The following is a 48299-nucleotide window of genomic DNA, read 5'->3' on the forward strand; positions in this document are numbered from 1 at the left end:
GAGCTGCCGGTCGACCCGGCGCACGCCGAGGACGAGGCCGGCCAGGCCCGGCTGGTCCAGGTCGAGGCGGACACGGACGTCCCGGCGCCGGACGACACGACGACGAAGCCCGACATCGTCACCGAGGACGACGGGTCCGGCGTGGCGGGCGGGGCGTCGGGCACCTCCAGCGGCGGGTCCGGCATGCCGGGGCACCCGGACGCGGCGCGGTGAGCCCGCCGACGCGTTTGCGGGCCCGTCCCGGGGGCAGGAGAGCGGCATGACCGATCAGAACCGTACCGACCGGGCCGCCACCGACGAGCCGGACGGCGCCACCGCCATGCAGGCGTCGCTGCGGCCGCCGGGCGAGTCCCTGCGCAGCACCGACGACACTGGCGACGACTTCGCGGACCTGCCGGCCGAGGACCGACGGTCGGCCCGGGAGGTGAGCCGCGCCGGCTACGACGTGGAGGCCGTCTCCGGCGCCACCGACCCGAGCCGGACCGAGTGACCTGACCGGCCCGCCCGGCGACCCGGTCAGCGGCCGGCGGGCACCGCCGCGCGGGCCTCGGTCATGCCACGGTTGGCCAGCGCGTCGGCGCGCTCGTTCTCCGGGTGGCCGTTGTGCCCCTTCACCCACAGCCAGGTGACCTGGTGCCGGGCGCACGCCGCCTCCAGCCGCTGCCACAGGTCGGCGTTCTTGACCGGCTGCTTCGCGGCGGTCCGCCAGCCGTTGCGCTTCCACGAGGCCAGCCAGCTCGTGATGCCGTTGCGCACGTACGTGCTGTCGGTGTGCAGCTCGACCGTGACCGGCCGGGTCAGGCTCTCCAGGGCCTGGATGGCCGCCATCAGCTCCATCCGGTTGTTGGTGGTCGGGGTCGCCTCGCCGCCGCACAGCTCCCGCTCGTGCGCGCCGTAGCGCAGCACCACGCCCCAACCGCCGGGGCCGGGGTTGCCGCTGCACGCCCCGTCGGTCCAGATCTGCACGACCCTGCCGGCCGTCTCGTCCACCATGTCGGCAACCTACCGAATCCACGCCGCCTCCCCCGCCGTCGGGTCGCCGGCGCCGGCGCTTGATCAACTCTCCGTGGCGGCCACCCTGCCGGAGGGCGGGGACGCGGTCGCCGGCTGAGGCGGCTCAGCCGTCGGCGTCGGCCCGGTCGCCGACCACCGGCGGCGGGACCGTCCACGCCGCCGACCGCCGGGTCGAACCGAGGCGGCCCCGGAGCCGGGCGGCGGCGTCGCCGGCGGTGGCGGCGACCATCGGCCGCAGCCGGGTCGAGCCCATCAGCGCCAACTCCTCCGCCGGGGTGGTCGCGCCGTCGAGGAAGCGCAGCACCCGCTCGGCGGGGTTGCGGTCGAAGAGCCGGTCGAAGAACTCCGGCCCGCCGACGCCGCCGGTGGCCAGCGCGCGCAGCGCGACCGCGTCCATCCAGCGGTGACGGCGGGGGTACGCGGGCGCGGGCACCGGCGGGCGGCCGGCGGCCAGCGCGGCGGCGACCTGCTCTGCCTGCCGCCGCATGGCAGCGAACGTGAAGCCGGTGGAGGGCCGGGTGGCGCCGCCCGCCGTGCCCAGGCGGACCACCCGGGGCGAGGGGCGCGGCTCGAACGGGCCGTCGGTCATCGGGATCACCCCGTTCTCCACCTCCCGCACCCGCAGCCCGGCCGGGTCGAGGCCGAGCAGGTCCCGGTAGCCGGCCAGCGCGGCGTCGTACCCGGCGTCGGTGAGCAGGTCCGGGCCGAACTCCGTGTACTCCACCAGGGCGTACCGGTCGCTCACCGGCAGCACGTAGCCGAACGACACCCCCCGGGCCGGCTGCGGGGTGCGGAAGTCCATCAGGACGGCCCGGGCGGGGTCGAAGACCGGCGCGTCGGACTCCAGCCACCAGCCCCGGAAGTGCTGGAGCCAGTTGGTGCGGCCGGGCCGGCGGGGCGGCCGGGGACGGGAGTCCAGCACCCAGGACGCGCGCAGCGCCGGGCCGTCCCCGCCGACGCGTACGGTGACCTGCCCGCCGTCGTCGTGCAGGGCGGCGACGGGCGCGACGATCCGTCGCACGCCGAGCCGCCGCTCGGCCTCGGCAGCCCGGTCGTAGACCGGGCCCGAGCGCAGCATGGCGTACCGCAGGGGGGCGAGGTCGAGGACACGGCGGCCGGCGGGCGTCGCCACCTCGACCTGCCGCCAGCTCGCCGCCAGCAGCGGGTCCAGGTCGTTGCCGGGGTGGTCCCAGAACGCCCAGGTCCGGTCCTGGCCGCGCCGGTGCACCGGGTCCACGACGGCGACCCGCAGGTCACGCACGCCGTGCCGGTCCAGGGCGGCGAGGAGCAGCGAGGCGGCGCCGCCGCCCCCTACCAGCGCCAGGTCGACGTCCAGCGGTGCGGGGGTGTTCACGCCGACCACGCTGCCACACCGACCCCGGCGGCCGGCCGCCGACCGGCCGGGCCGACGCTCGCGGGCGCCCGCCGCCCGCCGGCCGACGGTAGGGTGCCGACGGTCGTCCGCCGGGGGCGACGGGGTCGCCGCCACCGAAGGGTCGCACCGCATGAGCACCACGGCCGCCAACGCGCTCACCGCCCGCTGGGCGTCCACGCTGGACGACGAGCAGACGGTCCTCTCCGGCGCGGGCGTCTACCCGCTGCTGGCGCTGCTCGCCCGGTACGCCGCCGGCCCGGCCCGTGCCGAGCTGCTCGCGGTCGCCCCCGACGCGGCCCGGTTCGACCTGGACCGCTCCCCGACCACCCGGCTCGCGCTCGCCACCTGGGCCCGGCGGGACCTTCCGCTGACCGACCGGTGGCTGCGGGAGGTCCCGGCGGCCCTGCGCGGGGAGCTGACCGGCGATGCGGCGCACGACCAGCGGGCCCTCGACGAGTGGGCGGCCGGGCACACCGACGGCCTGGTCCCCCGGATGCCGGTGCCGGTCACCCCGGCGACCGCCATGGTCCTGGCCAGCGCGCTGTCGCTGCTGACCGAGTGGGCCGAGCCGTTCCGCGACGCCTGGTGCGAGCCGTCCGCCGGGCCGTGGCGCGGTCGCCGGCTCGCCGGGCTGAGCCGGCTGAGCCACGACCTCGACGCGCTGCGGGTCGCCGACACCGCCGCCGGCCCGCTGAGCCTGCTCACCGTGCGCGGCGCCGAGGACGTCGACGTGGTGCTCGCCCTCGGGTCGCCCGGGCGTGCCGCGGCGGAGGTGCTGCCGGCCGCGGTCGGCGGCCTCGCCGCGCCGTCCGCGCTGCCCGCCGACGCCGGCCCGGGGGTCACCGAGCAGGTCGTCGACGGGTACGACGACCGGCCGGAGCTGATCGTCTCCACGGTCGGCTTCACCGTCTGTGCCGACCACGACCTGCTGGCGCGGCCGGCGACGTTCGGCCTGGCCACCGCCACCGGGGACGGCGACCACTTCCCCGGCATCGCCCCGCTCCTGGCCGTCTCGCAGGCACGGCAGAGCGCGACGGCCACCTTCAGCGCGACGGGTTTCCGGGCCGCCGTGGTCACCGCCGTCGCCATGCGGGCGGGTTCTGCCCCGCCGCAGCTCACCGCGCGCAAGCGGCAGGTGCGCCTCACCGTCGACCGCCCCTTCGGGTTCCTCGCCGTGCACCGCCCCACCGGGCTGGTGCTGCTCGCCGGCTGGGTGACCGACCCCGGCGTGCGCCCCTGACACCGCGGCCCTCGGCTCGTCTACTGTGCAGCCATGACGCACACCGACCCGGACCTGGCCATCGCCGCGGCGGAGGCCGGCGCGGCCGTCGTACGGGCCCGCTACGGCGACGCGCTGGACCGGTTCGACAAGGCCCCCGGCGACTTCGCCACCGTCGCCGACCTGGAGTCGGAGCAGGCCATCCTCGACGTGCTGCGGGGCGCGCGGCCGGACGACGCCGTCCTCGGGGAGGAGAGCGGGCACACCGGCTCCCGCTCGGCCGACCGGACCTGGCTGGTCGACCCGCTCTGCGGCACGCTGAACTACGCCGCGCGGACCCCGCTGGTCGCGGTGAACGTGGCGTTGCGCACCGGCGCGGGGATCACGGTCGCGGCGGCCGCCGACCCGTTGGCCGGGGAGCTGTTCTGGGCCGGGGACAGCCGGGCGCACGTGCGGCGCGACGGCGTCGACGAGCCCCTCGTGCCGTCGGGGCGGTCGCGGCTGGTGGACGTCGACCTCGACCCGCCGTTCCCGAACGCCCCCACGTTCGACGCGCTGCGGCTGCTCGCGGATCCGGAGTTCACCGCGCGGTTCCGGCCCCGGGTGCTGTCCACGACGCTGGCCCTGGCCTGGGTGGCCGCCGGTCGGCGGGCCGCGTACGTCACCGACCGCGACGTCCGGGACAGCGTGCACTTCGCCAGCGGCATCGCCCTGTGCCAGGCCGCCGGGTGCGTGGTCACCGGTCTGCGGGGGCAACCCCTGCACACCGGCGTCGGCGGGCTGCTCGTGGCGGCGGACGCGGAGACGCACGCCGCCCTGCTGGCCGCCGTCGAGAGGCAGTTCCGGGCGGCCCGGGAGCGGGCGACGGCGCTGCCCTGAACTCAGCGCTCCGGCGCCCGCTTGCGGAAGACGACCAGCCGGCGCAGCGGACCGGACTCGACGTCCGGGTCGTCGAAGTCGTCGGCCGGGTCGGTGGTCATGCCCAGGCGGCGCATGACCGCCTGGGAGCGCACGTTCGTCGCCGTGGTGATCGCCAGGATCTCCGGCAGGCCGACGGTCTCGAAGCCGTACCGCAGGACGGCGTGGGCCGCCTCCGTGGCGTAGCCGTGGCCCCACGCGGAGCGGGCGAGCCGCCAGCCGGCCTCCACCCCGCTGACCGGGAGCCCGTCGTCGACCGGGTCGAGGCCCGCGAAGCCGACGAACCGGCCGTCGTCGCGGACCTCGACGGCCCAGAAGCCGTAGCCGAACCGGTCGATGGCCGCCTGGAACGACCGCACCGAGGCGGCGGCCTGCTCGGCGGTGAGCAGCGGTCCGAGGTGCTCGCGCACCTCGGGGTCGGCGTTCATCTCGGCCCAGGGCGCGAGGTCGGACTCCCGCCAGCTTCGCAGCAGCAGCCGCTCGGTCTTGATCTCCGTCACCCGGCGAACCTAACCGCCGGGCCGGGGCGGGGCACACGAGTTTCCGGTCGCGCGTACCGAGAGGCAGGTGCTGGGGATGGCCGGCGCCGCCGGCCCGGCCGGCGCAGAGCGTCGCGACCGGGCCGCGGCGGCGGCTACCGCCCCGTACGGGGCCGGCACGGCCGCGACCCGACCCGCCCACGCATCCTCCCCGAGACGGGCCGAGACCGGCCCAGCCCCGACAGCCCGGCCCCGGACGACATCGACCCGGCCAACCCTCGCGGGCGGGCCGTGCCGGCATTTCCGCTGCTTGCTCCGCCTCCGGGGCGGACACGTGACGGCAACGAGGAATTCTCATTTTCACCGGATCGGGGGCCCAACCCGCCTAGGGTTGGTCACACCGGTGCTAGTCACGGAGTTGGCCACCCGAGCGACGTCCCACGCAGTCAGCGGACGAAAAGTGAGGGAAGACGCGTATGAAGGTCAAGACAGTTCTCGTATCGGCGGCGGTCGGCGTGGGTCTGGGCACGCTCCTGCTGCCGGGCGCCGCGCTGGCCGACACGGTCGTGTCACCGGCCACCACCCCGGTGGGCGGAACGGTCGTGCTCACCGCGACCACCTGCAACCCGAAGTCCGGCGACGCGATCTTCCGCGTCACCGGGCCGAACCGCGACCAGAACGTCCGGTCCACCACCGCGGCGGCCGGCGGCGGCCTGAGCGCCGAACTCTTCACCGCCGGCTTCACCCTGGGCACCTACACGGTGACCGCGACCTGCGGCGACGGCAGCGCGGCCGGCAGCGCGACGTTCACCGTCACCCCGATCGGCGGCGCGCAGGCCGGCGGCCGCGACGGCACCGACGGGACCGGGGCGCTCGCCGCCGGCGGCGTCCTGCTCGGCTCCGCCGCCGGGGGCGCCCTGATCCTGGCCCGCCGCCGACGCCACATGGCCGCGGCCACGCTCTGACCGACGGCCCGCGCCGTCCATCCCTGCAACGGGTGCCCGCACCGGCGAACGCCGGGGCGGGCACCCGGGCGAACGCGTACGGAGGTGGAACGTGTCCTGGCACAGGCCCGGATGGGCGGTCACGGTCGTCGCCCTGCTCGGCACGACCGGGCTCGCCCTGGTCGTCGGCGGGCTGGCGACGACCCCGCCGAGCCCGCCCCGGCCCGGGGCCGCCGACGCGCCGGCCGGTGACCGCTCCGCGCCGCCGGTGCCGCCGCTGGGCCGGGCCGAGCCGGTCGACGTGCGGATCCCGGCGATCGACGTACGGGCTCCGATCGTCGCGGTGGGCGCCGACGCCGAGGGCCGCCTGGAGGTGCCGCCGCTGGACCGGCCCACCCTCGCCGGCTGGTACCGGCACGGCGTCAGCCCCGGCGAGACCGGCAACGCGGTGATCGTCGGCCACGTCGACTCGGCCGCCGGGCCGGCCGTCTTCTTCGACCTCGGTCGGCTGCGGGCCGGCGACACCGTGCGGATCACCCGCGCCGACGCCAGCGTCGCGACCTTCGCCGTCGACGGCGTCGCGTCGTACCCGAAGGACCGCTTCCCCACCGACCTGGTCTACGGGCCCAGCGGCACGGCGGGCCTGCGCCTGATCACCTGCGGCGGCCGGTTCGACCGGGGCGCCGGCAGCTACGTCGACAACGTCGTCGTCTTCGCCACCCGGGTGCCCTGACACCGGGCCGGACGGCTCCGAGTACGGTGTCCGCGCGGGTGCCGGGCGACGCGGAGGTGGACGGGTGGCACAGCGGGTGAGGGAGCGGCTGCGCCTGTCGGCCGTGTTCGACCGGCTGCTCGGCCGGCCGGTGCCCGGGCAGCGCGAGCGGGAGCCCCGACCGTCCAATCCCGACGCTGTGGTCGACTGCGCCGTCTACGTCGACGGACGGCGCGAGCCGGGCCGCCCGCACTACGCCGACGCGTACGCCCGCAGCCGCCGCGCCCGCGGCGCCTTCGTCTGGCTGGGTCTGCACGACCCGGGCCCGGCGGTGATGGCGGCCGTCGGCCGCACCTTCGGGCTGGACGACCTCACCGTCGAGCAGGCGCTCGCCGACGGGCACCGCCCCACGGTGCGGCGTGACGGCGACGTGACGCTGCTCGTGCTGCGCACCGCCGGGTACGTCGAGCACGCCGAGCTGACCGACACCTCGGAGGTCATCGACACCGGCGACGTCATGGTGCTGCTCGGCGACCGCTTCGTCATCACCGTGCGGCACGGCGCCGCCGGCGCGCTCACCCCGGTCCGCGCCGACATCGAACGCCGCCCGGCGGTGCTCGCCGAGGGCCCGTGGGCGGTGGCGTACGCGGTCTGCAGCCGGATGGTCGACCTCTACCTGGAGGTCGCCGGGCACGTCGAGCGGGACCTGGAACGGGTCGAGGAGACGGTGTTCGCCCGCGACCGCTCCGCCGACATCCAGCACATCTACCAGCTCAAGCGGGAAGTGGTCGAGTTCAAGCGGGCGGTGCAGCCGCTGCAGGCGCCGCTGCGGTCACTGCTCGACCAGCGGCCCGACGGCCCGCCGCGCGGCCTGCGCCGGTGGTTCGTCGACGTGGACGCCCGGCTCACCCGGGCGGTGGACCGGGTCGCCGCCTACGACGACCTGCTCAACTCGATCCTGCAGTCCCGGCTGGCGCAGCTCGCCGTGGACCAGAACAACGACATGCGCAAGATCGCCGCATGGGCCGCCATCGCCGCCACCCAGACCGCGATCGCCGGGGTCTACGGCATGAACTTCACCAACATGCCCGAGTTGGGCTGGCGCTACGGCTACCCCGCCGCGCTCGGCCTGATGGCGCTGGTCGCGGTCACCCTGCACCGCCTCTTCCGCCGCTCCGGCTGGCTCTGACCGCGCCACCGCCACCAGCGGATCGTGCCCGCCGGTCGCTACCCTCTCCCCCGTGATGTGGCAGCGGTACGTGGCGATCGGCGACAGCACCACCGAGGGGCTCGACGACCCCGACGGGGCCGGCGGCTACCGGGGCTGGGCCGACCGGTTCGCCCTCGCGGTGGCCCGCGCCCAGGGCGGGCTCGAGTACGCCAACCTGGCGATCCGCGGGCGCACCACCACCCGCATCCGGGCCGATCAGCTCCAGCCCGCCCTCGACCTCGCCCCGGACCTCGCCACCGTGGTCGCCGGGATGAACGACGTGCTGCGCCCGTCCTTCGACGCCGACCGGGTGGCCGAGGACGTCGGCGCGATGCAGCGGGCGCTGGTCGGGCAGGGTGCGACGGTGTTGACCTTCACCCTGCCCGACCCGGTGCCGGTGATGCCGCTGGCCCGCCCGCTGCGCGGCCGGATGCTCGCGCTGAACGCCGCGCTGCGGGCGGTGACCGCCGAGACCGGGGCGACCCTGCTGGACCTCGGCGCCCACCCGGTCGCCTCGGACCCCCGGCTGTGGAGCGACGACCGGCTGCACGCCAACAGCGCCGGCCACGAGCGGATCGCCGCCGCGCTCGCGCACACCGTCGGCCTGCCGGGCACCGACGACGGCTGGACGCGCCCGCTGCAGGCGGCGCCGCGCCGTCGTCGCCACGAGGTGCTCCGCGCCGAGCTGGCCTGGACCCGCCGGCACCTGCTGCCGTGGCTGGCCCGGCACGCGCGCGGGCGGTCCTCCGGCGACGACCGGGTCGCCAAGCGGCCGGTGCCGCTGCCGGTCGAGCTGTCCTGACGGGCAGCGTCGCGCGGCCGACGACCTCGTCCGGGTGCCCGGCCGGGCCGCCGCCGCGATCACGGTACGGGCACGGCCCGACCCGCCGCACACGCGGGCTCGGCGGTGGCGGCCCGGCTGCGCTGCGCCCAGCGGGTGGTCGGGCCCATCGCCCAGGCCGCCGCGGCGTAGAGCGCGCCGAAGGCGAGCCAGCCGGCCGGGCCGCCGTCGACGACGAGCGTGGTGAGCAGCACCGGCCCGAGCATCCGGGCCAACGGCACGCCTGTGCCGAAGAAGCCCTGGTACTGCCCGTGCCGTCCGTCCGGCGCGAGGTCGAAGCTGAGCTGCCAGGCGCCGGCGCCGTGCGCCATCTCGGCGGCCACCTGCGCGGCCGCGCCGACCAGGAGCACCGCGGCGGCCAGCCAGGGCCCGGTCGCGGCGGAGGAGGTCGCGAGGACCGCGCAGGCGCCCACCATGAGCAGCCCGGCGCGGCGCAGCGCCCGGACCGCGCCGTCCGGGTCGGTGACCCCCCGCGCCACCCGGACCTGCCAGAGCAGCACCGCCACGGTGTTGAGCGCGAGCACCGCCGCCGCCAGCCAGGCCGGCGCCGCCGTCCGCCGGGCCACCCACAGCGGCAGGACCAGGCTGAGCAGCGGCAGGTAGAGCATCATCACCGCGTTCAGGGCGGTCAGCAGCGCGTACGGGCGGTCGCGCAGCACGGCCAGCCGGGGGCCGGCGACGACCGGTCCGGCCGTCGGCCCAGCCTGCGGCAGCCGGGCGAGCAGGGCGGCGGCGACCCCGAACGCGACCACGTCCAACCCCAGCACGAGCCGGTACGCCGCGGCCGTCTGCGCGGCCAGCGCGAGGCCGCCCAGCGCCGCGCCGAGGGCGAGCCCGCCGTTGGCGACGGCCTGCAGCCGGGCGCGGACCTCGGTGCGGCGGGCCGGCTCCACCAGGTGGGCCAGGGCCGCCTGCCGGGCGGCGGCCAGCCCGGTCTGGCACGCGGCGTAGAGGCAGGCGACCAGGACGAAGGTGGTGGGCCGCCCGACGGCCAGGAACGCCGCCACCGAGGCGCCGGTGCCGGCGGCGAGCAGCACCGCCGTGCGGCGGGCGCCCCACCGGTCGGCGAGCTGCCCGGCCGGCACGCCGACGAGCACGCCGACCGCCCAGCCGAGGGTCAGGCCGAGGCCGACCTGGCCCGGCGACAGGCCCACCGGTCCGGTGAAGTACAGCGCCGAGGTGACGAGGAAGACGCCGTCGCCGACCGAGTTGGCCAGTTGGGCGCGGACCAGCGTCCGGGCCGGCGCGGGCGGGACCACGGGCACGCCGTCAGCGCTCGATCGGCCGGCGGGTACGAGCCCGCTTCAGCTCGAAGAACCCGTCGGTGCCGGCGACCGCGAGCACCCCGTCCCAGAGCCGGCCCGCCGCCTCGCCGCGCGGGGCGGGAGCCACCACCGGCCCGAAGAAGGCGTGCCGCTGGCCGTCGACGGTGACGTGGATGGTGGGGGTGCCGAGGTCCTCGCCGACCGGTTCCAGGCCGGCGTCGTGGCTGGCCCGCAACGCCTCGTCGTGGTCGGTCGACTCCGCCGCGTCGGCGAGGTCGGCGGCCAGCCCCACCTCGGCCAAAGCCGCGCGGTACAGCTCCGGCCCGATCGGCGCGCGCTCGTGGTGGATCCGGGTGCCGAGCGCGGTGTAGAGGTCGCGCAGCACCTCGTTGCCGTACTTCTGCTCGGCGGCGACGGCCACCCGCACCGGGCCCATGCCGGGCTTGAGCCACTCCCGGTACCACTCCTCCAGACCGTCGCGGCCGTCGTTGAGCAGGGACAGACTCATCACGTGGAAGCGGACGGTCACCGGGCGGACCCGTTCCACCTCCAGCAGCCAGCGCGAGGCGTTCCAGGCCCACGGGCAGCGCGGGTCGAACCACATGTCGGCGGTCGTCATGGCGAAAGTTCCAGTCCTTCGGTACTCGCGGGAGAGGGTCCCTGCAAGCCTGACGGACCGATCGGCCCACCGGCAGGGCCGATTTTCGTCGCGACGACTGGGCCGATTCGACCGCGCGGACGGCGGCGCGGGCCGTGGGGCCGGTCCCGCCGCTCGGCGGGGGGGCGCCGTCGGCGGGCGGCGTTTGGCCGTCGGGGCCGGGGGAAGACCGTGCGCCCAGGGCCGATTCCCGAGGAGCGACGATGGCGGACGCAGGACGGGCCAGGAAGGCCACCGGGGCGCGCAAGGCCCCGATGAAGCGGACGGCGGCGGCGAAGAAGGTGGCGACGGCCACGAAGCGGGCCTCCGGGGCGTCCGCGGCCAAGTCCCCGGGTGAGAAGCCCACGCCGACGACGGCACGGGTGGCCCGGAAGAAGGACACCTCCGCCACGGCGGCCCCCGCCCGCGCCCGGAAGGCCCCGGCCACGGGCGCGCCGGCGAAGAAGGCGCCCGCGAAGAAGACGGCGAAGGCGGCCGCGACCCGCGCCGGCGCGGCGGCCAGCAAGACACCGGGCCGCAAGGCGACGACCATGGAGTCTTTCGGCACGCGCCGGACGGCACGCACGAGCGGCCGCTGACCGGCGCGCGCGTCGTCGGGCCTGAGCGGCAACCGGCGCGGCGGTTGCCGTGACCGGCGCCGGGGCGGCGGATGCCCGCCCGGATCCGGACGCCGCACGGCTGGGCCGGTGCCCGCACGGCCGGGCCGGTGCCCGCACGGCTGGGGTCCGGCCGCCGGCCGCGGCGGACCGTCGGCCAGAATGGGCTCGTGGCGACCAGACCCCGCCGGAGCGCGGCCGACGACCGGGACCGGCCCTGCCCGTGCGGGTCCGCCCAGCCGTACGCGCAGTGTTGCGGCCGGCTGCACCGGGGCGAGGCGGACGCGGCGACCGCCGAGGCGCTGATGCGCTCGCGGTACACCGCCTTCGCCGTCGGCGACGCCGCGTACCTGCTGCGCAGCTGGCACTCCTCGACCCGGCCGCGCCGGCTCGACCTGGACCCCGGGCAGCGCTGGACCGGGTTGGAGATCGTCGACGCCGACCGGGGCGGGCTGTTCGACGCCACCGGCGTGGTCGAGTTCCGCGCCCACTACCGCGCCGGCGGCCGGCCCGGGACGCAGACCGAGCGGAGCCGGTTCGTGCGCGAGGACGGGCGCTGGGTCTACCTGGACGCCGAGTCCTCCTGACCGGCGAGGGCGTGCCGGCCGGGACGACCGGGAGTTAGGATGACCCCGGCGCGGTCCCGCGCCGCACCTCCCTCCCGGCGCTCACGCCGCCGGCCCCGCGGAGGCAAAGGGGGCTCCGAGCCCTCGGGACGCGGTGCCACATGCCCCACTCCGGCGGGGTCGACGGGAGCGTGAGTCCCTGCGACCGCGCCGTCGACAGGGAGCATGTGATGACGAGTCAGCGCGCCTTCAAGGCCCGGGTCCGCGCCCGGATGGACAAGACCGGCGAGAGCTACACGACCGCCCGCCGGCAGCTGCTGGCCCGGTCCGCCGACGCCCCGCCCGCGTCCGCCGGCCAGGAGCCCGCCGTGTCGCCGCCCGCCGGGCCGGCCGCCCCGGACGGCACCGGTCCCGCTGCCGTCCCGCCGGCCGGCGACACCCCGCCCACCGCTCCCGCCGAGGCGGCGACCGCCCCCGCGGACGGCGCCACGGCCACGGGCACCGGGAGGCAGACCGAGCGCGTCTCCGACGCGCTGGTGCGGGAGCGCACCGGGCGCGGCTGGGACGAGTGGTTCGTCCTGCTCGACGCCTGGGGCGCGACCGGGCGTACGCACGCCGAGATCGCCCGCTGGCTGGTCGACACCCACGAGGTCGCCGGCTGGTGGGCGCAGAGCCTCACCGTCGGGTACGAGCAGGCGCGTGGCCTGCGCGCGCCCGGGCAGCGGCGCGGGGGCGGCTTCTCCGCCGCCGGGAGCCGGACGGTCGCCGTACCGGTGCGGCGGCTCTTCGACGCCTTCGCCGACGACGCGCTGCGCCGGCGGTGGCTGCCCGACGCGGCGGTGCGGGTCCGTACGGCCACCGCGCCGAGGACGTTCCGGGCCGACTGGGGCGACGGGTCGACCCGACTCGTGGTGGGCTTCGTGGCCGTGGACCCGACGAAGTCCCGGGTGTCCGTCCAGCACGAGCGGCTGAGCGGGGCGGAGCAGGCGGCGGAGCTGAAGGCGTACTGGCGGGACCGGCTCGCCGCGCTCAAGCACCTCCTGGAGGATTCGGCCACCGACACGCCGCTACGGCGTACCGACGGCTGACCGGCTCGCCCGCGGGGGCGGACGCCGGGTCCGACCCGACGGCCGGCGCGGGTGGCGCCCGGTCGCGGCGCCGGGGCGCGGCGACGGGGCGACGCCTACCGGCCGGCGGTGACGTCGGTCGACAGGCCGAGCCCGTCGACCGCCGCCGAGACGAGCTCGTCCGGCGTCAGCGACACGTCGAGCACCAGCACCGACTCGTCCGGGTGGGGCCGTTCCAGGGTGGCCAGCTGCGACCCCAGCAGGCTCGCCGGCATGTAGTGCCCCGCACGGCGGGCCATCCGCTCCCGGATCACCTCGGCCGGCCCGTCCAGCAGGACGAACTCGACGTTCGGCGGCCCGTCGCGGAGCACGTCGCGGTAGGACCGCTTCAGGGCCGAGCAGGCCAGCACCGTCGAGACGCCGTCGGCGGCGCGGTCGGCCATCCACCCGGCCAGGTCGCGCAGCCAGGGCAGGCGCGCGGCGTCGTCCAGCGGCACCCCGGCCCGCATGCTCGCCACGTTGGCCGGCGGGTGGAACTCGTCCGCCTCGGCGAAGGTCAGTCCGGTACGAGCGGCGATGCCCAGGGCGACGGTCGTCTTGCCGGCCCCGGACACCCCCATCACGACCACGTGCCGCGTCGGCGCGCCCGCGCGGCGCTCACCAGTCATGGACGGTGCCGTCCTGGAGCCGGTTGAACGGCAGGTAGGCCGGCACGTACGGGAACTTCGCGGCGGCCTCCTCGTCCAGTTCGACGCCGAGCCCGGGCTGCTCCCCCGGGTGCAGGTAGCCGTCGGTGAAGGTGAACGACTGCCGGAACACCTCGTTGGTGAGCGCCCCGTGCCGCATGTACTCCTGGATGCCGAAGTTGTGGATGGCCAGGTCCAGGTGCAGCGCGGCGGCCATGCCGACCGGCGAGATGTCGGTCGGCCCGTGGATGCCGGACTTGATCTGGTACTGGGCGGCGAAGTCGAGCAGCTTGCGCATGGCCGTGATGCCGCCGGTGTGGGTGACGGCGGAGCGGACGTAGTCGATGAGCTGCTCGCGGATGAGGGTCTGGTAGTCCCAGACCGTGTTGAAGACCTCGCCGATGGCCAGCGGCGTGGTGGTGTGCTGGCGGACCAGCCGCAGCGCCTCCTGGTTCTCCGCCGGGGTGCAGTCCTCCAGCCAGAACAGGTCGTACGGCTCCAGCGCCTTGCCCAGCTTGGCGGCCTGGATCGGGGTCATCCGGTGGTGGCCGTCGTGCAGCAGCGGCAGCTCCGGGCCGAACTCGTTGCGGACCGCCTCGAAGACGCCGGGCAGGTGACGCAGGTAGGAGCGGGTGTCCCAGTCCTCCTCGGCCGGCAACGGGGTGCGCTGCGCCGGCTCGTAGTCGTAGCGCTTGCCGTCGACGCTCGGCTGGGCGGCGACCCCGTACACGGCGTTGATGCCCGGCACCGAGGTCTGCACCCGGATGGAGCGGTAGCCCTCCTCGAGGTGCCGGCGGATCGAGTCGAACAGCTCCGGCAGGTCCCGGCCGGAGGCGTGGCCGTACGCCATGATGCCGGTGCGGGACGCCCCGCCCAGCAGCTGGTACAGCGGCATGCCGGCGGCCTTGGCCTTGATGTCCCACAGGGCCACGTCCACCGCCGCGATGGCGGCCATCGTGACCGGTCCCCGACGCCAGTACGCCGACCGGTAGAGGAACTGCCAGGCGTCCTCGATGCGGTGCGCGTCCCGGCCGATCAGCAGCGGCACGACGTGGTCGCGCAGGTACGAGGCGACGGAGAGCTCACGTCCGTTGAGGGTGCCGTCGCCCAGGCCGGTGAGGCCGTCATCGGTGGTGATCTTCAGGGTGACGAAGTTGCGGTCGGGACTGGAGACGATGACGTCAGCGGCGACGATCTTCACGGGGTGCCTTTCTTCCAACGGGGTGTGGCGGCGGCTAACGGAGGACGCTTCCCGCCTCGTGGCCGTCGATGAGGGACAGTTCGGCGCGGCGCGGCAGCCCTTCGCAGTCGCCCCGACTGGAGACCGCGAAGGCGCCGAGGGTGACCGCCCGCCGCAGCCGACCGGCCAGGTCGAGCCCGTCGAACCAGCCGGAGAGGTAGCCCGCCGTGAACGCGTCCCCGGCGCCGACGGTGTCGACGGCGGTCACGGCCAGCGCCCCGACGTGCTCGACCCCGTCCGGGGTGTGCGCGCGGGCGCCGTCGGCGCCCAGCTTGACCAGGACGGTGTGCACGCCCCGCCGGAACAGGTCCGCCACGACGGCGGGCTCGTCGGCGCCGGGGTCGCCGACGAGGTCGAGTTCGTCGACGGAGGCGATGACGGTGGTGGCGTACCCCGCCAGCGGGGTGAGCACCTCGCGGGCGCTGTCGCGGGACCAGAGGCGGGCGCGGTGGTTGACGTCGAGGCACACGGGGATGCCCGCCGCGACGGCCGCCTCGGCCGCCCACCGGGTGGCCTCACGGGCGGTGTCGGACAGCGCCGGGGTGATCCCGGTCAGGTGCAGCGTCCGCGCGCCGGCGGCCAGCGGCGCCCGCAGGTCGTCGACGCGCAGCGCGGAACCGGCCGATCCGGCCCGGTGGTACTGCACCCGGGTCACGTCGGCCGTGCGCTGCTCCAGGAACATCAGGCCGGTCGGCCGGTCGGGGTCCCGGGTCACGCCGTCGACGCCGACGCCCTCGGCGCGCAACTGCCGCAGCGTGTACTCGCCGAACTCGTCGGTGCTCACCCGGCCGACCCACGCGGCCCGGTGGCCCAGCCGGGCCACCCCCACCGCCACGTTGGACTCGGCGCCGGCCAGGTGCGTGGTCAGCGGTCCCCCGGCGGCGAGCGGGCCGGCCGAGCGCAGCGACACCAGCGCCTCGCCGACGGTGAGCAGGTCCGGTGCGGTCATGACGCGGTCGACTCCCGCACCGCGGCGAGGTAGGTGCGCGCCCGCGCGCGCAGGGCGTCCAGGTCGCCGCCGGAGGCGGCGTCGCCGACCAGGGGGCCGCCGAGGCCGACCGCGATCGCGCCGGCCCGGAAGTAACCGGGCACGTCGGCCAGGCCGACGCCGCCGACCGCGACGAACGGGATGTCCGGGAACGGGTCGCGCACCGCCCTGAGGTACGCCGGGCCGCCGACCGAGGCCGGGAACAGCTTGATGGCCGAGGCCCCCATCCGCATCGCGGTGTACGCCTCGGTGGGGGTGAGCGCCCCGGCGGCGACCGGGAGACCGCGGCGGGCCGCCTCGGGGATCGACTCGACCACGGCCGGCGTCACCACGAACTGCGCGCCCGCGGCGGCCACGTCGGCGACGTCGGCGGTGGTGAGCACCGTGCCGGCCCCGACCAGCGACCCGGCGGGGGCCGCCGCGCGCAGCGCCTCGATCGCCCGCGCGGCGTCCGGCGTGGTGAGGGCCACCTCGACGATGCGTACGCCCTCTTCCAGCAGGGCGGTGCCGGCGGCGACGGCGCCGGCGGTGTCGGTGCCGCGGATGACCGCGAGGATGCGGGCGTCGGTGAGTTCGGCGGTGAGGTTGACGGTCATGTGATCACCATTCCGCGTAGGAGCCGTCGCGGTGCCGCCAGGTGGGGCTGCGCCACGCGTGCCCGCGCTTGTCGGCCGTCCGTACGGCGTGTTCGTCGATCTCAATGCCGAGGCCGGGTGCCGTGAGCCGCTCGACGTACCCGTCGACGAACGTCAGCGGGGTCTTGTCGAGGCAGTAGTCGAGCACCTCGGCGCCGAGGTTGTAGTGGATGCCGATGCTCTGTTCCTGGATCAGGTAGTTGGGCGTGGCGAAGCCGACCTGGAGGCAGGCCGCGAGGGCGATCGGCCCGAGCGGGCAGTGCGGGGCGAGCTGCGCGTCGTACACCTCGGCCAGCGCGGCGATCTTGCGGACCTCGGTGATGCCGCCGGCGTGCGAGAGGTCCGGCTGGGCGACCGCGATGCCGGCCTGGAGCACCGGCAGGAACTCCTGCCGGTTGTAGAGCCGCTCCCCCGTGGACACCGGCGTGGTGGTGGAGCGGACGAACTCGCCGATCAGGTGCGAGTTCTCCGGCACCACCGGCTCCTCCAGGAAGAACGGGCGGAACGGCTCGAGCAGCGGGGCGACCCGGCGGGCGGTGGCCAGGGTGAACCGGCCGTGGAAGTCGACCGCCACGTCCCGCTCGTCGCCGAGGACCTCGCGCGCGGCGGCCACCCGCTGGACCACGCCGTCGAGTTCGGCGACAGACGCGACCGCGCTCATCCGGCCGGAGGCGTTCATCTTCACCGCGGTCAGGCCCGTGGCGACGGCGGCGCTGATCTGGTCGCGGACCTCGCCGGGCTCGTCGCCGCCGACCCACCCGTAGACCCGGATCCGGTCGCGGACCGGGCCGCCGAGCAGCTGGTGCACCGGCGCGCCGAAGTGCTTGCCGGCGATGTCCCAGAGCGCCTGGTCCAGCCCGGCGACGGCGCTGGCCAGGATCGGCCCGCCCCGGTAGAACGAGCCCTTGGTCATCACCTGCCAGTGGTCCTCGATCCGCAGCGCGTCCTTGCCGACCAGCAGTTCGCTGAGCTGCTCGACGGCGGTGCGGACGGTCTCGGAGCGGCCCTCGCAGGTCGCCTCGCCCCAGCCGACGATCCCGGAGGACGTCTCGACCCGGACGAACAGCCAACGCGGCGCGACGAGGAAGGTCTCCACCCGTGCGATCGTGGTCATGGTGTCCCTCAGCCCTTCGTGGCGCCGGCGGTGAGGCCGGAGACGACGTACTTCTGCACGAACAGGGCGATCAGCATGATCGGCAGGGTGACCACGGTGGCCGCCGCCATCAGCCCGCCCCAGTCGATGCTGGCGTAGCCGACGAAGTCGAAGATCGCCACCGGGAGCGTCTTGGTGTCGGCCCCGGAGAGCACCAGGGCGAACATGAAGTTGTTCCAGGAGAAGATGAACGACAGGATGCCGGCGGTGGCGATGCCCGGCACCGACAGCGGCAGGGTGATCCGCCGGAACGCGCCGATGTGGGTCAGCCCGTCGACCAGCGCCGCCTCCTCGAGTTCGGTCGGCAGGCCGTCGAAGTAGCCCATCATGATGTAGACGATGAGCGGCAGCGACACGAACATGTGACTGAGGATCAGCACGGTGAACCCGCCGACCATCTGCAGGTTCGAGAAGACGTAGTACCAGGGCACCAGCAGCGAGACGCCGGGGATGACCCGCGCCATGAGCACGACCAGCGCGGACTTCTTCATGTTGAAGCGGCTCATCGAGTACGCGGCGGGCACCCCGAGCAGCAGCGACAGCACGGTGGCGGCGAGCGCCACCCAGAGGCTGTTGCCGATGAACTGGACGTAGTTCGCCTGCTGGAGCACGTTGGTGTAGTTGTCCAGCGTCGGGGAGAAGGCGAACGCCTTGTCGGTGTCGTAGATGTCGACGTTGGTCTTGAACGACGCGGCGATCATCCAGATCAGCGGCGCGATCAGCGAGAGCACGACGAGGACGAGGGCCACCGTCCGGAAGATCTTGTACGGCCTGCGCAGCTTCATCGGTCCAGCCCCTTCTTGCGGTAGGTCAGGGCCCACATCACCCCGATGATGATCAGGAAGAAGATGATGAGGACGGTCGATGAGACGCCGTAGTCGTTGTAGTCGAAGCTGAGCCCGTAGGCGTACACGTTGAGGGTCTCCACCTCGTGGAACGACCCGCCGCCGCGTCCCTTGGTGGCGTAGAGGATGTCGAACGTCTTCAGGGCGTCGATGCCGCGCAGCAGGATCGCGACGATCACGGTGGGCATCAGCAGCGGCAGGGTGACGTGCCGGAACCGCTGCCAGGTGCTGGCGCCGTCGATCAGCGCCGCCTCCTGCGGCTCGTCGGACAGCGACGTCAGGCCGGCGAGCAGGATCAGCACGACCATCGGGGTCCACTGCCAGATGTCGATGAACATCGTCGTCGGCAGGGCCGAGCCCTGCCCGGAGAGCCAGGGCTGGGGGCCGATGCCGACCCAGCCGAGCACCTGGTTCGCCATCCCGATGTTGGGATCGAAGATCAGCCGCCACATCATGCCGACCGCGACCGGGGTGGCCACCAGCGGCAGGAGGATCGCGACCCGGACCCACTTCTCCCCGCGGAACGGCCGCCACAGCAGCAGCGCGATGGCCATGCCGAGGACGATCTCGAAGAAGAGCACGACGCCGGTGAAGAGGGCGGTACGCCACACGGCCGGCCAGAACCGGTCGGTGTCACCGAGCACGTCGAGGTAGTTCTGGAAGCCGATGAACTCGCTCTCGGCCCGCACCGATCCCTCGGCGTCGGTCAGGCTGAGGTACCCGGTCCACGCCACCGGGAAGACGATCAGCACGGCGACGAACAACATGGCGGGCGCCGCGAAGAGCCACTTGCGGTGCTCGTTGGCCCAGCGCGACCAGGCCGAGGTCTGCGGGGACTCCGGGCGCGCCTCGGACGATCTTTTGACTGGTGTGGTGACGGCTGACATGAGGTCTCCGGGGGTGGGTCAGGGCCAGCGTCCCGACGCGGGGTGGCGGAGCCGGTCGGCTCCGCCACCCGCGCTTCGGGCTACTTCGCCTCGTCGTCGAGGAACTTCTGGAACGCCTCGTTCGCCGCGTCCGCCGAGGCGGCCGCGTCCTTGCCGGTGATCGCGTCGACGATCGGCTGGCCGACGATCTCCCGCGCCTCGGCGACCTTCACGACGAGCGGACGGTCGTGGCCCACGCCGTTGGCGGTGCTGACCGTGGTGGCCTCGGCGAGGTCCTTCGGGTAGGTCGCCGCGCCCTCCGGGTTCTCCCAGACCGAGGTACGGGCACCGGGGACGCCGGCCTTCTGCTGCGCCAGCGCCTGCTCCTTGCCGGCGGCCCACTGGATGAACTTCCAGGCGTTGTCCTGGTTCTTGGACGCCTCGTTGACGCCCAGCGCCCAGGAGGGGATGTTGTACGGCTTCGAGCCGGCCGGACCGGCCGGGAAGGCCGCGAACCCGACGGTCTCGGAGACCTTCGACTTGGTCGGGTCGGTGGCGTTCTTGTAGAGCGAGTTGGCCTCGGTGTAGAACGCCGCCTTGCCCTGCGTGAAGATCGCCATCGCCTCGGACCAGCTCATGTCGGTGCTGATGTTCTCCGGGCCGTGCTCACGCAGCAGCCCGCCGTAGTACGCGTACGCCTGCTTGGCCTGCTCGGTGTTGACCGACGCCTTGCCGCTGGCGTCGACGAAGTCGCCGCCGAAGCTGTAGAGGAAGCTGGAGAACTGGGTGACCGCGGCGGCCTTGCCGGTGCGGGAGACGAAGCCCGCCACGCCCGGGTTGTCGGCCTCGACCTTCGCCGCCTGCGCCTTGAGCTCGTCGAGGGTCTTCGGCGGGGCGGTGAAGCCGGACTTCTGCAACAGGTCCTTGCGGTAGTAGAGGACCTCCTGCTCGGTGATGATCGGCACGCCGACCACCTTGTCCTCGTACGTGGTGGCCTGCACGGGGCCCGCCTGGAAGTCGCCGAACTCGAACGCGCCGTCCGACTTGGTCTTCTCGGTCAGGTCGGCGAGGTACTTGTTCTTGGCGAACAGCTTCCCCTCCTGCAGGGGCCGGTACATCATCACGTCGAGATCGGTGGACCCGGCGTTCAGCTTGACGTTGTACTGGTCGGAGAGCTGGTCCTCGCCGAGCTGGGTGACCTCCACCTTCAGGCCCGACTGCTTCTCGAACTCCGGCAGGGCCTTCTTGATGTTCTCCGTCCACACGTGGTTGACCAGCGTCACGCGCACGGTGTTCGAGCTGCCCGCGTCGTCGCCGCCACCGCAGGCCGACAGGCCGAGGGCGAGGACCATCGCCAGGGAAGAGCCGATTACTGATCGACGTCTCACGTCCATCTCTCCTTATGCCGAAGCCGAGGCCGTGGCCGCCGCCCTCGCCCCCCGACGGGTGGGCCGCCACCTCGCGGTTTACATCCGCTTAACTTCGGGATGCTAGGCCGAAAAAGCAGACTTATACAAGGGGTACGTTCAACTGATATGATCCGCCGCGTGAAACAGTCCTCCCCGGGGGTCGCCGCCGCCCAGCTCGCCCCTGTCGAGGCAGGGCTGCACGCACGGGTCCTCGACCACCTCGGCACGGCCATCTGCGGCGGCGAGCTGGCGCCGGGGTCGGTGCTCAACATCGACGACCTGGTCGAGCGCTACGCCGTCTCCCGCTCGGTCGTCCGGGAGGTGCTGCGGGTGCTCGCCTCGATCGGATTCATCGAGGCCCGCCGCCGTGTCGGGGTCATGATCCTTCCCCCGGACGCCTGGAACGTCTTCGATCCCCAGGTGATCCGCTGGCGGCTCGCGTCGTCCGGCCGCATCGTCCAGCTCCGCTCGATCACCGAGCTGCGCACCGCCGTCGAGCCGCACGCCGCATGGCTCGCCGCCGAGCGGGTCGGTCACGACGAGGCCAGCGACCTCGTCGGCCTCGCGGCGAAGATGTGGGCCGCCGGCAAGGCCGGCGACGAGGAGCGCTTCCTCCAGCTCGACATAGAGTTCCACCGGCGGGTGCTGGTGGCCTCCGGCAACGAGATGTTCGTCCGGCTGCAGGATCTGGTCGCGGAGGTGCTCACCGGCCGGCACCAGCACCACCTCATGCCGCACCACCCGCACGAGCAGGCCCTCCAGTTGCACGCGGAGGTGGCCCAGGCCATCCAGCGGCGCGACGGCGAGCGCGCCCGCAAGGCCATGGTGCAGCTCATGGAGCAGGCCTTCGACGAGATGAGTTCGATCTGGGAGCAGACCGGCGAACCCGCCGGTCCCGTCCCGGTGGCGGGCGCCGCCGGGCCGCGGGTCAGCCGGCGCGACGCCCCGCCGCCACCCGGTGACGGGCCGACCGGCGGGCGCGGGTCACCAGGAGCAGCGCGACGATCAGGTACGGCACGGCGGCCACCGCGAAGGCGACCCCGTTGCCGGCCCCGGTGGCGAGCAGACCGTACCCGGCGTAGACGGCGATGATCGTCACGTCGGTGGCCATCCCGGCGAGCGAGGTGACCGTGGCCCGGCTGCCGCCGGTGATCCGGGCCTGCAACCGGGCCTCGGCGAGCACGGTGGCGAGCTGGAAGCCGCAGAACGCCGCCGCTACCAGCGCGAAGCCGACCGGGCGGGCGAGCAGCGCCCCGGCGGCCAGGGCCACGGCGGACACCGCCAGCAGGCCGGCGTACCCGCGGGTGGTGAGCCGCTCCCCCGCCGGGGCGAGCAGGCCGCCGACGCTGACCCCGACCCAGGTGAGCAGGAGCAGCAGCGGCACGGTCGCCGCGGCGACGCCGGTGTCGCGCGCCAGCAGCGGCGTGTACTCGTCGAGGGCGCCCCAGACCGCCGCGACCGTCGCGACCAGCAGGACGGCCGCGCGGACGGCCGGGTCGGTGTGCGCCTCGGCGAGCCCCGCGCGCAGGCTCGCCCACCAGCCGAGGTCGTCGCCGTCGTCCTCCGCCGACGCAACCGCCGCTGCGTCCTCGACCATCACGACGTCCGGTTCGCCGCCCCGCCCCACCTGCTCCGCCCCGGCGGCGCAGACCACGCCGGCGCCGGCCGGGGCGGCAGCGGGCGTGGCGGCGGGGACGTCGGCCGGGCGTCGGCGGTGTTCCGGGAAGCCGGTGGCCACGGCGGCGGCGAGCAGGCAGGCCAGCACGCTGGCCGCGCCGACCGCCGGGTAGCCGCCGAGGGCGAACACGGGGCCGGCCAGGACGATCGAGGCGAGCACGCCCAGCGTCTCGGCCGTCCTGGCCCGGCCGATGGTGCGGGCGTACCGGCCGGCGGCGTCGAGCCGGTCGAGCTCGGTGAAGACCAGCGCCTCCAGCGCGCCCGAGGCGAGCGCCCCGGCGGCGCCCCAGAGCACGAAGCCGACGGCGAAGGCCGGGTACGAGGGGACGAGCACCCAGAGCGCGAAGCCGCCGGCGGCGACGAGCGGGGCGATGACGAGCAGCAGGCGCCGCGAGACGGCGTCGGCGAAGGCGCCGGAGGGCACCTCCAGCAGGATGCTGCTGGCCGACCAGATCACGAACAGCGAGGAGATCTGCCAGACCGACAGGCCGGTGTCGCTGAACAGCAGCGCGTACAGCGGGTAGAGCAGAACGAGTTCACCGAGGAACGCGTAGCCGTAGAGCGTGGCCGCCAGCCGGCGGACACGCGGATCGGGCACGCGCGGAGTGTGGACAGTCATGAAGCCTTCCCGTGGGGACGAAGCGGACGCCGGACGTACGGCGACCGCGGCGGCCCACGGGGGCGACCGTCAGCGGTGCATCAACATCGCCACGTCATGCCGGCGATGATAGACGCCGGCGGGCCCGGGCGGCGACGCCTCACCCGTGACACGCAGCGCGGGGTGGGACCCGCGCGGGTCCCACCCCGGGGTGCGGTGGCGGCGCGTCAGCGGCGGAACTTCTCCTGGTCCATCGGCGGGATGACCATGGTGGCCTCGGCGTCCTGACCGGTCGGCTGCGCCGGAACGGTGGCGCCGGTCGAGGTCACCTGGGTGGCGTCCGGGTCGGCGTGGGGCGTGGCCAGGCGCGGGACGGCCTGGGTGGCATCGGCGTCGGTCGCCGGGCCGGCGGGGTCGCCCGGGCGCGGGACGACCTGGGTGGCATCCGCGTCGGTCGCCGGGTTGGCGGGGTCGCCCGGGCGCGGGACGACCTGGGTGGCATCCGCGTCGGTCGCCGGGGTGGCCAGGTGGGCGGCGCTGTCGCGGCGGCCGGCCTGATAGGCACGGGCGTGCGTGGCGATCAGCTGCGACTCCTGCTCGGCACGGGTCAGCCACGACTCCCACCGGCTCTGCATCGGGCGGACCAGCCCGCCGCCGACCCCGACGACGAGGATGCCGCCGAGGGTGGCGAGCACGGCCACCAGCACCGGCGTGGTGACGGCGGTGGCCACGCCGATCTGGTTGAGGGCGGCGATGACGCCGAGGCCGAGGATGAAGACCGAGGCGACGGTGGCCAGGATCCGCCCGTACGACAGACCGCCCAGGGCGCCGCTGATGATGTCCTTGACGGCGTTGGCGATCGCCGCGGCGACCACGACGATGACGATCGCGACGAAGGCGCGGGGCAGCCAGGCGATGACGCCGGCGATGAGGTCCGAGATGGGGTTCGGCCCCCAGATGCCGAACGCGAGCTGGAGGGTCACCAGCAGCACCCCGTAGTAGGCGAGCTTGGCGACGATGTCGCTGGCGTCGTACCGGGAGCGGGCGAGGGCCCGGCGGATCCCGCCGCGCTCCACCGCGCGGTCGAAGCCCACCCGCTCCAGCACCTTGTCCACGATCTTGAGCACGGCCTTGGCGATCAGCCAACCGACCACCAGGATGGCCACGAAGGCCACGGCCTTGGGCAGGAACAGCAGCACCGAGCGGAGGGCGTCCCCCGCCGCGTCGCCGAAGTCGTCTCTCATCGCATCCTCCACACGGGCATCCGTTTCGTCGGGCCCGACCTACCCCCGGCGCTGAGCAGGGAAACACCGGTCGCGCCGGACGCCCGGGGGCACCGACGCGCGCCGGGTCCGGCGGTTGGCGCCCCGCCCGCCGGCCGCGCGGGTCAGCGGCGTCGGCAGTCGTAGGCCACCGGGACCCGGTCCTGCGCGAAGGACGGGGAGACGATGTCGACGGTGGCCGACCCGGTCGTGGTGCCCACCCCGCTGAAGGCCCAGCGCAGCGTCAGTTCGACCGTGCGCTGGCCGCGGCCGACCCGCTCGGTCGGCAGGCTGCCGGGGGCGCTGCCGCGCCCGGTCCCGACCGCGGTTCGCCGGGGTGGTCGGCACCGCCCGGCTCGGCTGCGCCGTCGTCCACGATCCGGCCCGCCCGCCGGCGGTGCCGCCACCGTGCAGGTGTGCGGTCGGCAAGGCGAGCCCGCGGCGGCGGCGCGCTCAGACCGGCCGGCGCGGGGCCTGCGGCCGGACGGGCGGCGGCGAGGGTCAGGCCGGCGGGAGACGGCGGCCGTCGCCGGGCGCCGCAGCGGCGGACCCCTCCGCCACGGGCCCCTGCGCCACGGGCCCCTGCGCCACGGGTCCCTGCGCCTCCGACGGTCCGGTGTCGCGGGTGACCTTGTCGAAGAAGCGCAGCAGCTCGACCGGGAACGGCATCACCAGGGTGCTGTTCTTCTCCGCCGCCACGTCCACCACGGTCTGCAGCAGCCGCAGCTGGTACGCGCCGGGCGTGGCCGCCATCGCCCGGGACGCGTCGGCGAGCCGGCGGGACGCCTGGTACTCGCCGTCGGCGGCGATCACCCGGGCGCGGCGCTCGCGTTCCGCCTCGGCCTGGCGGGACATCGATCGCTTCATCCCCTCGGGCAACGCGACGTCCTTGACCTCGACACGCTCGATGAGCAGCCCCCACGGCTCCTCCGTCGGCGCGTCGATGACCGCCTTCAGCTCGGCGTTGACCCGGTCCCGGTCGCCCAGCACGGTGTCCAGGTCGGCCTTGCCGATCACCGAACGCAACGCGGTCTGCGCCACCTGGAGCACGGCCGAGGGGTAGTCGCGGACGTTGACCAGCGCCTTCACCGGGTCGACGACGCGGTAGTAGACCACCGCGTCGACGGTGAGGGTGACGTTGTCCCGGGTGATCGCCCCCTGTGGGGGCACGCCGATCACGGTCGTCTGCATGCTGACCCGGATCATCCGGTCCGCGATCGGGACGATCAGCCGCAGCCCGGGCTCCCGGACCGGCGTCAGCACCCGGCCGAAGCGGAACACGACACCGCGCTGGTACTGCTGCACCAGCCGGACGCTCAGCGCGCCGACCAGCGCCAGGACCGCGATCACGATCACCACGCCGATCACGACGGCTTCCACGGCACCCCCGATCCGCAACGGCTACCCGGGCGGCCCCTTTCCCGCCACGTCGCGAGATAGTCCTGCCGGCCACCGGCCGGCGCCGGTCACCGCTCCGGCGGCCCGTCGAGGCCCGCGGTGGACCGGGCCAGGAAGGTGGGCGGGCCGGCGTCCGCGACCGCGACCCCGGTGAAGCCCAACCGGTCCTAGCACCGGCGGGGCGGCCACGTTGCTGATCAGCATCCCCGGGTGCACCGAGGGCACCCCGGCGGCGTGCGGGCCGGCGCCAACCGCGACGTCAGCCGCCGCCCCAGCCCCGGCCCTGCCACTGCGGCAACAGGTCGATGTGCAGGTGCGCCGGCCGCGCGGGGCGTAGCTGCGGACGGCGGGTTCCTTGGCGGCGCGATCCCTCTCCTGCGGGCTCCGGTGGCCGGCGACGGCCGCGGTTCAGCGCAACGCGGCGATCGCCAGCCGCGCCGCCCTGGCGATCAGCGCGTCGTCGTACCGGGCGTCCCGATCGGTCCGGCTGGAGAGGATCGCGAGCACGACGGGGTCGCCGTCGGGGGGCCACACCACGGCGATGTCGTTGCGCGTGCCGTACCCGCCGGCGCCGGTCTTGTCGCCGACCACCCAGCCCGCCGGGACGCCGGCCCGGATGAGCGCGTCCCCGGTGGTGTTGCCGCGCAGCCATCCGGTCAGCAGGGCGCGGTCCTCGGCGGAGAGCGCGTCGCCGACGGCGTACGCCCGGAGGTCGCTGGCGAGGGCGCGGGGGGTGCTCGTGTCGCGCACGTCGCCCGGCCTCGCCTCGTTGAGGGCGGTCTCCGTCCGCTCGGGGTCGGTGACCTCGTCGCCGAGGGCGCGCAGGCTCCGCTCGAAGCCGTCCGGGCCGCCGAGTCGCTCGAGCAGCAGGTTGGCCGCGGTGTTGTCACTGAACCGCACCGCGGCGTCGGCGAGCCGGCGCAGGGTCATGCCCTCGTCCACGTGCTCCTTCGTCACCGGCGAGTGGGCCACGAGGTCGGCGCCGGTGTAGCGGACGACCTGGTCGAGCTCGGCCGTCGTCGTCTCGTCCAGGACGGCCGCGGCGGCCAGTGCCTTGAAGGTCGACGCGTAGGCGAACCGCTCGTCGGCGCGGTGCTCGACGGTGCGGCCGGATCCCGTGTCGACGACGTAGACGCCGAGCCGGGCACCGAACTCGGCCTCGAGCTGCCGGAAGCCGGCGTCGACCGCCGAGGGAGCGGGAGAGGCCGCGGCCGGGGCCGACGAGGTGGCCCGGTCCGACGCGGGCGCGGAGGGGGTGGCGGTCGTCGAGCAGGCGGCGAGCGGGACGAGCCCGAGGGCGACAGCGATCCGGGCGCTCCGCAGCCGCGGGATCACCATCGTCCGTCGTTCCTCCCGTCGATCCGCGAAGCGCGCCGGCCGGCTGCGTCGACGCCGTCGGATCCTCCGGGTGATGCTGCCAGAACAGCAGGGCACGCCGCCACCGCGACGAGGCGGGCCGCACACCGCCAACCGGAACCACGCCTGCCGGGCAAATCGGTGGATGCCGGACGCCGGACCGGGTTTGCTGACTACGGTTACCCCAAGCAGGCCGGCGGGAGGCTGCACCGGCCGTGGGCCGGGTGTCCGGCAGCGGAGGGCTGGCCGAGGAAGGCCGATCGCTGGAGGCGATGCCGGTGACCATGGAAGCAGAGCGCACACTCCGCGCGGACGAGATCACCGAGCTCGGCGAACTCGCCGCGCAGCTGCGGGTGGACGCGATCCGGTGCAGCACCCGCGCCGAGTCCGGCCACCCGACGTCCAGCCTGTCCGCCGCGGACCTGCTCGCCGTACTGATCTCCCGGCACCTGCGCTACGACTGGTCGGATCCGCACAGCCGCGCCAACGACCACCTCATCTTCTCCAAGGGCCACGCCTCGCCGCTGCTGTACGCCGTCTTCAAGGCGGTCGGCGTGATCAGCGACGAGGAGCTGGTGGAGACGTACCGCCGGTTCGGGTCGCGCCTACAGGGGCACCCGACGCCGGCGCTGCCCTGGGTCGACGTCGCCACCGGCGCGCTCGGCCAGGGGCTGCCCGTCGGCGTCGGGATCGCGCTGGCCGGCCGGTACCTCGACCGCCTGCCGTTCCATGTCTGGGTGCTGTGCGGCGACAGCGAGACGGCCGAGGGCTCCATCTGGGAGGCCCTGGACAAGGCCAGCCACTACGGGCTCGGCAACCTGACGGCCGTCGTCGACGTGAACCGGTTCGGGCAGCGGGGGCCGACCGAGTTGGAGTGGGACCTGGACACCTACCGACGGCGGGTCGAGGCGTTCGGCTGCCAGGCGGTCGTCGTCGACGGACACGACCTCGTCGCCGTCGACGAGGCGCTGGGCCGCGCCCGGCAGGCGACGGGCCCGACCGTGGTGCTCGCCCGGACCGTCAAGGGCAAGGGCGTGCCCGAGGTGGAGAACAAGCCGGGCTGGCACGGCAAGCCGTTCAAGCCCGACCTGGCCGAACGCGCCGTCGAGGCGCTCGGCGGCGTACGCCGCATCCGCGTCGACGGGCCGCGCCCCGAGCCCGCGCCGCCGCGCGCCGCGCCCGCCGGCGCGCCGCCGGAGCCGCCGCGGTACGAGCGCGGGGCGAGGGTGGCCACCCGGAACGCCTACGGCGACGCGCTGCGCGCGCTCGGCGCCCGGCCCGACGTGGTCGCGCTGGACGGCGAGGTCAGCGACTCGACGCGCGCCGACCGGTTCGCCGAGGAGTATCCCGACCGGTTCTTCGAGATGTTCATCGCCGAGCAGCAGTTGGTCGCCGCTGCGGTCGGGCTGCAGGTGCGCGGCTACCGCCCCTTCGCGTCGACCTTCGCGGCCTTCTTCTCCCGCGCCTACGACTTCATCCGCATGGCCGCGATCTCCCGGGCCGACATCGCCCTGGCCGGCTCCCACGCGGGGGTGGAGGTCGGCGCGGACGGCCCCTCCCAGATGGGGCTGGAGGACTTGGCGGCGATGCGCGCCGTCCACGGGTCGACCGTCCTCTACCCCAGCGACGCCGTGTCCTGCGCCGCCCTCGCCCGCCAGATGGTCGACCTCACGGGCGTCACCTACCTGCGGACGACCCGGGGCGCCTACCCGGTCCTGTACGACAACGGCGAGGACTTCCCGGTGGGTGGCAGCAAGCTGCTGCGCGGCGGCGCCGACGACCGGGTCGCGCTCGTCGGCGCCGGGGTGACGGTGCACCACTGCCTCGCCGCCGCGGACAGGCTTGCGGGCGAGGGCGTCCAGGCCCGGGTGATCGATCTGTACTCGGTGAAGCCGCTCGACCGACAGCGGCTGCTCGACGCCGTCCGGGTCACGGGCGGCCGGCTGGTGGTGGTGGAGGACCACTACCCGGAGGGCGGCCTCGGATCGGCCGTGCTGGAGGCGCTGGCCGACCTCGCCGAACCGGTTCGGGTGACGCACCTGGCGGTGCGCGGACTGCCCACCTCCGGGACGTCGAGCGAACTCATGGACCAGGCGGGAATCGGGGTGGAGGCGATCGTCGCCGCGTCGCGCGCCGCGCTGTCCGGGCCGCTCGGTGCCGGCAGGCCCCGACCGGCCGGCTGATCCCGGGCGGAGCGCCGCCGCGTGCGCACCTCTCGCGGTCAGGGCCGGGTCGGGCCGGTGAACAGCGCGCCGACCAGCGCGGCCGGTGCGACGGTGACCGGCCGGTCGCTGACCTGCCCGTCGCCGAGTTCGACGATCCGCCACACCCCGTCGGCGCGCAGCGCCAGGTCAACGGTCACGAAGGGCAGCCCCAGCGCCCCGATCGACGCGCCCAGCGGGCGCGGGTCGAAGTCCTCCGGCGGGGTGTCGTGCGGGCTGTCCGGATGCGCGCCGACCAGGACGCAGACGCCGTCGACCCACCACGTGCGGACCTCGGCGGTGGTGAACCGCTCGAAGCGGCGCAGCACGAAGCCACCGACGAAGTCGTCGCCGCGCAGATCGAGGAACCGGCTCGCGACCGCCCAGGCGGGGTCGCCGTCGGCGAGGTCCGGGATGAACGCCGCCTCGTGCCAGTGGTGCTTCATCGACTTGGTGAAGTCGCGCAACACCGCCGGCCCGTCGCCGAGCTCCCGCCTCGCCCGGTCGAAGTCGGCGCGCCGCGTCCCGACGCTCCACGTCGTACGCGGCGTCGCGTCGGCAAGGTCGGAATACCAGCCGGGCAGCTCGTGGGCGCGCCGGAACTGCTCGGGGGTAGTCCGGAGCGTGACGCCGCAGCCGGCCAGCGCGGCGGCGAAGGCGGCGTACCGCTCGCTGCGCAGCATCCAGCCGCGGTAGACCGCGACGCCCTCCCCCGTCACCCGGGAGACGGCCCGCCGCACGTCGTCGCCCCGGGCCAGCGCGTCGTGGTCGACGATCGCGACCGCGACGCCGGCATCCCGCGCGGCGTCCGCCTCCGGCGCGAAGTGCTCGTCCGGGCGACGCGGCCACAGCGGGTCCGCGGGAACCACCAACATCACCCGGTAGATGCTGCCCGATCGGCCCGGACGACGCGAACGCGTTCCGGGGGCGGCGGTGCCGGCGACGGCGGTCCTATCCTGGGTCGATGGAGCTGGAGTTCAGTGGCGAGATGTGGTTCTGGCGGGGCCCGGCGCCCTGGCACTTCGTCACCGTGCCGGAAGAGGGCTCCCACGAACTGAACGCCACGTGCGCGTCCGTGAGCTACGGCTGGGGCATGATCCCCGTCATGGCGCGGATCGGGGCGACCGGGTGGCGGACGTCGCTGTTTCCCAAGGACGGTCGCTACCTCGTGCCGGTGAAGGCGGGGGTACGCGAGGCGGAAGGGCTGACGGTGGGCGACGCGGTCACGGTCCACCTGGTCGTCGACGTCTGACCGGGCCCGACCCGGCTCCCCGGCCGGCCGCTACGGCGCGCCGCCCCAGTTGTCGGTGGTAGTCGGCCCGTGGTGTCGGACCGCCGCCGGTCGGTCGGGGTGGTGCTCGGCGCGCATCGCCCGGCTCGGCGACCGGCTGGCCCGCGTCTCCCGGCGTGGTGCTGGGCGATCGGTGTTTCCGTTGGCCGCGAGTCTGGCGAGGCGCGGTGACGCCTGTCAATGGGTCGGCGAAAGTTTCCGGCAGGGTGCCACTAGGCCCCCGCAAACATCCTTCGATCGCCGGGCGCGCTTGACCCCTTCGGGAAGTTGGCCGTAGTTTGCTGCCCTACATCGACGTAGGTCGCTTGGCCGGAATGACATCCGCGCCGCCTCCGCAGTCCACCGCCCCGCCCGGCGCCCCTCGCGACAAGGACGGTCATGACCATCAACCGCCGTGCACTGCTCGGAAGGGTCGCCACCGTCGGCGCGGCCGCCGCGGTCGGGTCGGCCCTGGCCCCCGCCGCGGCGCAGGCCGCGTCCTGGAAGAAACGCCTCACCGGCGCGGACCTGGACACCAACCACCGGTGGCAGGTCGCCGGCACGGACCTCGGCATTCCGTACGTGCTGGAGAACGGCTCCATCGGCTACCTGTTCGGCGACACCTTCAACACGCCGTGGCCGGAAGGCCCGCCGCTGCCCAACGACTGGCGCTCCCCGGTGATGCTGCGCTCCAACGTCCACCCCGGTTCCAGCGGTGGGATCGTCTTCGACAGCGCCGCCCGGGTCGCCGGCAACGGGCGGGCCCCGGAGCTGATGCACAACGGCCACAACGGCGTCGGCATCGACGGCCTCTGGGAGGTGACCGTCATCCCCAACGACGGGATCAGCTTCCCCGAGACCGGGCGCCAGCTCGTGTCGTACATGAGCATCGAGAACTGGGCCTCCGCCGGCCCGGCCGGGCCGCACTGGAAGTCGCGCTACGCGGGGCTGGCGTACAGCGACAACGGCAACGACTTCGTCCGTACGCCGCTGAAGTGGTGGAACAACGGCGCCAACACGGACCCGTTCCAGATGTGGACGATGCAGCGCGACGGAGACTGGGTGTACGTGTTCTCGGTGCGCTCCGGCCGCCAGGACGGCCCGATGATGCTGCGCCGGGTCCGCTGGGACCGGCTGTTCCACCCCGAGTCGTACGAGGGCTGGGGCTGGAACGGCAGCAGCTGGGGCTGGGGCCGCCCGTGCACGCCGATCCTCACCGGCCGCTTCGGCGAGCCGTCGGTGCGACGGCTCGCCGACGGCACCTGGGTGATGTCCTACCTCAACTGCGCCACCGGTTGCATCGTCACCCGCACCGCGGCCGGGCCGGACCGGGTCTGGACGGCCGAGAAGGTCCAGGTCACCTCGTGGCAGGAGCCGGGGCTCTACGGCGGCTTCATCCACCCGTGGTCGACTCGCGGGGCCAACGACCTGCACCTGATGGTGTCGAAGTGGACCAGGACGCCCGACAACCGCAGCACCGCGTACCACGTCAGTCAGTTCGTCGCGACCGCCTGAGCACGCCCGAGGGGCGGGCCGGGGCGAGTCGTCCCGCCCGGACCGGCACCGCGGGAGTCGCCGCCGCCGGGGCGTTCGCGGAGCGTGCCGGATCGTGGTCCGCTACCGCACCGATCACCCGGCCGGGGTGCGGCAGAGGTCGCGCCGGGAACGCACCGTCGACCTGCTGGAGGGCGCGCCGCCGTCTCGCCCCATGTGGCGCGGGCTGTCGACCGGTCGTGCGCCCACCCGGCGACACGGGAGCACGAGTTGATCGGCACTGATCCGCAGGTCTATCCACCGCCGTCCGACGCCGCGTCCACACCGGAGCCCGCCGTGAACTCGTAGGCGCGCTCGACACGCGCCACCTCGACACGGTAACTCGCGAGCCACCTCTGCCGGCCGAGCTGCTGGGCCACCACATGCTCAGGGTTCCGCTTCCAGGCACGGATCGATTCGGCGTCCGCATAGTAGATGACGACGAGGTCACTGCCGTCCGGCAGGACCGCTGACTCTCGGCCCAGGTAGCCAGGGTGAGTTTCGACCAACTCCAACATCCGCTTGTTCATCTCGGCGTAGCCGTCGGGATCGGTTCCGCTCGGCGTGATCGTGAAGACGGCGACATAGTACGGCGGCTCAGGTCGGGCGAAGTAAGGAGTGGTCACGGCTCATGGTACTTGCCCACCCGGCGAATTGTCTGACCCCGACGAGCTCCGGCCTCGACCGACCCGCCACGCTCCGGCGTCGCCGGGCCGGCCGACCTGACGACGCTGCGCCGGCCGACCTCGCCGCCGCCGTGCCACGGCCCGGCGCGGGGCGGCGGGGGGTGTCTCACCGCGGTGCGGCGGGTCGCCTCCCCCCGTCGTCGGCGGCGGTGATGGTGACGTCGAAGACGTCGAGGAGGCCGAGCAGTCCCGCGAGGGCGACGGCCTCGTCGCGTTTCAACGTGATGCTGCGGGTGGCGTCGGGGTCGTCGCCATCGTGGTAGACCAGCTCACGCCGGCCGCCGGCGTAGTGGGTCACCACGCCGACGCGGCACCCCGCGTCGGTGGTGAACATCCGACGAAATCCGATGCCCGGCAGCGGTGTCAGTTCGACGTCCATCAGAACTCCAGGTGGTGAGGGGGAAGCGGGCGACAGGGCGCGGTGCGGTCGCGGCCGGACGGGGCTCGGCCGGCCGCGGGAGGCGACGGGCGGCCGCACGGCACCGCCACCGGGACGCCGCGCGGGACCGTCGCCCGGTCAGCCGGTGAGCAGCAGGCGCAGGCCGGCGAGCGTGGCCAGGTGCGGGTCGGCGGGCATCGTGACCGTACGGCCGGTCAGGGCAGCCAGTTGGGCCGCCAGCCCGGGATGCGCGGCGCCGCGCCTGTGATCAGCAGCCGACGTCGACCCGCGCAGGCCGGGTGGGCGCCCAGGCGTCGCACGGCGGCCGCGATCAGCGGCACCTGGTCGACGGCGTTGGGCACGTCGACGCGCTCGGCCGCCGCGACGCCTCGGTCGGCGATGCGGGCGATCTCGGTGCGACCGTGCCCGATGTCGATGGCGACGATGTCGTCGTGATCGAGGTCGGCCGGGCAGGCCAGGGCGGCCGCCAGCGGCTCCTCGACGGTGGAGACGCGCCCACCGAGCGCCCGACGGACCACCGCGACCAGGAGGTTCTTCTGCCGCAACGTGGCGGTGGCCGGCACACCGACCACCACCGGGGACAGGTCGCCGCCCGGCCGCCCGGTGGCCGCGGCCACGACCCGCAGCAGGTGTACGCAGGCGGCGAAGTCCGCCACGACGCCGTGCCGCACCGGCCACACCAGCTTCGCTCCGCTGGTGGCCCGCAGGTCGATGGCGGCGCGCCCGACGGCGTGGCCGCCGGACGGAATCCGCGCGACGACGGCGGGCTCGGCCACGACCGCGCCGTGCAGCGGGGTCCACACCCGCACCGTCGACGTGCCGAGGTCGAGGGCGAGGGGATGTCGTACGCCGAGGCGGGCGTACGCGCCGGGCGCCAGCACGGTCATCGCCCCCGCAGTGGGGCGTTCGCGACGGCGCGGGTCACCGGGTGGGGCGGCCCGTCTCCGACGGACGAGGTACGGGGACGCGGGTCGTGACGCGGGGTAGGCATGGTGCTCCAAGCCAAGGGCCGGCGCCGCGCGGCGCCGGGAGGCGGTCAGGCTTCAGACGGCGAACGTCAGCCTGGGCGGAGCGCGGTCCGCCGACCATGCCGGCACGCAACCCGGGACGGCCCGGCGCGTCGACCGGAACACGATGCACAGCCCGATCGCCCGCGCCGCCGACAGCACCATGACCAGCACGGCCAGCATCAGCAGCGCCGGCAGCGAGACCCGCTTGCCGGCGCGGCGGACACCGTGCCGATCCTGCATGCCCGCCACCATAGCCGGGCGGGCTGTTCCCGGCCATGCCGCCGGCTGGCGGGCGGAAACGGAGGGGCGCGGGGCCCTGCACCTGTTACGGAACTGTCCCGGAACATCGGCCCCTCAGATACGCCTCTTGATCGCCCGGCACGTCCCGCACCGGCCGTCGGCATCACTCAACCACATTTCTAGCTGCTTCTTTCTCCGGCCCGGCCGGAGAGCGGCCCGCCACAGCTCTCGTTAGTTTTCCGGAAATTGTTGCTCGCCGATGCGCGGCGCTGCCATACTCCACATCCACTGAGGTCGATGGCTGCGGTCGGCGCCCCCTCCGGCGCGCTCGGCCGAGCGGCTCGGCCCCGGCACACCCCACCACGCCGTTCCGCGCCGCAGGGACGCGGACCGGCCCCAGAGAAGGAGCAACCATGTTCGAGAGGTGTCACCGGGACACCCGCCCCAGGTCGAGCCCTCGGGTGCGCGGCGCCCTGGTCCTCGCCGCCGTGGGCCTGCTCGCCGCGGCCGGCACGATGATCGTGCCCGGCGCGGCCAGCGCCGGGACCACGTTGGGCGCGTCCGCGGCGGAGCGCGGCCGCTACTTCGGCGCCGCCGTGGCCGCCAACAAGCTCAGCGACAACACCTACGTCACGATCCTGAACCGCGAGTTCAACTCCGTGACGCCCGAGAACGAGATGAAGATCGACGCCACCGAGCCGCAGCAGGGGCAGTTCACCTTCGCCAACGCGGACCGGATCGTCAGCCACGCCCGCAGCCGGGGCATGAGCGTACGCGGCCACACCCTGGCCTGGCACTCCCAGCAGCCCGGCTGGATGCAGAACATGAGCGGCAGCGCGCTGCGTCAGGCGATGCTCAACCACGTCACCCAGGTGGCCACCCACTTCCGCGGGCAGGTCGTGGCGTGGGACGTGGTGAACGAGGCGTTCGCCGACGGCAGCACCGGCGCCCGGCGCGACTCCAACCTGCAGCGCACCGGCAACGACTGGATCGAGGCCGCGTTCCGGGCCGCCCGCGCGGCGGATCCCGGCGCCAAGCTCTGCTACAACGACTACAACACCGACGACTGGACGCACGCCAAGACCCAGGCCGTCTACAACATGGTCCGCGACTTCAAGCAGCGCGGCGTGCCCATCGACTGCGTCGGCTTCCAGTCGCACTTCAACAGCGGCTCGCCGTACCCGGGCAACTACCGCACCACGCTGTCCAGCTTCGCCGCGCTCGGCGTCGACGTGCAGATCACCGAGCTGGACATCGCCGGCGCGTCGCCCACCACGTACCGCAACGTGGTCAACGACTGCCTGGCCGTCTCCCGCTGCACCGGCATCACCGTCTGGGGCATCCGGGACAGCGACTCGTGGCGGGCCTCCGACACCCCTCTGCTGTTCGACAACAGCGGCAACCGCAAGCCCGCGTACGACGCGGTCCTCGCCGCCCTCAACGGCGGCACGGCCCCGCCGACCACCGCCCCGCCGACGACGGCCCCGCCGACGACCCCGCCGCCCGGCGGGGGCGGCTGCACCGCCACCCTGCGCGACGGCACCCGCTGGGCCGACCGGTTCAACAGCGAGGTGACGGTCAGCGGCGCGACCACCTGGACGGTCGTCGTCGCCGTGACGCCCCCGCAGAAGGTCTCCGCCACCTGGAACGGCACCCCGAGCTGGGACAGCAGCGGGAACGTCATGACCATGCGGTCGAACGGCAGCGGCAACGTCTTCGGGTTCACCACGATGGCCAACGGCAACTGGACGCGCCCGCAGGTGCGCTCCTGCACCGCGTCCTGACCGGCCCCTCGGGGACGACCGGACGGTGACCCAACGGGTGGGAGCCCTCGATGACGAGTACATGGCGCGCGGGCGCCCCCTCGCGCAGGCGCGGGTGCTCTGGGAGATCGGCCCTCGCGGCGCCGAGGTCGCGGCGCTACGGGCCCGGCTCGGGCTGGACTCGGGGCACCTCAGCCGGCTGCTGCGCATCCTGGAAACCGACGGACTCGTCACCGTCGGGCCGTCCGACCAGGTCGGCGGCGACGGGCGGGTGCGGGTCGCCACGCTCACCGACACCGGCCGGGCGGAGTGGATCGAGCTCGACAAGCGCTCCGACGAGTTCGCCTCGTCGATCCTCGAACCGCTGACCGAGCAGCGCCGGCAGCGGCTCGTCGCGGCCATGGCCGAGGTCGAGCGGCTGCTCGTCGCCTCGATGGTGGTCATCGAACCCTGCCCGCCGAGCGACCCACGGGCCCGGGCGTGCATGCGGGCCTACGCCCGGGAGGTCGCCCGACGGTTCGACGACGGGTTCGACCCGGCCCGGAGCAACGCGGTCCACGACGAGGACCTCGTCCCGCCGGCCGGCGTGCTCCTGCTCGCCACCCTCAACGCCGAACCCGTCGGCTGCGGGGCGGTCAAGCTCCACCGCGACGCGCCGGCCGAGATCAAGCGGGTCTGGGTGGCGGACACCGTACGCGGGCTCGGGGTCGGCCGGCGGATGCTGGACGAGCTGGAACGACACGCCGTCGACCGGGGCTGGACCACCGTCCGACTGGACACCAACCGCAACCTCACCGAGGCGATCGCGATGTACCGCTCGGCGGGCTACCGCGAGGTCGAGCCGTACAACGCCGAGCCCTACGCGCACCACTGGTTCGAGAAGCGCCTGGCGCCGTGACCGCACGGCCGGCAGGACTACGCCGACCGCCCCGCCTGCACCCGCCCGGGACCTGCTGGCGTGTCAGCGCCGGTGCGGCGCGGACGACTCCGAGACCAACGGGTCGTGCACGGCCCTGCGCACATGACGGGTGCCGACGGCCTCGGCCAGCGTGAACGCGCTCAGGACGGCGGCGAGCAGGGCCAGCGACGCGAGCCGGGACACCGTGGTGGCCACGCCCAGTAGGACGGCCAGCGTCACGAGCGCGACCACCCGGCGGCCACGGACGCGGTGCTGGATTCGCCACCAGAAGGTTTTGTCGCCGAGGAGGAAGACGATCACACCGCCGTAGAGGGCGAGGTGGGACATGCTCCACCCGACGGGTCCCGCGACCCGCTCGATCTCCGCGACCGTCCTGCGCAGCCCGAGCGCGACCAGCACGACACCGATGATCATCGGCAGGTGCGTGTACGTGTACGCCTCGAGCGCCAGCCGGCTGCGCCGGCCGTCCTGCAGGCTCTGCACGCCTCGCTGTCCCGCGGTGGCGTCGACGTCGAAGTACGCCCACCAGAGCATCGCGACCACCACCAGCCCGAGCACGGTGGCGACGACCATGGGCGCGGAGACCGCGCGGTTGCTCACCGACGCGCCGGTCGAGATGATCGCGCCGCCGAGCGCGACGAGGATGAGCAGGCCGAACCGGTCGGCCCAGTGCTCGGCGGAGCGGACCGGCCAGTGCCGGGCGTTCAGCAGGTAGCCGCTACCGAGGTCGACGACGATGGCGGTCGCCCAGAGTCCGGCGCGCACGGCCGCGAACGCCTCGGGATCGGCCGGCGGCTGCGGCACGGAGGCAGCGGCGTAGAGCAGCGCGAGCGCCACGGCGGCCGGCACCGCGAGCCGCACCAACTGGCCCCGGAACACCCGGTCGTTGCGGGCGAACATCCAGAACGCGGCGAGGTTCAGCGCCCGCACGACGCCGTAGCAGGTCACGAAGACCAGCGGCCCGCGCAGGCCACCGGGCAGGTCGGCGAAGGTCACGGGCACGGCGACGGCGATCACCAGGATGCTCGCCGCGGCGGCGAGGAGCAGGAGCCGGGCCACGGCGTTCTCCGTGCGGAACGCGCTGCCGAGCCAGGCGTAGGAGCACCACGCCCAGTAGAGCAGCGCGAGCACCGCCAGCCCCTCGGCCAGCCCGCGCCAGCCGGGTCGCGCGGTCATCAGCTCGGTGACCTGGATGAAGGCGTAGACGAAGACCAGGTCGAGGAAGAGTTCCTTGGGTGTGACCCCGCTGGAGCGCTCGGTGACCGGCTGGATCTTCCGGTGCAGCGACCGGTGCCGCACCCGGAAGACGGTGCGGTCGAGCAGGACCAGGCTGACCACCGCGGCGGCCAGCAGGCCGAGTTCGACGACCACCGGCGCCAGCGCCGCGACCGGGGCGAGGACCAGCACCAGGACGAGGCCGACGATCGGCCCCCGGCCCCAGATGCCCATCGCCCGGCGTTCGAAGGCGATCAGGGCGAGCAGGTACAGCGCGACCCCGCCGTACAGGGCGAACAGGCCGAGCGCGGACTCCGACCGGACCGACTGGAACGCCACGCCGTTGAACGTGTGTTTCAGCCCGACGGAGAGCAGGGTCAGCCCGACGATCATCGGCAGGTGCACGTACGCGTACGCGTCACGGGCGAGCCGCGCGCGGGCGAGGCCGGACGCGTGTTCCAGCGCGTCCTCCGCCGAGAACCGGGCGATGTCGAAGTACGTCCACCAGAGGACGCCCACCAGCAGCATGCTGAGCACGGTGCCCCCGAGCACCCCCCAGCTGACCGGGGTGGCCGAGCCGACGCCCTGGCCCGTGCCGGCCGAGATGATGATCTCGCCGAACGCCACCAGGATGATCAGCTGGAACCGCTCGGTCCAGTGCTTGACGGAGCGGAGGCGCCACCAGACCATGCCGATGAGCCACGCGCCGACGTACTCGACGACGATGGCGGCCAGCACCAGCGCGAAACGGATCCACTCCCGGGCCTCCCCGCCGGCGCCGAACCCGTCGACGGGCAGCAGGCCCGCCGCCAGCAGCAACGGCGCGGCGGCGAGCGCGGGCCACCAGGCACGCAGGCGAACGCGGCGGACGGCGGGATCCCGCCAGACGGCGAGGGTCGCGACCAGCAGCGCGCCGCACCGCACGACCAGGTAGCAGACCACGAGGAGCAGCGGCCCGCGCAGCCCACCCGGCTTGTCGGCGAACGCCTCCTGCAGGGTCACGCCGATGACCAGGATCACCGCCGCCAGCGCGAAGATGACCACCGGCATGATCCCCCGGTCCACGCGGACGGCGTTGCCGAGCCAGGCGTACGACATCCAGCACGACCAGAGCAGGACCAGCAGCACCACGCCGTGCAGCAGGCTCTCGACGGTGAGGTTCGCCGCGGCCAGGTCGGAGACGGTGATGAAGCCGAAGACGAAGATCAGGTCGAGGAAGAGTTCGAGCCGGCTGACCGCGCTGGACTCGCCGACCAGCTGGATCCGGCCGGCCGCCACCGTCGGCCCCTTCTCGGTCACCTCCTCACTCTGCCAAGGGCGGGCAGGTCGGACAGCAGATCCGAAAAGCGCGGCCGCGCCCGCTCCTCTGTCCGGATCGCCGTGGTCTCCGGGGACCGGCCGGCTCGTCGCCCGGCCGGCGTCGGTTGCGGGCGGCGCGACGGAGCGCGCTTCCGGCGAAGATCGAGGTTCGTTGCTGTAGCGCGCGGCGCGTTCTCGGGGTAGAAACATGCCAGGCCGAGAGCGCTCTCACGCGGTGTTCCGACCCGCGCGGCCATCCGACGAGGCAGGTCGACGACGACCACTTGCCGGGCCGCACGGCACGAGGGCCCTCGTGCCCGCCGCCGGGGCGCCTCCCCACGCAGCTCGCCGCGCCCGGAACAGCTCCCGGCCCGGCGGAGAGGACGAACCGCATGAGAACCCAGATCCTCGGCGGGCGACGGCGACTCGGCCGGGCGCTCGTGCTCGGCCTCGTGCTGACGACCGCCGCCGGCACGACCGGCACGGCCGCCGCCGGGCCGCCCCGACACGGCGCGCCCGACCTCGGGCCCCGCGTCACGATCTTCGACCCGAGCATGCCGGTCGGCGAGATCCAGGCGATCCTCGACGCCGCCCACGCTCGGCAGGTCGACGACGAGATGGGCACCGGTCGGCACGCGTACCTTTTCATGCCCGGCGCCTACGGCACGAACGAGCAGCCGCTGCACGTGAAGGTCGGCTACCACACGGAGGTCTCCGGCCTGGGCGCCTCCCCCACCGACGTCGGGATCAACGGCAAGGTCGAGGTCTACAACCGCTGCCTCGCCGGCGGCGGCACGGGCAACTGCATCGCCCTGGTCAACTTCTGGCGCACCCTGTCCAACCTGTCGATCTCCGTCAACGCCACCGGCCAGGACGGCTGCCGGGCGTCGGCCAACTTCTGGGCGGTGTCCCAGGCGGTGTCGATGCGCCGCCTCGACATCCACGGCGGCGGGCTGTCGCTCATGGACTACTGCACCGCCGGCCCGCAGTACGCCAGCGGCGGCTTCATCGCCGACTCTCGGCTGCCCGCCATCACCAACGGCTCGCAGCAGCAGTGGCTGACCCGCAACAGCGAGGTCGCCAGTTGGTCCAACGCGGTGTGGAACCAGGTCTTCGCGGGCACCGTGGGCGCCCCGGACGACGCCGGCTTCCCCGATCCGCCGTACACCACGCTCGACACCACTCCGCTCAGCCGGGAGAAGCCCTACCTGTACGTCGACGACCGGGGGAGGTACCACGTCCGCGTGCCCGCCGCGCGGCGCGGCAGCCGAGGCGTCTCCTGGGGCAAGGGGATGACGCCGGGCCGGAGCATCCCGATCCGTGACTTCTTCGTCGCCCGGCCGTCCGACCCGGTGCACGTCATCAACAGCCAACTCGCGCGCGGCAGGCACCTGCTGCTCACGCCCGGCGTGTACGACATCGCGCGCAGCATCGAGGTCAGGCGGCCCGACACCGTGGTTCTCGGCCTCGGGCACGCGACGCTGACCGCCGTGGACGGCGCCGTCCCGCTGGACGTCGCCGGCGTCCCGGGCGTGGTCGTCGCCGGCGTCACCGTCGACGCCGGCCCCACCGAGTCACCGGTACTGCTGCGGGTGGGACGCGAACGCGGGCGCCACGCCAGCACCCCGCACAACCCGATCACGCTGTCCGACGTGTACTTCCGGGTCGGCGGGCCGCATGTCGGCAGGGCGGACACCGCGCTGGAGGTCAACGCCGACCACGTCCTCATCGACCACACCTGGGTGTGGCGCGGGGACCACGGCGTCGAGGGCTTCACCGAGGGCGTCAACGGCGACACCGAGCGGTGGCGGACCAACACGGGCCGTCACGGCGTCGTCGTCAACGGCGACCACGTGACGGCCACCGGCCTGTTCGTCGAGCACTTCCAGCGGTACAACACGGTCTGGAACGGCGAACACGGCACGGTGGTCCTCTACCAGAACGAGCTGCCGTACGACCCGCCGACGCAGGCCGACTGGATGAACGGCGACGTCGAGGGCTGGGCCGGCTACAAGGTCGCCGACCGGGTGCGGCACCACACCCTGCACGGCGGCGGGGTGTACGTGTTCAACCAGAACAACCCGGCGATCCACACCGAGAACGGGTTCGAGGTGCCGGTGACCCCGGGCGTGCGGCTGCACCACGTCATGACGGTGAACCTCAGCGCCGGCACCATCGACCACGTGGTCAACGGCGTGGGCGCGGCGGCCGACACGACCCGGGTCGGCGCGCCGGTCTACCTCGTGCGGTATCCGGCGTCCTGAGGCGGCGGCGGGTCGGCTCGAGCCGGAGCCGACCCGCCGCGGCTCGTGCCGGTGACCTGCCGGGCGGGGTGACCGAGGCCGCCCCGCCCGGCGACGTCGCTGGTGGCGATCCACCAGGCGTGCAGGTCGCGAACCCCGGCGGCCCGGCTCGTCCTGGCGTCAGCCGGCGCAGTTGTAGTTACGCACCGGCTGGGTCAGCTTCTCCTGGGTGCCGAACTTCGCGTAGATCCGCATGTAGCACGGAAACTCGAGGTCGCCGTAGTAGCTCTGGACCTGGTTGTCGTAGTGCGTGGTGCCGCTGTCGGCGACCTGCCAGCTCCCCGCGTCGCCCGACTGGATCTCCCAGTAGACGTCGCCGGAGCAGCCCTGCAGCCCCTGCGAGTAGGCGATCATGTTGGCGCCGTTGTAGATCTCGGACTGCACGAGCGTGCAGCTCGCCGCCTGTGCCGGGGCGGCGGCGCCGGCTACCAGCCCCACGGCCAGCAGGGCCCCCGCTCCGACCGCTGACATCAGCTTGCGCATGACCAGTCTCCTCCATGGTGGACGGTAGGTGGTCCACAGGAGGTTAGTCGCTTTGGAGATTAGTTCCAAGGGGATCATCAATGGGGGCGGAAACTTTTATCGGCGGCCCGTCGAGGGTGCCGGCCGCCCCCGCTCCGCCGTCGCCTCCCAGACGGTGATCACGGCCTCTCCGCGCGGTCCGCCGCCCCGAAGACGAGGTCGAGATGAGCGTCCAGCGCGGCCAGCGCCTGCTTCGCCGTGTAGTGACCGTTAAGCAGGTGGACGCCCAGCCCCTCCATCAGCGCCAGCACGCCGGCCGCGTACTCGTCCCGGCGGGGGCCGGAGATGAGGTCGGCGACGAAGGCCCGCATCTGCTCGGTGTCCTCGCGCATGCCCGCGGCGACGTCCGGCCGCACCGCCGCGTACGCGAGGAACGCCAGGGCGACCCGCCCGTCGGCGAGCGACTCCTCGGACAGCGGCAGCAGCGCGGCGACCATCGTCCGGAGCAGCAGCCGGGGGGCCGGGGCCTCGCCGAGGCCGGCGATCGCGGCGGTGACCCGGGCCTGGCTGCGCTCCCGCACGACGGTCATGGCGAAGGCCATCATCTCGTCCTTGGTGCGGAAGTAGTGCTGGACCATCCCGGGCGACACGCCGGCCTCGGTGGCCACGTGGCGCAGGCTCACGGCCTCCACGCCCTGCCGCGCGGCGACGCGCATCAGAGCGGCCGCGATCAGCGTGCGCCGTTCGTGGCGGTCGACCTTCTTCGGCATGGGCTCATGCTGTCATGGGCGGGCCGCGTCGCCGGCCACCGGCGGACCTCCGCCTTCGCCGCCGGCGGCGACCACCGCTCCCCGCCCGCGTGCCGGAGCCCGCTCCGGCACGGGTGCGGGGTGGACGGTCACCGTGCCGGCGACGGCGTCCACCGTGACGAGCTGACCGGTCCGGATCCTGCGGGTGGCGTCCGGGACGCAGATGACGGCGGGAATGCCGTACTCCCGGGCGACCGTCGGGCCGTGCGCCATCACCGCCCCCGTCTCGGTGACCAGCGCGGCGGCCGTGAGGAACAGGGGCGTCCAACCCGGGTCGGTGGTAGGCGCGACCAGGACGTCGCCGGGTTCGATGTGGGCGGTGGCCGGGTCCAGGACGACCCGGGCCGGGCCGGTTGCCCTGCCCGCCGCCGCGCCCACACCCCGGAGGGCTCCGTCCGGAGCCGGCGCCGGCGCGAGGACGGCCTCGACGTCGGTGCCGTCGGAGAGCAGCGCCACCGGGACCACGGTGCGGCGCAGCTCCCGCCGGTGCGTCGTGCGACGCGCGGCGACCGCCGACCGGTGGTCGGCGCCGTGGTGCACGGCCGCGTGCGCCTCGTCGAGGGTCAGGAACATGATGTCGCCGGGTTGCCCGAGCAGTCCGCGCTCCGCCAGCTCGGCCCCGACGAGCAGCAACTGCCGGCGCATCGCCCGCAGTCGGTAGAGCCCGGCGAACTTGCCGGCCTCCCGCAGGCCGGCCAGCATCCGCGCCCGGCGCAGGAGGAACCCGGCGATCCGGCCGCGGACCGGCCGGCGCCGGCGGGCCCGGACCACAAGGTCGGCGCAGGTGGCCTCGGCGGTCGCCGCGGCGCGGGCGAAGCGCCGGTCCGGGGCCTGCTCCGGATCGGTGACGCGCAGGTAGTTGGCGAGCATGGCGAAGACCGGCGCGGGGTCCTCGTCCCAGCGCGGCACCCCGAGGTCGACCTCGGCGGCGGCGCGGTGACCGTAGCGGTCCAGGAACGCCGCCAGCCCGAAGTCGGGCAGCGCTCCCCGGGCGTACGCCGCGGCCAGGTCCTGCGGCGCAGTGCTGAGCAGCAGGTGGCGGTGCTCGCCGACCTGCCGGCTCAGCCGCCACAACGCCAGGTCCATCTCGATGGTGACGTTGTGCGGCATACCGCCCAGCACGGTGTTGATCTCGTCGGGGTCGGCCACGCCCCGCAGCAGCGAGGCCGGCAGCGTGGCGGCGAGCATCCCGGCGACGATCGGCCAGACGATGTCGTCGGGTCCGGCCGACGGGTCCTCGTCCCGCACGTAACGCAGCCGATCGGCGGCGGTGGCCAGCCCGGCGGGGGCGACCGACCCGGCCCGGAGGCGTTCGACCTCCCGGAACAGCCGGGCGCGGGCGGCCTCCGGGCGGGCCAGCGCCCGCACGACCCCGGTGGCGGCGCGGACGGCGGTCCGCAGGGCCGGGCCGGTGGCCGTACGGTCAGGGCGGGCATGCGGCACCGGCGCGAAGCGTGGGTCGGCGAGCACGTGCTCCATCACCGCCTGCGCGCGCGGGCCGAAGTCCACCGCCATCAGCTTGACCAGCCGTTTGCGGGTGGACGGGTTGCGCGCGAGGTCGGTCAGGTCGCCGTACAGGCGCCCGCCGATGTCGGTGATCTCCACCGTGAGACCGAACGAGGCCAGCATCGCCGCCACCAGCGACTTCAGGCTGGACATGCCCATCGGGGTGGCGGGTTGCCGCATGCCCTGCACGTGACCGAACTCCAGGTAGATCCGGGGGGTCGGGCGCCCGGTCTCCGGCGGCAGCGGGAACAGCGTGGTGACCGGCCGCGACTGGAGCAGCCAGAGCACGCCCTGCCGGTCGTACGCCCACTCGACGTCCTGCGGGCCGCCGAACCGGTCCTGGAGGCGGCGCCCCGCGTCCCGCAGCTCGGCGAGCCGCGCCGAGTCGAGCAGCCCGTCGCCGGCCGGCGGTGATCCGTCGAGGACGTAACGCTCGACGGCGGCGCTGCCGTCCACGACGGCCGCGCCGGAACCCGCGGCCGCCTCCACCATCATCTCGGTGCGGCAGCCGGTGAGCGGGTTGGCGGTGAACAGCACACCCGCGGCCGCCGGGTCGACCATGCGTTGCACGACGACGGCCATCCGCGCCGACGTGTGGTCGATTCCGTGGGCGTCCCGGTAGGCGACGGCCCGGGCGTCGTGCAGCGAGCGCCAGCATCCCTCGATCGCCCCGAGCAGGTCGGCGATCCCGGTGACATCGAGGAAGGTGTCCTGCTGGCCGGCGAAGCTGGCGTCCGGGAGGTCCTCCGCGGTCGCGCTGGAGCGCACCGCGACCGGTCCCCCGCCGAGCCGCTCGTACGCCTGCGCGACCTCGGCCGCCGGCACCACGCCGAGCTCGTGGGCGGCCGTGGTGACGCAGAAGCCGTCCGGAACCCGCTCGCCCGACCGCGCCATCTCCCCCAGCCGGGCCGCCTTGCCGCCCACCAGGTCGACCATGTCCCCGGTCACCTCGGACAACGCGATCACACGCATGGACACTCCTTTGCAATACAACTGCACTGCCAACGACAGTACGTCGTTTGCAATGCAAGTGCAATGCCAAGCCCCCGGAGCCGGCTCGCGACGGGCGGAGCCACCCCGGCCACAGCCGGCCCGCGCGACCCGAGCCGACGCCGTGAACGAGCCGGAACGCCGACCGCCCCGCCCCCGGGTCGCCGGGGGCGGGGCGGAGCGGTCGGTACACGGCGGAACGGGGCGGCCGGGACCCCGATGCCGTCAGCGGCGGTCGGCCGGCCGGCGGGTCAGCACCACACCGAGGGCGATCATGCCGAGGCCGAGGACGAGGTGCAGCCAGTTGTCGGCGCCGTTCAGCGGGACGAAGTTGGCGCTACTGGAGTGGTCGATGACCAGACCGTAGAGCCAGAGCACCAGGTAGGCGGCGCCGCCCCCGATCAGGTAGGCGCGGGCGCCCGAGACCGTGCGGGCCAGGACGAGCCCGGCCACGCCGAACGCGAGGTGGACCAGGTTGTGCAGGATCGACACCTGGAACAGGCCGAGCAGCTTCGCCTCGGACTCGTGCCCGGCGAACATCATCGTGTCGTAGTTGCTGGTGACGCCCGGGATGAAGCCGAGCAGGCCGACGAGCACGAAGACCGCGCCCACCACCTGGGCGGCGGTGCGTACGGGGTGCCTGCCGGTCGTCGCGGTGCCGGGGCCTGAGCGGGTGACCATGTCATCTACCTCCGTCGAAGAAACCGTCAGCTCATGTCCCCCGACACACCCGCACCAAACCCGACGAAAGCGCCATCGCGAGATCGCCGACGCCGGCGCCGGACGGGCGCGCGTAGAAATCCTTCCAATCATCCATTGACTTCGATGATTTACGCCACAACAATCACCTCTTACATCGATGGATGTCGTTGTTGATCGGATGTGGAGAGGAGGTACCCGTGGTTGCTCTGCGAGGCGAGGTGTCGTGGTTCTGCTGCGGCAACGCCTGGGGACCCTGCGGCACGGCCGGCGGTGGCGCCTGCGGCACCTGTTCGTCCGGCAACTACCAGCACGCCTGGCCGAACACCTCCGACGCGTGCCTGGCCATCACCCGGCCGCACGTGTGCGGGATCAGCGGGATGAGCCGCCGCGGCTGCGGCTTCCGGCACTACACCACCAACCTCTGCAACGGCGCCCGGGTCGGCACCGCCATCGCCGACTGCGGCCCGCAGACCGACCTGTTCTGCGGCGAACGCACCTGCTGCGGCTCGGCCTGCGGCAGCAACCGGATCATCGACCTGACGCCCGCCGCGTACAGCGCGATCGCCAGTCTCTCCACCGGGCTGCGGCCCTGCTCGGTCGACGCCGTCTGAACGGGAGGACCCCATGGACCAGACCCTGAGGCGCCGGCGACTGCTCGCCACCGCCGCGCTCGGCGGAGTGGTGGGCGCCACCGGACTCGGCTCGCTCGCCCCCGAGGCGGCCTTCGCCACCGAGGCCGCGGCCGTCGAGCCCGGCACGCCGGACCCGAACTTCGCCGAGGGCCGGATCAGCACGATCTCCGGAAACATGCTGCTGGTCACCGGCTCGGACACCGTGCTGCACTCGATCCGGATCACCGACGGCACGAGCATCTGGAAGCTGCACCCGACCACGTTCGACCGGGTCGCCGTCGGCGACGGGCTCTACGCCCGCGGCGTGCGCCTGCCCGACGGCACGCTCGCCGCGGACGCCGTCTGGGTCAACATCGTCAACCTGCACGGACACATCGCGGCGGTCGGCCGCAACGTGCTGCACCTCGACCACAAGGGCCGCCGGATCGTCGCGCACGTCGTGCCGGACCGCTCCGCCGCGGTCTACAACGGCACCCCCGCCGTCAGCGACATGTCGCTGCTGCGGGTCGGCCGGCACGTGCAGGTGCTCGGCGCCTGGCACCCGGACACCAACGAGATCGACATCGCCACCGTCTACGCCGCCGCCTGACGGCGCGGCCGTCCGGGCGGTACGCGTCGGCGCACCGCCCGGGGGCCGCCCGCCGGACCACCCGATGGAGACCCCATGATCGACTTGATCGCGGCGCTGCAACCGCTGGTCGTCGGCGCGGTGCTGATCTGGTCCGCCCGCGTGAAGCTCCTCAGCCGGCACGCCGCCGCCGCGGCCGGCCGGTCGGCGCTCGTCCGGCTGCTCGGGCAGCACCGGGCGTTGCCCGCGTACCGGCTGCTCGGCGCTGTCGAGCTGACCCTCGGCGCGCTGCTCGTGCTGCCGCCCGCCCGGCTCGGGGAGGCGGCCGCGGCGACGGCGCTGGCATCCGGCTTCGTCGCCTATCTCGCGTACTCCCGTCGGGCCGCCCCCGCCTCCTCCTGCGGGTGCCTGAGCGCCCGTGCCACCCCGGTCTCCGGCCGCGGCCTGGCCCGGGCCGGGCTGCTGCTGGCGGCGGGCGGGCTGGCGGGGCTGGCCGCCGACGGCTGGGCGAGCGCGCTCGCCGGGCAGCCGGTGGTCGGCGGCGTGGTGCTGATCGCCGAGCTGGCGGCGGTGGTGGCGCTCTCGCCGGAGCTGGACGCGGCCTGGCTGCTGCCGCTGCGCCGGTTGCGCGCCCGGCTCACCCACCCGCTGCGCGGTGGCACCGGCGTGCCGTTGCTGGCCACCGTGCAGCAACTCCAGCTCAGCGACGCCTACCGGCGGGTGGCCCCGCTGCTCCGCTCCGACGTGCGGGAGCACTGGGACGACGGCGACTGGCGCTTCGTCGGGCACGCCGCGCGCTACCAGGGCCGCCCGG

Annotated in this window: 47 protein-coding genes and 1 pseudogene (1 of these 48 cut by a window edge); 21 read left to right on the plus strand and 27 right to left on the minus strand. The window is 74.3% G+C overall.

The features are described from left to right. Positions 1 to 213, plus strand: partial view of an MFS transporter gene (locus ACSNOB_RS03860; RefSeq protein WP_436685196.1) — the final stretch only. 1299 nt of this gene lie to the left of the window's left edge; the window shows 213 of its 1512 coding nt (coding positions 1300–1512); the start codon falls outside the window, past its left edge; it ends in the stop codon at positions 211 to 213. A gap of 46 nt (positions 214 to 259) precedes the next feature. Next, positions 260 to 490 carry a hypothetical protein gene (locus tag ACSNOB_RS03865; RefSeq protein ID WP_436685197.1) on the plus strand — a complete coding sequence of 77 codons (231 nt, stop codon included), beginning with the start codon at positions 260 to 262 and terminating at the stop codon, positions 488 to 490. Positions 491 to 516: 26 nt separating this feature from the next. Here the strand turns inward: ACSNOB_RS03865 and rnhA are convergent, their stop codons facing one another. Continuing rightward, positions 517 to 993, minus strand: a complete 477-nt coding sequence (gene rnhA / locus ACSNOB_RS03870; protein WP_436685198.1) for a ribonuclease HI — start codon at positions 991 to 993, stop codon at positions 517 to 519. A gap of 124 nt (positions 994 to 1117) precedes the next feature. After that, a complete protein-coding gene (locus tag ACSNOB_RS03875; RefSeq protein ID WP_436685199.1) occupies positions 1118 to 2368 on the minus strand; it encodes a lycopene cyclase family protein in 1251 nt (416 codons plus the stop codon). 151 nt (positions 2369 to 2519) lie between these two features. On the opposite strand from ACSNOB_RS03875, the gene ACSNOB_RS03880 reads away from it, so the two are divergent. Both ACSNOB_RS03880 and ACSNOB_RS03885 read left to right on the plus strand, forming a co-directional pair. Continuing rightward, positions 2520 to 3629 carry a hypothetical protein gene (locus ACSNOB_RS03880; protein WP_436685200.1) on the plus strand — a complete coding sequence of 370 codons (1110 nt, stop codon included), beginning with the start codon at positions 2520 to 2522 and terminating at the stop codon, positions 3627 to 3629. A gap of 33 nt (positions 3630 to 3662) precedes the next feature. Then, positions 3663 to 4487 carry an inositol monophosphatase family protein gene (locus ACSNOB_RS03885; protein WP_436685201.1) on the plus strand — a complete coding sequence of 275 codons (825 nt, stop codon included), beginning with the start codon at positions 3663 to 3665 and terminating at the stop codon, positions 4485 to 4487. A 2-nt stretch (positions 4488 to 4489) separates the two neighbouring features. On the opposite strand, the gene ACSNOB_RS03890 is transcribed toward ACSNOB_RS03885, so the two are convergent. Next, entirely contained in the window at positions 4490 to 5026 is a 537-nt protein-coding gene (locus tag ACSNOB_RS03890) for a GNAT family N-acetyltransferase (protein ID WP_436685202.1), read from the minus strand. Positions 5027 to 5481: 455 nt separating this feature from the next. On the opposite strand from ACSNOB_RS03890, the gene ACSNOB_RS03895 reads away from it, so the two are divergent. The 4 genes from ACSNOB_RS03895 (at position 5482) to ACSNOB_RS03910 (ending at position 8673) form a co-directional block, all read left to right on the plus strand. Then, positions 5482 to 5970, plus strand: coding sequence for a hypothetical protein (locus ACSNOB_RS03895; protein ID WP_436685203.1), 489 nt, complete (start codon positions 5482 to 5484; stop codon positions 5968 to 5970). A gap of 91 nt (positions 5971 to 6061) precedes the next feature. Further along, positions 6062 to 6682: a class F sortase gene (locus ACSNOB_RS03900; protein ID WP_436685204.1), complete on the plus strand. Its 621-nt coding sequence runs from the start codon at positions 6062 to 6064 to the stop codon at positions 6680 to 6682. Between the two features lie 64 nt (positions 6683 to 6746). Beyond that, complete coding sequence (locus ACSNOB_RS03905; RefSeq protein WP_436685205.1) at positions 6747 to 7850, plus strand: magnesium and cobalt transport protein CorA; 1104 nt, start codon at positions 6747 to 6749, stop codon at positions 7848 to 7850. A 55-nt stretch (positions 7851 to 7905) separates the two neighbouring features. Beyond that, positions 7906 to 8673, plus strand: a complete 768-nt coding sequence (locus ACSNOB_RS03910; protein WP_436685237.1) for an SGNH/GDSL hydrolase family protein — start codon at positions 7906 to 7908, stop codon at positions 8671 to 8673. A gap of 59 nt (positions 8674 to 8732) precedes the next feature. Here ACSNOB_RS03910 and ACSNOB_RS03915 read toward each other — a convergent pair whose 3' ends face one another. Together ACSNOB_RS03915 and ACSNOB_RS03920 are read right to left on the minus strand one after the other, a co-directional pair. Further along, the gene (locus tag ACSNOB_RS03915) at positions 8733 to 9977 is read right to left on the minus strand and encodes an MFS transporter (RefSeq protein ID WP_436685206.1); all 1245 of its coding nucleotides are present in this window, start codon (positions 9975 to 9977) and stop codon (positions 8733 to 8735) included. A gap of 4 nt (positions 9978 to 9981) precedes the next feature. Continuing rightward, positions 9982 to 10596 (minus strand): DsbA family protein, encoded by a 615-nt coding sequence (locus tag ACSNOB_RS03920; protein ID WP_436685207.1) that lies wholly within the window; start codon positions 10594 to 10596, stop codon positions 9982 to 9984. Positions 10597 to 10838: 242 nt separating this feature from the next. Here ACSNOB_RS03920 and ACSNOB_RS03925 point away from each other — a divergent pair, with 242 nt between their 5' ends. The 3 genes from ACSNOB_RS03925 (at position 10839) to ACSNOB_RS03935 (ending at position 12885) form a co-directional block, all read left to right on the plus strand. Further along, positions 10839 to 11213, plus strand: a complete 375-nt coding sequence (locus tag ACSNOB_RS03925) for a hypothetical protein (RefSeq protein ID WP_436685208.1) — start codon at positions 10839 to 10841, stop codon at positions 11211 to 11213. Positions 11214 to 11401: 188 nt separating this feature from the next. Further along, positions 11402 to 11818 carry a YchJ family protein gene (locus ACSNOB_RS03930; RefSeq protein WP_436685209.1) on the plus strand — a complete coding sequence of 139 codons (417 nt, stop codon included), beginning with the start codon at positions 11402 to 11404 and terminating at the stop codon, positions 11816 to 11818. 209 nt (positions 11819 to 12027) lie between these two features. After that, on the plus strand, positions 12028 to 12885 hold the full coding sequence (locus ACSNOB_RS03935) for a hypothetical protein (RefSeq protein ID WP_436685210.1): 858 nt from the start codon (positions 12028 to 12030) through the stop codon (positions 12883 to 12885). 95 nt (positions 12886 to 12980) lie between these two features. Here ACSNOB_RS03935 and ACSNOB_RS03940 read toward each other — a convergent pair whose 3' ends face one another. The 8 genes from ACSNOB_RS03940 to ACSNOB_RS03975 form a co-directional block, all read right to left on the minus strand. Next, positions 12981 to 13532, minus strand: coding sequence for a gluconokinase (locus tag ACSNOB_RS03940; protein ID WP_436685211.1), 552 nt, complete (start codon positions 13530 to 13532; stop codon positions 12981 to 12983). Further along, positions 13522 to 14751, minus strand: a complete 1230-nt coding sequence (manD, locus tag ACSNOB_RS03945) for a D-mannonate dehydratase ManD (RefSeq protein ID WP_393110789.1) — start codon at positions 14749 to 14751, stop codon at positions 13522 to 13524. Before manD ends, ACSNOB_RS03940 begins: the two co-directional genes overlap by 11 nt. A 34-nt stretch (positions 14752 to 14785) precedes the next feature. Continuing rightward, positions 14786 to 15739 (minus strand): sugar kinase, encoded by a 954-nt coding sequence (locus ACSNOB_RS03950; RefSeq protein WP_436685212.1) that lies wholly within the window; start codon positions 15737 to 15739, stop codon positions 14786 to 14788. Next, complete coding sequence (locus ACSNOB_RS03955; RefSeq protein ID WP_393110785.1) at positions 15736 to 16374, minus strand: bifunctional 4-hydroxy-2-oxoglutarate aldolase/2-dehydro-3-deoxy-phosphogluconate aldolase; 639 nt, start codon at positions 16372 to 16374, stop codon at positions 15736 to 15738. Before ACSNOB_RS03955 ends, ACSNOB_RS03950 begins: the two co-directional genes overlap by 4 nt. Positions 16375 to 16378: 4 nt before the next feature. Then, the gene (gene dgoD, locus ACSNOB_RS03960) at positions 16379 to 17527 is read right to left on the minus strand and encodes a galactonate dehydratase (RefSeq protein ID WP_436685213.1); all 1149 of its coding nucleotides are present in this window, start codon (positions 17525 to 17527) and stop codon (positions 16379 to 16381) included. Positions 17528 to 17535: 8 nt separating this feature from the next. Then, positions 17536 to 18351 carry a carbohydrate ABC transporter permease gene (locus tag ACSNOB_RS03965; protein WP_436685214.1) on the minus strand — a complete coding sequence of 272 codons (816 nt, stop codon included), beginning with the start codon at positions 18349 to 18351 and terminating at the stop codon, positions 17536 to 17538. After that, on the minus strand, positions 18348 to 19298 hold the full coding sequence (locus tag ACSNOB_RS03970) for a carbohydrate ABC transporter permease (protein ID WP_436685215.1): 951 nt from the start codon (positions 19296 to 19298) through the stop codon (positions 18348 to 18350). The genes ACSNOB_RS03965 and ACSNOB_RS03970 overlap by 4 nt, the downstream gene beginning before the upstream one ends. A gap of 80 nt (positions 19299 to 19378) precedes the next feature. Next, a complete protein-coding gene (locus ACSNOB_RS03975; RefSeq protein WP_436685216.1) occupies positions 19379 to 20665 on the minus strand; it encodes an ABC transporter substrate-binding protein in 1287 nt (428 codons plus the stop codon). A 147-nt stretch (positions 20666 to 20812) separates the two neighbouring features. Here ACSNOB_RS03975 and ACSNOB_RS03980 point away from each other — a divergent pair. Further along, positions 20813 to 21514 (plus strand): annotated as a pseudogene (locus tag ACSNOB_RS03980) (FadR/GntR family transcriptional regulator); the annotation flags it as partial. Positions 21515 to 21614: 100 nt separating this feature from the next. Here ACSNOB_RS03980 and ACSNOB_RS03985 read toward each other — a convergent pair. From ACSNOB_RS03985 to bla, 4 genes are all read right to left on the minus strand, one after another. Further along, a complete protein-coding gene (locus ACSNOB_RS03985) occupies positions 21615 to 22982 on the minus strand; it encodes an MFS transporter (RefSeq protein WP_436685217.1) in 1368 nt (455 codons plus the stop codon). A gap of 206 nt (positions 22983 to 23188) precedes the next feature. Further along, on the minus strand, positions 23189 to 24205 hold the full coding sequence (locus ACSNOB_RS03990; protein WP_436685218.1) for a mechanosensitive ion channel family protein: 1017 nt from the start codon (positions 24203 to 24205) through the stop codon (positions 23189 to 23191). Positions 24206 to 24724: 519 nt separating this feature from the next. Beyond that, positions 24725 to 25603 (minus strand): SPFH domain-containing protein, encoded by an 879-nt coding sequence (locus ACSNOB_RS03995; RefSeq protein WP_436685219.1) that lies wholly within the window; start codon positions 25601 to 25603, stop codon positions 24725 to 24727. Positions 25604 to 26029: 426 nt separating this feature from the next. Beyond that, on the minus strand, positions 26030 to 26959 hold the full coding sequence (gene bla, locus ACSNOB_RS04000; protein WP_436685220.1) for a class A beta-lactamase: 930 nt from the start codon (positions 26957 to 26959) through the stop codon (positions 26030 to 26032). Between the two features lie 302 nt (positions 26960 to 27261). Between bla and ACSNOB_RS04005 the strand changes: the two genes are divergently transcribed. Further along, positions 27262 to 29160, plus strand: coding sequence for a transketolase (locus ACSNOB_RS04005; protein WP_436685238.1), 1899 nt, complete (start codon positions 27262 to 27264; stop codon positions 29158 to 29160). A gap of 38 nt (positions 29161 to 29198) precedes the next feature. Here the strand turns inward: ACSNOB_RS04005 and ACSNOB_RS04010 are convergent, their stop codons facing one another. Continuing rightward, positions 29199 to 30053, minus strand: a complete 855-nt coding sequence (locus ACSNOB_RS04010; protein WP_436685239.1) for an ATP-grasp domain-containing protein — start codon at positions 30051 to 30053, stop codon at positions 29199 to 29201. A gap of 89 nt (positions 30054 to 30142) precedes the next feature. Between ACSNOB_RS04010 and ACSNOB_RS04015 the strand changes: the two genes are divergently transcribed. Both ACSNOB_RS04015 and ACSNOB_RS04020 read left to right on the plus strand, forming a co-directional pair. Next, positions 30143 to 30430: a DUF1905 domain-containing protein gene (locus tag ACSNOB_RS04015; protein WP_393110765.1), complete on the plus strand. Its 288-nt coding sequence runs from the start codon at positions 30143 to 30145 to the stop codon at positions 30428 to 30430. A gap of 417 nt (positions 30431 to 30847) precedes the next feature. Continuing rightward, the gene (locus tag ACSNOB_RS04020; protein ID WP_436685221.1) at positions 30848 to 31963 is read left to right on the plus strand and encodes a DUF4185 domain-containing protein; all 1116 of its coding nucleotides are present in this window, start codon (positions 30848 to 30850) and stop codon (positions 31961 to 31963) included. Between the two features lie 272 nt (positions 31964 to 32235). Here the strand turns inward: ACSNOB_RS04020 and ACSNOB_RS04025 are convergent, their stop codons facing one another. The 4 genes from ACSNOB_RS04025 to ACSNOB_RS04040 form a co-directional block, all read right to left on the minus strand. Further along, on the minus strand, positions 32236 to 32607 hold the full coding sequence (locus tag ACSNOB_RS04025) for an antibiotic biosynthesis monooxygenase family protein (RefSeq protein ID WP_436685222.1): 372 nt from the start codon (positions 32605 to 32607) through the stop codon (positions 32236 to 32238). A gap of 166 nt (positions 32608 to 32773) precedes the next feature. Continuing rightward, positions 32774 to 33046 (minus strand): potassium transporter TrkA, encoded by a 273-nt coding sequence (locus ACSNOB_RS04030; protein ID WP_436685223.1) that lies wholly within the window; start codon positions 33044 to 33046, stop codon positions 32774 to 32776. 215 nt (positions 33047 to 33261) lie between these two features. Then, positions 33262 to 33954, minus strand: a complete 693-nt coding sequence (locus ACSNOB_RS04035; RefSeq protein ID WP_436685224.1) for a rod shape-determining protein — start codon at positions 33952 to 33954, stop codon at positions 33262 to 33264. A 156-nt stretch (positions 33955 to 34110) separates the two neighbouring features. Continuing rightward, entirely contained in the window at positions 34111 to 34317 is a 207-nt protein-coding gene (locus ACSNOB_RS04040; protein ID WP_393110755.1) for a hypothetical protein, read from the minus strand. A 413-nt stretch (positions 34318 to 34730) separates the two neighbouring features. Here ACSNOB_RS04040 and ACSNOB_RS04045 point away from each other — a divergent pair, with 413 nt between their 5' ends. Continuing rightward, entirely contained in the window at positions 34731 to 36101 is a 1371-nt protein-coding gene (locus ACSNOB_RS04045; protein WP_436685225.1) for an endo-1,4-beta-xylanase, read from the plus strand. A gap of 37 nt (positions 36102 to 36138) precedes the next feature. Continuing rightward, positions 36139 to 36978: a bifunctional helix-turn-helix transcriptional regulator/GNAT family N-acetyltransferase gene (locus ACSNOB_RS04050; protein ID WP_436685226.1), complete on the plus strand. Its 840-nt coding sequence runs from the start codon at positions 36139 to 36141 to the stop codon at positions 36976 to 36978. A gap of 63 nt (positions 36979 to 37041) precedes the next feature. Here the strand turns inward: ACSNOB_RS04050 and ACSNOB_RS04055 are convergent, their stop codons facing one another. Further along, complete coding sequence (locus ACSNOB_RS04055) at positions 37042 to 39513, minus strand: low temperature requirement protein A (RefSeq protein WP_436685227.1); 2472 nt, start codon at positions 39511 to 39513, stop codon at positions 37042 to 37044. 392 nt (positions 39514 to 39905) lie between these two features. Here ACSNOB_RS04055 and ACSNOB_RS04060 point away from each other — a divergent pair, with 392 nt between their 5' ends. Further along, positions 39906 to 41777: an adenylyl cyclase gene (locus tag ACSNOB_RS04060; RefSeq protein WP_436685228.1), complete on the plus strand. Its 1872-nt coding sequence runs from the start codon at positions 39906 to 39908 to the stop codon at positions 41775 to 41777. Positions 41778 to 41936: 159 nt separating this feature from the next. Here the strand turns inward: ACSNOB_RS04060 and ACSNOB_RS04065 are convergent, their stop codons facing one another. The 4 genes from ACSNOB_RS04065 to ACSNOB_RS04080 all read right to left on the minus strand — a co-directional run bounded on the left by ACSNOB_RS04065 (position 41937) and on the right by ACSNOB_RS04080 (position 46264). After that, positions 41937 to 42299 (minus strand): hypothetical protein, encoded by a 363-nt coding sequence (locus ACSNOB_RS04065; RefSeq protein ID WP_393110745.1) that lies wholly within the window; start codon positions 42297 to 42299, stop codon positions 41937 to 41939. A 158-nt stretch (positions 42300 to 42457) separates the two neighbouring features. After that, positions 42458 to 43048: a TetR/AcrR family transcriptional regulator gene (locus ACSNOB_RS04070; protein ID WP_436685229.1), complete on the minus strand. Its 591-nt coding sequence runs from the start codon at positions 43046 to 43048 to the stop codon at positions 42458 to 42460. 12 nt (positions 43049 to 43060) lie between these two features. Next, entirely contained in the window at positions 43061 to 45565 is a 2505-nt protein-coding gene (locus ACSNOB_RS04075) for a PEP/pyruvate-binding domain-containing protein (protein WP_436685230.1), read from the minus strand. Positions 45566 to 45808: 243 nt separating this feature from the next. Continuing rightward, positions 45809 to 46264: a DUF4383 domain-containing protein gene (locus ACSNOB_RS04080; protein WP_436685231.1), complete on the minus strand. Its 456-nt coding sequence runs from the start codon at positions 46262 to 46264 to the stop codon at positions 45809 to 45811. Positions 46265 to 46482: 218 nt separating this feature from the next. Between ACSNOB_RS04080 and ACSNOB_RS04085 the strand changes: the two genes are divergently transcribed. From ACSNOB_RS04085 to ACSNOB_RS04095, 3 genes are all read left to right on the plus strand, one after another. Next, positions 46483 to 46896: a hypothetical protein gene (locus ACSNOB_RS04085; protein ID WP_393110737.1), complete on the plus strand. Its 414-nt coding sequence runs from the start codon at positions 46483 to 46485 to the stop codon at positions 46894 to 46896. Between the two features lie 13 nt (positions 46897 to 46909). Beyond that, positions 46910 to 47506, plus strand: a complete 597-nt coding sequence (locus ACSNOB_RS04090) for a cell wall protein (protein ID WP_436685232.1) — start codon at positions 46910 to 46912, stop codon at positions 47504 to 47506. 75 nt (positions 47507 to 47581) lie between these two features. After that, on the plus strand, positions 47582 to 48299 hold a 718-nt coding region (locus ACSNOB_RS04095), incomplete at its 3' end, for a MauE/DoxX family redox-associated membrane protein (protein WP_436685233.1).

Source organism: Micromonospora sp. URMC 106 (genome assembly GCF_051386395.1).
GTDB lineage: Bacteria > Actinomycetota > Actinomycetes > Mycobacteriales > Micromonosporaceae > Micromonospora.

Bases quoted from the DNA above. Each gene is read 5' to 3' on its own strand.
- ACSNOB_RS03865 (WP_436685197.1), top strand. From the start codon at position 260: ATGACCGATCAGAACCGTACCGACCGGGCCGCCACCGACGAGCCGGAC.
- rnhA (WP_436685198.1), bottom strand. From the start codon at position 993: ATGGTGGACGAGACGGCCGGCAGGGTCGTGCAGATCTGGACCGACGGG.
- ACSNOB_RS03880 (WP_436685200.1), top strand. From the start codon at position 2,520: ATGAGCACCACGGCCGCCAACGCGCTCACCGCCCGCTGGGCGTCCACG.
- ACSNOB_RS03885 (WP_436685201.1), top strand. From the start codon at position 3,663: ATGACGCACACCGACCCGGACCTGGCCATCGCCGCGGCGGAGGCCGGC.
- ACSNOB_RS03895 (WP_436685203.1), top strand. From the start codon at position 5,482: ATGAAGGTCAAGACAGTTCTCGTATCGGCGGCGGTCGGCGTGGGTCTG.
- ACSNOB_RS03910 (WP_436685237.1), top strand. From the start codon at position 7,906: ATGTGGCAGCGGTACGTGGCGATCGGCGACAGCACCACCGAGGGGCTC.
- ACSNOB_RS03920 (WP_436685207.1), bottom strand. From the start codon at position 10,596: ATGACGACCGCCGACATGTGGTTCGACCCGCGCTGCCCGTGGGCCTGG.
- ACSNOB_RS03925 (WP_436685208.1), top strand. From the start codon at position 10,839: ATGGCGGACGCAGGACGGGCCAGGAAGGCCACCGGGGCGCGCAAGGCC.
- ACSNOB_RS03935 (WP_436685210.1), top strand. From the start codon at position 12,028: ATGACGAGTCAGCGCGCCTTCAAGGCCCGGGTCCGCGCCCGGATGGAC.
- ACSNOB_RS03940 (WP_436685211.1), bottom strand. From the start codon at position 13,532: ATGACTGGTGAGCGCCGCGCGGGCGCGCCGACGCGGCACGTGGTCGTG.
- ACSNOB_RS03950 (WP_436685212.1), bottom strand. From the start codon at position 15,739: ATGACCGCACCGGACCTGCTCACCGTCGGCGAGGCGCTGGTGTCGCTG.
- ACSNOB_RS03955 (WP_393110785.1), bottom strand. From the start codon at position 16,374: ATGACCGTCAACCTCACCGCCGAACTCACCGACGCCCGCATCCTCGCG.
- dgoD (WP_436685213.1), bottom strand. From the start codon at position 17,527: ATGACCACGATCGCACGGGTGGAGACCTTCCTCGTCGCGCCGCGTTGG.
- ACSNOB_RS03965 (WP_436685214.1), bottom strand. From the start codon at position 18,351: ATGAAGCTGCGCAGGCCGTACAAGATCTTCCGGACGGTGGCCCTCGTC.
- ACSNOB_RS03970 (WP_436685215.1), bottom strand. From the start codon at position 19,298: ATGTCAGCCGTCACCACACCAGTCAAAAGATCGTCCGAGGCGCGCCCG.
- ACSNOB_RS03985 (WP_436685217.1), bottom strand. From the start codon at position 22,982: ATGACTGTCCACACTCCGCGCGTGCCCGATCCGCGTGTCCGCCGGCTG.
- ACSNOB_RS03990 (WP_436685218.1), bottom strand. From the start codon at position 24,205: ATGAGAGACGACTTCGGCGACGCGGCGGGGGACGCCCTCCGCTCGGTG.
- bla (WP_436685220.1), bottom strand. From the start codon at position 26,959: ATGGTGATCCCGCGGCTGCGGAGCGCCCGGATCGCTGTCGCCCTCGGG.
- ACSNOB_RS04005 (WP_436685238.1), top strand. From the start codon at position 27,262: ATGGAAGCAGAGCGCACACTCCGCGCGGACGAGATCACCGAGCTCGGC.
- ACSNOB_RS04010 (WP_436685239.1), bottom strand. From the start codon at position 30,053: ATGTTGGTGGTTCCCGCGGACCCGCTGTGGCCGCGTCGCCCGGACGAG.
- ACSNOB_RS04015 (WP_393110765.1), top strand. From the start codon at position 30,143: ATGGAGCTGGAGTTCAGTGGCGAGATGTGGTTCTGGCGGGGCCCGGCG.
- ACSNOB_RS04020 (WP_436685221.1), top strand. From the start codon at position 30,848: ATGACCATCAACCGCCGTGCACTGCTCGGAAGGGTCGCCACCGTCGGC.
- ACSNOB_RS04030 (WP_436685223.1), bottom strand. From the start codon at position 33,046: ATGGACGTCGAACTGACACCGCTGCCGGGCATCGGATTTCGTCGGATG.
- ACSNOB_RS04035 (WP_436685224.1), bottom strand. From the start codon at position 33,954: ATGACCGTGCTGGCGCCCGGCGCGTACGCCCGCCTCGGCGTACGACAT.
- ACSNOB_RS04040 (WP_393110755.1), bottom strand. From the start codon at position 34,317: ATGCAGGATCGGCACGGTGTCCGCCGCGCCGGCAAGCGGGTCTCGCTG.
- ACSNOB_RS04045 (WP_436685225.1), top strand. From the start codon at position 34,731: ATGTTCGAGAGGTGTCACCGGGACACCCGCCCCAGGTCGAGCCCTCGG.
- ACSNOB_RS04060 (WP_436685228.1), top strand. From the start codon at position 39,906: ATGAGAACCCAGATCCTCGGCGGGCGACGGCGACTCGGCCGGGCGCTC.
- ACSNOB_RS04065 (WP_393110745.1), bottom strand. From the start codon at position 42,299: ATGCGCAAGCTGATGTCAGCGGTCGGAGCGGGGGCCCTGCTGGCCGTG.
- ACSNOB_RS04070 (WP_436685229.1), bottom strand. From the start codon at position 43,048: ATGCCGAAGAAGGTCGACCGCCACGAACGGCGCACGCTGATCGCGGCC.
- ACSNOB_RS04075 (WP_436685230.1), bottom strand. From the start codon at position 45,565: ATGCGTGTGATCGCGTTGTCCGAGGTGACCGGGGACATGGTCGACCTG.
- ACSNOB_RS04080 (WP_436685231.1), bottom strand. From the start codon at position 46,264: ATGGTCACCCGCTCAGGCCCCGGCACCGCGACGACCGGCAGGCACCCC.
- ACSNOB_RS04090 (WP_436685232.1), top strand. From the start codon at position 46,910: ATGGACCAGACCCTGAGGCGCCGGCGACTGCTCGCCACCGCCGCGCTC.